The sequence below is a fragment of the Arthrobacter sp. Sr24 genome, assembly GCF_054511175.1.
The window spans coordinates 57,672-114,969 of sequence record NZ_JBTNDB010000008.1 but is presented as its reverse complement, the minus strand read 5'-3'; the positions used below and the strand labels follow the sequence as shown (position 1 = coordinate 114,969).

Below are 57,298 nucleotides of genomic sequence, written 5' to 3'. Positions count from 1 at the left end.
CCATAGGCCGCGTGACTTTTAGCTCTTCGGCAGCTTCCTCTTTGGTCACCCAAGTTTGAACTCCAAATTATTTCAGGGCCTGGAACGACCAGACGCTATTCGAATAAAACCCTGGAGCCAAGCTAAATACTTGGCGTCAGCTGAGAGGCTCATGCTGGCCCTAACGTCGGAACACTGGCGAGAAGTCCAAACGCTCCAATGTCAGATCCCCGTAGGAAACGGAGGAACCGTGGGAGCAGGACGGCAAATTATCCCAGGTGGGATCTCAGCTCCTCAGCCGTGGGAGGGTTTGCCCCCGGGCGCCGCACAGTTATGGCGGCAGCCATGGTGGCAGTCCTGCCGAGTTGCTCCAATACGGCAGGTCCCAGCCCAAGTGCCCTCCGTGCCAGAAGGCTCATGATCAGGGCAGCCATGTAAGAATCGCCAGCTCCTATGGTGTCTGCGACAGTCGATTGAACAGACGGGATGGCCAGACTGGTCTCCGGAGTGGCGAGTAATGATCCCTTCGAGCCTAGAGTGATGACCGAAAGACGGGCACCCAGTTTTAGGAGGTGGGATGCGGTCTCCGCCAACTCCTTGCGGGGATACAACCATGCGGCGTCCTCGTCACTGAGCTTGACGACGTCCGTGAGCTCGATAAGCTCCTCAAACTTCGTCAACGCTTCAGCGTGGCTGCCTAGCAGAGACGGTCGAATATTGGGGTCGTAGGTGATGGTGCAGTCTTGCTGGCATTGCTGCAGGAGCAACTTAACTGCACTGGCACCGGGTTCGAGAAACGTGGCTATTGAGCCGGTGTGGAGCACTTTTGGAATGTGAGTCGGGCGAACCGGATCCAAATCCCACACCAGGTCGAAGTCGTAGCTCGCAGATCCGTCATCAGCCAGTGTTGCCGTGGCAGAGGAGGTCCGCTCCAGAGTGTGGGCGCCTGGCATCAGGGTCACCCCAGCACTTCGCAGGTGCGATTCAATGGCGAAACCGCGTCCGTCTTCTCCGATAGCGGTCATTAGTCCGGTGGCGACACCTAGGCGGCCGAGTCCGTAGGCTACGTTGGCGGGTGATCCGCCGGGGTGTTCGCTTGTCCCAGCGGGAGAGTTGACGATGTCGGTGAGGGCTTCGCCGATGACTACCACTTCTAGGAAGTCCAGGGATGGATACGGTTGCTGGGAATGGGTCATGTTTTCTTTCATTGTTGTGTCGCCGTCATACCCAGCGGATGAGGTTGAGCTCATCCAGCGTTGCGGAACCGCCGGTAGCGTAGAGTGCGACGTCGGTGCTGGTGGCTGCTGGGAATATCAACTCCGTCATGGTGACTAAGCCGCCCTGCGCGAAGACCTCAACAGAGCAGTGGTCCACGTAAATGCTCAGGTGATAGGACTCGTCAATCGGTAGGATCGGGGCTGTGTCGATTGAGGCGAATGAATCGTGGAAATCGGTGAACCCTGAGTCCCGGCGGTCCACGAAAATAAGTCCTTCTGCGGGGCGGATGCCAATACGGGTTCCCTGCGTTCTATCACCGCGAACCACTAACCCGAATTCCTTAGCCGTTCCGGGCGTGAAGGTAACGTCGATGCGTTGAACGCTGCCCGCCGCACCATCTAGGAGGAGTGTTTGATCCGCAATTTTCCTCTCGCCCAGCTGGAATACCGGGCTCAGCCCAGAGATGACGGCGAGGTCTTCCGCCACGTGCTGCGCCAAACGTAGCTCGCCATTGACAGTGCGCAGGGATACTTCACGGGCTAGTGACATCGGGCTTCGCCACGGAGCAGATGGAATCTCGTTAGCGTACTGCCAGTTGTTCATCCACCCGATCATCAGGCGGCGGTTATCAGGGGCGTCGCTGAAAGAAACAGCCGCGTAATAGTCTCGGCCCCAATCCAGCCACTGATACTCACCCAAACTGGCTGGATCTTGCACACCCTCGGTCACCGTGGTGTCGGAGGTAAACCTGATCCCATCGAAGTCTCCGATGAAATACTGTCCGGCCGAGCCACTATTGGGCCCGCCAGGGTTCAGGTTCACGATGAGAACCCATCTCATCTTCTCCGGGTCCCCGTCAACAGGAAGAGGGAACAAGTCAGGGCATTCCCACACCCCTCCAGTGGCGTTGGCCGGACCGAAGGTACTGAGCAATTCCCAGTCCCGGAGGTTTTCAGATTTGTAGAGCACGACCTGGAAGTCTGTGGCTTCCACAGCAACCATGACCCAATAGCTGCCAGCGACACCTTCGTATCGAAACACTTTCGGGTCACGGAATTCTGCTGACTGGCGGTTCAGCACCGGGTTATTGACGTATTTGCTCCATACATATCCGCCATCCAGGCTGAAGGCAAGTGACTGGGCTTGAACACCAGGAAAGGCGGAGCTGGCTTTGAACGCACTCGTGTAAATGGCCACTAGCGGGGCCACGTCCTCAGAACCGAATCCGCTGGTATTGTCCCGGTCAAAAACGATACTTCCGGAGAAAATATCTTCATTTTCATCACACGCGATGGCAACATCGTGCTCGGTCCAATCCAACAGATTCGGGGAGGTAGCATGCCCCCACGACATATTGCCCCACGTGTTACCCACAGGATTGTTCTGGTAGTAGAGGTGGTAAAGACCACCGTGATGGATCAAACCATTAGGGTCATTGAGCCACGTGTTCTGCGCGGCGTAATGCAAGGCAGGGCGGAAGGATTCGGCCGTCGTGGCGGTCGAGGCAGTCATGCGGGCTGTACTCGTTTCTTTACTGATAATTTTGTGCCGACATTTCAGGCGGCATTCACTCGCTTGCGGCAAGGTGGACCAGTGCACATCGCACCGATCCACCTCGCTATCAGGGCAAGCTAAGAGTTCTCCTGGAACCTGTCATAGGCCTGCTGATACGTTTCGACCAAGCGATCCAAACCGATGTTTTTGAGCTGTGCAACATAGCCATCCCATTCACCGTCAATACCACCTTGGACGATCCACTTCGCGAGCTTCTGTTTGGCCAGCGAAGTCACATCAGTCTGGATGCTGGAGATTTGCTGGAGTTCCTCATTAGACAGCGGCACAGGCGGGTAGGCCTTGCTGGCAGCGTGGGGAAGGTACATCTCTTGGATGATCTTTTGGCGTTCGGCCGCGCGCGGTTCAGGTGCCACGACGCTCACGAAGTCCTCTTTGGTGATGACCTTCGGCCCACCTGGGGCAACCTTCTGTCGACGTTCCCCTTCGCTGGTAGAGGCGTCTGCGGGGATTTGTACCAAAATCCCCTTGTCGTCCTTTTCCAGAGTTACCCCGATGGGGCCCCAGTTCGCTTGGGCTGACTGTACCGGGGTGTAGAGGTAGTCAACCCAGCGCATGGTGGCAGCCGGGTACTTGTTGGTGCGTGTGATGGCGAATGCACCGCGGTTGATCTCTTGGTTGTTGGCAACACTGGCAATCTTCTTGCCATCAACACCGGTCAAGATAGGTAGAAGTACGTAGTCGTTAGCCCGGTCCTCTCCGACCATTTCCTTGATTTCCCACCAAACGAATGAGCCCAGCGTCGGCGTCGTGGTTTTCCCCTTGGCCAGGTAGGATTTGTCATCCTGGGAGAATGACTCGGGATCAATTAGCCCTTCCTTGTACCAGTCTGCGAGGGCCGAGATCGCCTTCTTGTACTGGGGCTCGGTGGCGGTGAAGATAACCTTGTCATCCTGCACGATGCGGTGGTCGACATTGTCGGGGGTGCCTCCCAAGGCGGCAATGAGGTCAACAATGTCGCCGCAGAACGTTCCAGGTGTGTAGCTCAGGGGTATGGTTTTACCTCCCCCGGCCATGTCCTTTTCCTTGAACGCCACCAGCGCGTCATGGTATTCCTCAATCGTGGTCGGCACAGCCAGCCCAAGTTTGTCGAGCCATGTCTTGTTGATCGCGATCATGTGGGGGAATTGGACTAGGCCAAGTTCCTCTACGGATGGAAGCGTGTAGATATGCCCATCGGAGGAGGTGATAGCGGCCTTGATGTCGGGGCGGGCGCTAAGAATCTTCTTGAGGTTAGGTGCATGGGTATCGATCAGGGTTTCCAGTGCCAGCAGTGTCCCGTTGGTGCCATAGGTGGCTACCTCGGAGTCGCTAAGCCCGGTGTTGAAGAACGCGTCGGGCAAGTCTCCACTGGCTAGGATCAGGTTCTTCTTTTCCTGGAAGACGTTGTCCGGGAGGTTCTGCCAGTCAACGGTGATGTTGGTGGTCTTCTGCCATTCCTGGACGAGCTCCATGGTCTTGTAGTCCGGTGCCAGTGCAGACTTGGTTCCGGAGAACGCCAAGGTCAGAGGCTTGGTGACGACTGGGTACCCGCTGCTCTGAAGCCCAAAATCGGCGGAGGAGTCTTGGAGTGCAGCCTTTGAATTGCCGGACGAGCAGGCATTCAACATGAGCGTTCCGAGTGTCGCGACGCTCAGTGTTGTGAAGTTTCGGCGTGAAATCATCATTGGTTCATTCCCAACTTGTAGTGGTTTTAGCTTTTGACGGCGCCAATGAGGGCGCCCTTGGTGAAGTGCTTTTGCATAAAGGGAAGTGCGATCATCAGTGGCAGCGAAGAGACGACGATCATGGCGTACTTGGTCAGTTCGGCGATCCGTTGCGCTGCAGCGTAGGAGGCAATGTCGCCTCCGGTGGTGCCGGTGGAGGAAATATCGGATTGGATCAGGATGTTGCGCAGTACCAGCTGGAGCGGATACTTGGAGTCGTCGTTGAGGAATATCAGCGCGTCAAAAAATGAGTTCCAGTTAGCCACGACGTGAATCATGACCATCAGCATGATCAGAGACTTCGATAGTGGCAGCACAATCTTCAGGAAGAACGTGAAGTCGTTGGCACCGTCGAGCTGTGCGGCTTCGCGCAGCTCATCGGGTACTGATTGTTCGAAGAAGGACCGGGCAATGATCAAATTCCATACCCCCACCGCGCCCGGCAGTACTACGGCCCACATCGTGTCCAGCATGCCCAAGTCCCGTACGACAAGGTACTTGGTGATCAATCCGCCATCGAAAAACATGGTGATGATAAAGATCAGCATCAGGATTTTCCGGCCCGGCAGATCCTTTCTAGACAAGGCGTAGGCCCCGCACAGGATCGCGGTGACACTAATGACCGTGCCGACGATGGTGTACAGGAAGGTGTTGCCCAGGCCCTGCCAGATACGAATATCGGCGAAGATGCGCTCGTAACCTTCAAAGGTTATTCCCCGAGGAAAGAACCATACATTGCCTTCATAGATCTGGTTCGGATCACTGATGGAGGCGATCACAACAAAGTACAAGGGGTAGACGACAGCAGCGATGGCGACCAACAACACAGTGATAGCCATGGTGTTGAAGAGTGGGTCCGCAAACTTGTCCCGTAACCGCCGGCGACGCCCACCATGAGTGGGTGTAGGGCCCGGTACGATCACGTTCTTGGTCCGGTTTTTGGTATCTATAGTCACAGTGACATCACCATAAACTTGTCTGTTGAGTCCGGCGGGCTATCCAGTTGAAGGTCACCAGTAGTGCCAGGTTGAGAATGGAGTTGAAGAGCCCAATCGCTGCCGAATAGCTGAACTGGGCCTGTTGCAAGCCTGCATGGTAGACATACGTCTGGATGATCTCCGATGCAGAGAGATTCAAGTCTGTCTGCATCAGCAATGCCTTCTCGAAGCCGACATTAAGCAGATTTCCAATGGCCAAGATGAACAAGATCGTGATCACAGGAACGATGCCAGGAAGGTCGATGTGCCGGACCCGCTGAAACTTCGAAGCACCGTCAACTTTGGCGGCCTCATGCAGTGAAGGATCAATGCTTGCTAGCGCAGCCAGATACACGATCATGGAGAAGCCAGCGTTTTGCCAAATATCCGAGATGACATAGACCGGGCGGAACCACTCAGGCGAGCCCATGAAGAAGATGGGCTCCCCACCTGTCAGTTTGATGATGTTGTTGACCATCCCGGATCGTGGCGAGAGAAGGACAAACATGATGCCAACTACAACCACAGTTGAAATGAATGCCGGCGAGTACAGGACCGTCTGAGTGAATTTCTTAAAGCGCTCACTTTGCAGCTGGTTGACCACCAGTGCCAACATGATCGGCACGGGGAATGCAATCAGTAGCCCCAGAACTGCAATCCAGAGCGTGTTGCCGATGACCTGTGAGAACTGGTAAGAGTTGGCGAATCTGACGAAATTATCCAACCCCACCCAGGGGCTCCCGCTAAACCCGTCAACCGGGTTGTAGTTGCGAAACGCGATCTGCACGCCGTACATGGGCCAGTATTTGAAGACCGCAACATAGGCGAGGGCCGGTACTAGTAATACGTATAACTGCCATGCGCGAAGCACGCGCTTCAGACGCAAATTGAACGGAATGTGCCTCTGGAGAGGGTCCCGTCCCCTTTGTCGTTTGAGTGTTTGACTCATGGGGACTCCTTGATTTTTTCCACTGAGTTTCTTTCAATAAGTGAGCAGTCCATGAGTTCGAGCTGCCCTTCAGGTTTGACTCCTCCGAGGACGAGCTCGACAGCACGCCGGCCCATCTGTTCAAAGGGAAGATCCAGGGTGGTAAGCCCGGGTCGCAGATGCGGAGCCAGTGTCTCCTGGTTGTCGAACCCGATAATGGAGACGTCTTGGGGAATTTTTAGCCCCAACTCAGCCATTGCTTGGTAAGCGCCCCAGGCCGTCCGGTCGTTGACGCAGAAGATGGCAGTAGGTGGTTCAGGTAACGCCATCAGCTCGAGGGCATACCTATAGCCATCTCGCTCACCACCTTGGCCAAATCGGACCAAGGTTGGGTCTTCAGACAGCCCCGCATTGCGAAGCGCCCTGCCATAACCCTCAAAACGCCCCACAGCGCCAGGTAGACCGCTATCGAGTGTTTCGATATTGATCATCGCAACCCGGCGGTGGCCTGCATCCAAAAGATACTGAGTGGCTTTGTACCCGCCAGCTTCTTCATCGGGGGCAACGCTGGGAAAATGGCGAGCTTTATCCTCGGAGTTCAACACTACGGTCGGAACTTCGTTCAGGACACTGGGCACATCCACCTTCTGGTGATACATGGAGGCGTAGACAACACCTGCCACCTTGTAGGACAGCATGGTTTCCAATGAAGCCGCCTCAAGCTCCTTATCGCCACCGGTGTTAATGGTGATAAGCAAGAGGCCCGATTCCCATGCCCGATCCTGCGCACCTTCAATGATCATTCCAGCAAAGGCCGATGTCGCAACGGCGTCACCGATAAAACCGATCATGCCAGCCACGCCTTCGCGAAGCACCTTTGCATGCGCGTTCGTCCGGTACCCTAAATCCTCGACAGCCTTCTGGACTCGCTCCTTGGTTGCCGCCGAAAACCTCGCTCCACCGGCATCATTGAGAACCAATGAAACCGTTGCCTGAGAAACGCCTGCCGCACGTGCCACGTCATGCATTGTGGGCCCCGCAGTCGTCGGACGAAGCGACATGTGATCCTCAGTTTTCGTGGTAGTTATGCGTATAACCGAACGAAGAAAACTGTAATGCAAATCACGCTGGTCGTCAAGCACTCCGACACACCAGTCTTGTGAGTACTTCTCGATCGCAGATTTTTCTAGTGAGTTCGACCCGAACAGCACCCGGTAAGGCCTCTCCCCCACAGCAAAAAAGAGTTGCTCAGCAGCAAAGACTCAACCCCAACGAGCTAGTCCAGGCCACGATCGCTGTGACATAAACGCCCGGTAGAGGCGTCACCTCCCACACTTCACTACCAGTGCTTAAAGGGGTAGCTCCGACAAGATCAAAGATCCTGTCGGAGCTACTCATTTAATTCCTAAGAGCCTACCGAAAAAGCCTCAGCCCTGACGACTCCCGCAAGAAGCACGCCCAGCGCCAGCGTTTAGAGTCCGCGCAGGTCCAACGACAGCTCCGAGACGCCTTCTGCGTTCAGCAGTACCGGAATGCCCCAGTCCTGCTGGTACAAGTGGCAGGCTGCATGATCCGGGATCTCACCGTTGGCGTCTTCCGGGCCATCGCAGGCTGCGGCACGGGCGGTCAAGTGCAGAACACCCTCAGGGATATCCGCAGCCAGCACCAGCGTCCGCTGCAGGCCTACCGAAGTCCCACCACCGCTGATCAACAGTTCCGGCGGCGTGGAGGAAACCTTCAACTGGGTGGGATCCCCCCAGCGGTCATCAAGTTTCTGCCCTGTCGGCGCAGAGAAGTTGATGGTCAGCTTCAATTCACCCGGAGCCACATCGGTCTTGGGGCGCTGCGTCTGGACAGCGCCCTCATCAACTTGCAAGGCGTTCTTGGGCAGAGGAAGACGAATCAGCTGGTGCTGGTTAGACTCAACCACAATGAGCAACGGCACCTCGCCAGTCTCATCCAGCAACACATCGCTGGGCTCAGCCAGACCGCGAGCCAAAGTGCTGACAGTCTTGGTAGCGGGATCGTAGCGGCGCACAGCACCGTTGTAGGTATCAGCAATAGCTACCGAACCATCAGGCAGCACGGCAACACCCAAGGGGTGTTGCAGACGAGCCTGATCGGCTTCGCCGTCACGGAAACCGAAGTCGAAGAGTCCTTCACCGATGGCCGTCTCAACACTTGCAGTGATGCCGCGGTTTTCACCTTCAACTTCGCCGTCGCTGGCAAACTTGAGCACTCGCAAGGCTGAGGTTTCCGAATCAGCTACCCAGATATTGCCCTGGGCATCTTCGGTGAGACCGGACGGCTGAGCAAACCAAGCCTGCTCGGCCGGTCCGTCCAACAGGCCCTCGAGACCATTGCCAGCCACCACGGTGACGGCCCCGCTAGCCGGGTCAAAGTCGAAGATCTGGTGGGTGCCAGCCATGGCAATGACCACTGTTTTCAGGACTGAAGAATAGGCAACGTCCCACGGTGAAGAAAGTGCTACCTCTAGCGGCGCGGTTCCGAGGAACGTCTCGGAGGCTGCTGTGCCGTCGTCGTTCACTCGGGCAGGGCCCGCCTCTAGGAGGCGCTGGACACCATTGCCGGCAAGGGTACGCACGGCGCCGGTGGCCAGAGTGATCCCCCGCAGGCGGTGGTTGACCGAGTCAGCCACCACGACGTCGTAGCCCACCGATGCGGCCAGCTCAGCCGGTAGCAATGCTAAGCCGTGCGGTTCATTGAACTGAGCATCCTCGGCCGAGCCGTCCAAGTAACCCTTGGTTCCTGAGCCAATGGTGCGGACCACGGTGGCCAGATCAGGGCCGGTTTCCACGAGACGGTGGTGGCCGGTGTCTGAGACCAGGAAATTTCCTGTGGCCAGCGGCAGGACCTTGCCCGGGAAACGCAGGTCACGGACCACCGGCTCAGGGGCAACGTACGGGCCGTCTCCTCGGTGCAAGGTCCCCTTGGCCTCATGTTCAGCGATCAACTCAGGAATCAACGAGGCAAGCCCGGCGGCATGGCCTTCACCTGACATGTGCGCCACGATGTAACCCTCGGGGTCCACGACCACCAGAGTAGGCCAGGCGCGGGCAGAGTAAGCCTGCCAGGTGACCAGCTCGGGATCATCCAGAACAGGGTGGTGGATCTCGTAACGCTCAACGGCCGCAGCTAGGGCAACGGGATCGGCTTCGTGCTCAAACTTGGGCGAATGCACTCCAACCGTCACCAGGACGTCCTTGTATTCCTCTTCCAAGGGGCGCATCTCATCAAGAACGTGCAGGCAATTGATGCAGCAGAAGGTCCAGAAATCCAGCAGCACGATCTTGCCGCGCAGCTTCTCCAGGTTCAGATCAACACCGCCAGTGTTCAACCAGCCGCGGCCCTCAAGCTCAGAGGCCCTGACCCTGACAGACTTGACTGCGGCAGGGGTGGTTTTCGTTGCGGAATCCACTAGTTCGTTTCTCCTTGCGATCCGGCCGGCTTCTCCGGCTCACGGGTTTTGCTGTCATTGCTGTTGGTGTTCTTGTTGTTGCGGTTCTTGCTGTCTTCTGTGGCGACCTCAGCGATATCTTGTTCGGACTGTTCCGGCGTCTGATGCAGGTGTGGCAACGCCGGTCCGCGGCCCGATTGTGCCATTGCCGTGTCACGGGCTGCCAGTTGGGCGAACATGTCATTGTAAGCGCCCAACTCGGCGTCCTTATTCCTGTCGGCCGCCCGGTCTCTGCGTTTAGTCTCGCGCGCATCGGACTTTGACCACATATAGGCCACTCCCAAGGCGATCATAAGTGTGGGAAATTCTCCCACTCCCCAAGCAATACCGCCGGCGGTCTGCTGATCGACCAGCGCCCCATCACCCCAAGGACGCCCCATGTTGCCAAAGTACTCACCGGAGAGGAGCCCTGTAGCCATCATGAGCGAGACACCGAAGAAAGCATGGAAGGCCATAGTGGCCAGCAGTAGTAGTAGCCGCAGCGGGTATGGGGCTCGGGTGGGGAGCGGGTCGGCGCCAATCATGCTCTGCACGAAGATGTAGCCGGTGAGCGAGAAGTGGATGATCATCAACTCGTGGCCCACATGGTATGTCATGGCTAGGTCGAACGCAGGCGAGTAGTAGAACAGGATCAAGCTGCCGGAGAAATTTGCCGCAGCAAACAGCGGATGCGTGATGACTTTGGAATAACGGGAGTGGACAAGCACCAGGATCCATTCGCGGATTCCGCGGGAACCGTCCCTGCGGGGCGTCAGTGCCTGCAAGGCCAGTGAAACGGGTGACCCCAAGGCTAGGAACAGCGGCGCAACAGCCATCAGGGCCATGTGCTCCACCATGTGAGCACTAAAGGTGACGGCACCGTACACGGCGGGCCCGCCGGAGGTGATGTACACCAGTGCCAGCAGACCAACAAACCAGGAAATGCTGCGTAGAACCGACCATTTGTCACCGCGCTTGTGCAGTTTCATGATGCCCATAATGTAGGCGGCGCTAGCCAAGACAGCAAAGAACACCCACAGCCAGTCCATCCGCCATTCCGTGAACCAGCGGGAAAATTCAAGTTCCGGGGGTAGCGGATACCCTGTGAGGATCTGCGCAGGCGTCAAAGCAGTCGCGGACAACTCGCGCGACTGCGGCGGGGCGGAACGGCCCAAGCCAACGGCAACGCCACTGACAATGCCCATGACCAGCAGTTCAACGAAAATGAGTTGCCACAGCAGGCGGCGAGTCTTTCCGTTCTCTTTATTGCCGCCTTCAAGTCGCGGAATGATCCATTCCCGGTGCATGTAGCCAATGACACCCAGGACCACGGTGGCAGCAAACTTCACCAGAATCAGTTGTCCGTAGGAGGAGTAAAAGAGATCGTTCCAGTTGGTGATGCGAATGGCACCGTTGATGACGCCGGAACCAGCAACAGCCACAAAAGCGAAGAGCGCCAAGGCCGAGAACCGCTTGAGCGTTTGGGCTGTGATCTTGCCTAGAACCCCGGAAACAACCACCAGAACGATGATGCCACCTACCCAGAGTGAGGCTCCGGTGATGTGCAGGAATAAGGAGTTCACGGCGCCCTTGTGGTCGGCGCTAGAGGCCGAATGCCCAATCAGTGCTTGTGGAACAAAGGAGAGCATTGCCAGCACCAAAGGCACGGCCAAGGCACTGATATTCCGCAGACCAAATGCCAGTGTGGTCACTACCGCAGCCACAATGGTGATCGTCAACCAGGCTTGCCCCACGGGCAGCTCCGTCATGAAGAACACCAGCATGTTGGTGTATTCGCTGTTACCGGTCAACGGAAGTCCGGAAATACTGGAATACGTGAGCACCAGCACGGCAATCGCCGAAACCGTCCAGACACCGCCAGCCACCATGGCAAGCGTCATTGCCCGTGTGAACGCAGGATGCTCGGGGACAGCGTTGCGCTTGGCTACGTCCTCTTGTCGCCGGCCAGAGTGCGGTCGGTGCTGTTTCAGATCCTTGGGCAGGATAACCACTGCGAATACTAGTGCGCCAATGACCGCGGACAACGCGAGGTTGTGAATGGTAGTGGCCAACGGCAGGCCCCAGCGTGTGAAAGCTCCCGGATCTGCCAATAGCTGGACGGCCGTGGCGCCGGTCCACAACAGAGCCAGCACAGCTGCAGCCACAGCTGTCGCGAGTCCAAGCCACCACCAATGGCTGGGAATGCCGTTGACAAAAGTGCCCCCGCGGGATGGCGCGGAGGGATGGACAGTGGTGGCGGGGGCAGAGTCTACAGGTGGCACCCCTCCATTCTCCTGCACCCAGTGAACATCAGACGAATCAGGGATCTCACAGGAAAGGGCCGCTAGGGAATAGAAGAGTCAGGAGAGGAGCGTCAGCTCCGAGACTGCCCTACGCGCTAGCCCCAGGGGCGGAATGGACTCGAAACGGGGGCCGCCCGCTAAACCTCTAACCGCGAAACCTCAGATATGGCCCCTTAAATCGTGGCCAAGGGGCCAAATCTGAGGTCTCGAAGGAGCAAAGAGTCTCACCGTTGGGATGAAACCAGCAACAAATGCGGACCGCCAACCATACCCAAGCGTCAACTCTAAGGTGGTTTTAAAAGACCGAAGGCGGTCAGCTAATGCCGACCGCCTTCAAGGAAACTGTGAAGAAATTACTTCTTGACAGCAGCCTTCAGCTTGGAGCCAGCGGAAAGCTTCACGCTGTGGCCTGCTGCGATCTGGATGGTCTCGCCGGTCTGAGGGTTGCGGCCGGTGCGTGCTGCACGGTCGGTGCGCTCGATGGCGAGCCAGCCCGGGATGGTGATCTTTTCGCCGGCTGCAACGGAGCTCTCGAAAACGGAGAAGAGTGCATCCAAAACAGCGTTTACTGCGGTCTGGCTGGTCTCAGCCTTTGCAGCAACTTCAGCAACCAATTCGCTACGGTTCTTAGCCATGTTTGTCCTCCTGGACGTAAAGTGAATCCAATTCCACGCGGTTGCGTGTCAACCACTGCTAGCGAACTTACCAGCAATTCCGCGGGAATCCGGCAAATTTGCCCTGTTTTTGCCGCAAATTTCCCGGATTCTAGGGTTATTTCGCTCTCAGCCAACACATTCGGGGCCAAGGTGGGGCCAAGGTGGGGCCAAGACGAGCGGTTCGGACCGCGCCGGCAGCTCGGTCCGGAAACTGATAAATCCGCCGGTGGGCACAGCGAGTGGTGAGGATACCGGCGTCGTACTTGTTGATATGGCGGCAGGCTCGTCCACAAACAGCGCCCGCAAAAAGACAGGTAAAAAGGCAGCAAAAAGGGCGGCGACCGTAATGGTCACCGCCCTTTTACAACTGAAAATCAGTGATTACCAGCTGGACTTCTTGATACCGGGCAGTTCGCCAGCGTGTGCCATCTTGCGGAAGCGTACACGGGAGATGCCGAACTTCTGGAGCGTTCCACGGGGACGGCCGTCAATGGCGTCGCGGTTACGAACACGTACCGGCGATGCATTGCGGGGGAGCTTCTGCAGGCCCAGGCGGGCCGCTTCGCGCTCTTCGTCGGTGGAGGTCGGGCTAACGAGGGCCTTCTTCAGGGCGAGACGCTTTTCGGCGTAACGCTCTACGATGACCTTGCGCTGCTCGTTCTTCGCGATCATGGACTTCTTAGCCATAGTCTTAGCGCTCCTCTCGGAATTCAACGTGCTGACGGATCTTGGGATCGTACTTCTTCAGAACCAAACGGTCCGGAGTGTTACGACGGTTCTTACGAGTTACATACGTGAAACCAGTGCCCGCGGTGCTCTTGAGCTTGATGATCGGACGTACGTCCTTGTCTTTTGCCACTAGAGCTTCACCCCACGCGCGAGAATGTCAGCGACGACGGAGTCAATACCGCGAACGTCGATGGTCTTGATGCCCTTGACGGAAAGCTGCAACGTAACGTTGCGGCGCAAGGATGGAACCCAGTAGCGCTTCTTCTGGATATTCGGATCGAACCGACGCTTGTTGCGGCGGTGCGAGTGCGAAATGCTATGTCCGAAGCCCGGCTCGGCTCCAGTCACCTGGCAATGAGCTGCCATGATCACTCCTAATAAATGTATGAATACGGTTCACTGGTGTAAACCGTGCGAGAAGGTAGCGTCCGCCCTTGGACAGCATGATTCCCCACCGTCATTTACATGATGAGAGAGGAAAAGGCCATCCGGAGAATACCCGAATGCACGCAACTTGAGCCCCTAACTACCGGCCAGCGGGAGGATAATCACCGCAAACCGGAGCAATTGCACACGCTCCGCGCTACCTAGCGCTTACCCAGTCTAGATGCAAGGGAACCATTATCCCTAATTGACCCATATCATGGCCGGCTTAATCACACAGGTAGGGCGTGAAAGATGTTTTCGCGCCTTGCTTGGGGGTCTCCCAATGAGCCCGGCAGCGTTTCTTGGCTGTGCTTTCACCGCGGTGGGCTCACCGCGCCGGCGCCGGTTGCTTACCCCGTGAATGTACGACGCCGCCCCACCAGCCCCAGCCCCGTGTCACCTTCGAGCCGCCAGGGCCCCGCTGTTAAGTGGGGAGGTTAAGTTAGGCCTGAACGCTGAGCTCCACGGGCCAGATCCCGCGAATATCGTGGTGAGCCACTCCCGGCAGCTGCGCCTCCGAGCCACTGCCCACAGTGACTAAACCATGCTGCTGTGTTTGCTTCTGCTGCGGCACCAGGCAACCGGACTCCAGTTTTTTCCCTTGCCCGGAATCCATCGCAGCTCCACCAAATGAGACCATTCCCGTTTCCTTCCCCAACACTTCCTTGAAATTTGCCCAAGGGTTTTCCCAATGCCATCACTTCGAGATTACGGATGGGCCGGTAGCCATACATCGGTAGTTACTACGTATCTTTAAGGACCGGTACGTGAAGGGCTGTATTCCCAGGGGCCGCCGGCGCTTAGAGCAACTCTTTAGGCCACAGGGGATCGCAGGCTTGGCCAGCGGGCACTCAAGTTATCCCCTGAAGAAACCCCGCGCAGGCGCCGGCTAACCCAAGGGCCTACGTATTCGCGGGTCCAGGCGGCATTGTCTTTGAGGGTCTCGCTGGAGGTGCGGACGGCAATGGGCGGCAGATCCGGCATGGGGATGCGTGCGGTTTCGCCGAGTTGTTCCAGTACCCGGTTGGCCATATTGATGTGGCCGGGGGTGGACATGTGCATGCGGTCGATCCCCCACAGACGCCAGTCGTCGTACTCGCGGAAACGCCAGTAGTCCACGAGCTCGGCGCCGTGGGTTTCGGCAACTTCACGGACTAGTTCGTTATAGACGGCGGTCCGGCCACGAATGCTGGCGAAAACCTTTGACGAGCTGGCGTCGTAACCGGTGAAGATCAGAACCCGTGCGCCGGTGGCTGCCAGCTTGGCGATGCCCTCTGAATATGTGGCCACCATGGCGTCGATGTCCACCTTGGGGCGCAGGATGTCATTGATGCCGGCATAGACGGTGACGAGCGTGGGATTCATGGCCACTGCGGCATCGATTTGCTCGCTCAGAATCTGCTTCATTTTCTTGCCACGGATGGCGAGGTTGGCGTAACCCCAAGATTGTTCCGGGTGCGCCAGCGCGAGCTGCTCGGCAGTTCTGTCCGCCCAACCTCGAACTTGGTTGGGCCGCGCGGGGTCGGTGTCACCCAAACCCTCGGTAAACGAATCACCCAATGCCACGTACCGTGCTGAAAATTCCACGCTTGCTCCTTGCCACTTCTTGGCGCATCGCCAGAGACGATTGCGGCAAATATTTCCCCAACCACTAACAGGCTAATCCTAGGGCGTTGCACGACCCGGATCTCGACAGACTCGATCAGCTAAGCCGCTTAGGAAGCCAGTTCCAGTTCTTCGCCGGCTTCCCGTGCGACCCGCAATGCTGCGTAAGCGCCGCCTGCCTCCCGGAGGTTCGACGACGTTCCCACCTCAGCGAGTACCCCGCCCTCCAGCACGGCCAGCTGATCAGCGTCTTCCACGGTGGATAGCCGGTGAGCGATGGTCAGTGTGGTGCGCCCAGTGGAGAGGTGATCCAGGGCCAGTTGAACGGCGGCTTCGGTGGTGTTGTCCAAGGCGGAAGTGGCCTCATCCAAGACCAGCACCCTCGGGTTTCGAAGAATGGTCCGGGCAATGGCCAGCCGCTGCTGTTCGCCTCCTGAGAAGCGGTGTCCGCGGGCTCCCACCAGCGTGTCCAACCCCTCCGGTAATCCGGCCACAAGGTCTGCGATTTGTGCAGAAGCCAAGGCCTTCCAGAGGGTGGCATCATCGGCGTCAGGGGCTGCTAGCAGCAGGTTTTCTCGGATTGAGGCGTGCACCAAATAACTTTCCTGGGACACCACGCCAACAATGCGGGCCAGTACTTCCGGGGCAATATGGCGCACATCCACGCCGTCAATCGTGACGCGGCCAGCGGTGACATCGTGAAGCCTCGGTAGCAACGCACCCAGGGTCGACTTGCCGGAGCCGGTGGGCCCAACTACGGCGGTGGTGGTGCCAGCGGGAAGCGTAAGGTCGATCCCGCGCAGAACGTCGGTCCCGCCGTCGTACGCAAAATGGATGTTTTCAAAGCGAACCTCACCACGCACCGTGGCCGGATCCACCGCCACCGGGTTCTCCGGGGCAATGATCTCCGGAACCATGTCGAGGTATTCGAAGATGCGACTGAACAGGGCCATGGCCGTGACCCACTGGACGCCGAGGTTCAGCAGACCCATGATGGGGCGGAAAATGGTGGCTTGCAGCGCGGTGAACGCCACGATGGTACCGATGCTCATGGTGCTGCCGGGCAATCCACCGGCAAAGTAAATCAGCGCCGGGATGGCGGAGAAGATGATGCCCATGGTGGCCATCCGCCAGCGACCGGCCAGCTGCGAGCGCAGTTCCAGGCCAATGAGGCGTTCGGAGCTTTCGGTGTAGCGCGTGGCGTCGCGCCCGGTGGTGCCGAGGGTTTTGGCGAGCCGGACACCGGAGATGCTCAGCCCCTCTTCCACATAGGTGTTCATGGTGGCGAGTTCGGCCTGCATAGTGGAGGTGATATCGCGGCGCAGCAGGGCCACGCGGCGGGAGAACCAGACGGCCGGCGGGATCACGATCAGTGAGAGCAGCGCCAGTTTCGGGGACAGGACCACCATGGCCACGGCCGTGCCAACCGCGGTGGTGACATTGGATGCCACGCCCGTTGCGGTGGAGGTGATCACTGATTGCATGCCGGAAATATCGTTATTCAGGCGCGATTGCACCTCGCCGCTGCGGGTCCGGGTGAAGAACGCAAGCGATTGTTTTTGCAGGTGCGTGAAGAGCCGGGTGCGCAGTGTGTGCATGATCTGCTGGCCCATGGAGGTGGTCATCCACGTCTGCACCACGCCAATCAGGGCGGTCGCGGCGGCAACGGCGATCATGGCAATCGCCAGCCACGCCAGCAGCGGGACGTCCTTAGTGGGCAGCGCCGTATCAATGATGTGCCGGACCAGGAACGGTTGCGCCAGGCTGATGACGCTGGACGCCGTAATAAGAAGTACGACGACGGCGATGGTTGCCTTGTGCGGTGCGAAAAGTGCAACGACGCGTTTCAAGCTAACTGGGTGGCACTTGATCTGTACTTTGTCGGCCGGGTTGAGACGCGCGGGGCCGCGGCCACCACCACCGGGGCCACCTTGACCGCTTGGGCCTTGGCCGGTGAAATCTGAGGAGCCGGAATTGTCACGGCCGGGCTTTTGTTTTTGTATGCGGATGCTCTCCGTCATGGGCGCCACCTCCAATGGTGTGCGGGGTGCGGGACTCGCACCAACTAATACAGAGGTTACCTCACTATGTGGTTACGTGTCAATGTTGAGTATGCTGAGATCATGGCATCCCCCGACGGCACGGCTCCTCATGACAGCCCAGCTTCCTCCGACAACACGCGTTCTAGCGACGATCAACCCGAGCTCGGCGAACTATTCCATGCGGCCTTCCGTGGCCTGCGGCGCACCTGGGCCGAACAGCTGGCGCCTTGGGAATTGACTCCGCATCAGTGGCGGGCACTGATGACCCTCATGCGGCACAGCCCTCATCACACTCACAACGAATCCAACGCCGACCACACCACCGCCTCCACCGCCTCCACCGCCGGCGATGTTCGGCTCAAGGACCTCGCCGAGCGCCTGCGGATCGCACCGCGCTCCGCCACCGAGGTGGTGGATCAACTCGAGGCCAAGGCACTGGTTCGCCGCAAGGCCGACCCTTCCGATCGGCGCGCAACACTCATTGTTCCCACAGATGCCGGGCGAAAATTGTTTGCCGAGGTGCAAGCCGAACGCCGGGATAAATCCAAGGAGTACTTTGGCCGGCTCAACGCAGCAGACCAAAGGGACTTGGCAAGAATCCTCGCCCAGCTCCGCGACTAAGAACGCTATCGCAGCAATGGTGTGATTCAAACGAACGCTAGCGCAGCAATGGCTTGCTTCAGGCGGACGCTAGCGCAGCAACGCACTCGGGACGCTCGTCCGCGCCAATCAGACCCAGGCTGATCAGACCCGCGCCAATCAGACCCGCGCCAATCAGACCCAATCGGATTAGATCAACTCACCTAGGGCAGCCGTACGGACCACCATCTTTCCCGTATTGGCGCCGCGCATCATGCCCAGGAACGCGCCCACAGCATGATCGATCCCATCGACCACTGTTTCATCGAAGGCGATCTCCCCCGCTGCGAACCACTTGCTCATGTTCGCGTTGAACTCCGGAGCAAGGTCAAGATAACTGCCCAAAGTGAAACCCTTGAGCGAAAGTCCGCGGGTGATCAGATTAGCCATATTGTCCGGCCCCACCTTGCGCTCAGTGACGTTGTAGCCAGCAATGGCGCCACACAGGGCAGCCCGTCCTCCAGGGTTGAAAACATCAAGTGCAGCCTCGAGATGATCGCCACCAACATTGTCGAAGAAGACATCGATACCCTCGGGGGCAGCAGCCGCAAGTAGTTCCCGCACAGGCCCGGACTTGTAGTTGAATGCCTCGTCGTAGCCGTACTTTTCTTTCAGTAGCGCCACCTTCTCATCGCTGCCAGCAGATCCAATGACGCGGCTAGCGCCCATGAGCCGGGCAATCTGACCCACGGCACTACCGACAGCTCCGGCCGCACCGGAGACAAACACCGTGTCGCCGGGCTTCATTGCCGCAATGGCAGTCAGACCGACAAAGGCAGTCAAGCCCGTCATGCCGAGAATTCCCAGGTATACCGAGAGGTGCACGCCAGGCAGTTCCGGAACAACTTTGAATCCGGTAGCGTCCTCCTGGACAACGTCCCGCCAGCCGAACTGATGAAGTACCACCGAACCTACCGGAATGCTCTTGCTCGTTGATTCGACGACCCGACCCACCGCTCCGCCAGTCATTGTTTCTCCGAGAGCGTAGGGTGCGGTGTAGCTTTTAGCGTCACTCATACGACCGCGCATATACGGGTCAACAGAGATGAATTCATTGACCACCCGAAGCTGATCTGGCCCCAGCTCACCAAGGTCTACCCGAGCGGTTGTGAAATCGGCGGCAGTGGGCCAGCCAATAGGGCGGGTTGCGAGCTGGATCTGGGTGCTGACTGAGGTGGACATGATGTGAACTCCCTAGGTTAGTGAGAAGTTGTTGCGCGGCACTTTCATGCCGCACATGAACTATTATGGAATGAGTGATCCACTATATAGTGGACTGATCAATCCACAAAATGAGGGGCTTACTTGGGACGCGCGCAAACGTTTGACACGGACGATGCAGTTCGCTCGGCGCGAGCAGTTTTTTGGCAACGCGGCTACGAGGAAGCCTCCCTCCCAGAGCTTGAGCGTGCCACCGGACTGAGCCGTTCCAGCATTTATCACGCCTTTGGCAACAAACGTGGACTCTTCGATGCCGCCGTGGCCAGCTATCTCCGCGAAATCATCCGCCCACGGCTTGCGCCTTTAGACGCCGCCGTTGTGGCCCCGGACGCGCTCGCTCACTACTTCACTGGCCTGCGCGAGGCGCTCAGTCAAGGCGATTCCCTGCAGTCCCATAGCGGATGCCTGCTCCTAAATGCGGCTGGCGCACCGATTTCGAACGAGGCCGCCGTCAGCCAGGCTATCGCTGGATATCGTGAAGAGCTAAGGAGTGCCCTAGGCCGTGGTGTCGCCGCCCTTCACCCAAAGATGGACGACGGCGCCCGCCTCCAGTTGGCCACGGTGCTCAGTTCGCTGGTGATCGCGGCCATGACGCTGTCCCGTATTGATAATCCTCAGGCGCTGGCCACTTTGGACACAGCACTGGCACTGCTGCAGAAATAATGGACGCCGCCCCATCGTAGGCCAAGCCCCTTCCCAGCAGGCGCTGCACCTTCGCTACGCCACAGCCGAGCCGTCGATATTAACCATCCACGGCACACCGAACTTATCGGTGAGCATGCCGAACGTGTCACCCCACGGCGCTTTTGTCAGCGGTTCAGAAACCGTAGCTCCCACGGCAAGACCGTCCCACCAGCCGCGCAGCACAGCCTCGTCGTCGCCGGTGAGCGCCACGCTGGAATTGGGTGCTATCTCCATGGAGTCAGGCACGTCTGCACCCATGATCACCACGTCATGATCTCCGGCTACCATGCCGTGCATGATGTGGTTGGCTTCAGCGAAGTCGTCAAAGTCGCTGAGTTCGCCGAACGTGCTCAGATCGAGAGCACCTCCAAAAACGGAATGATAGAACTCAAGAGCCTCGCGGGCGGTGCCGCGAAAGTTTAGATACGGGGTGAGTCGTACGGTCATGGCTGTATTCCTGATTTCGGGGCTATCGCGGACGGGATGATTGCCAGTATGCCCCGATTCGCACCCCGTGTCAGCAATTTTCTGTCACGACTTTATTCACTAGAGACCATGCTTAGGACAGCGCCTGACCCTTGCGCCAGTAGCCCATGAACGCCACAGCGTTTCGGTCCATGCCCACATCACGCACCAGGTATCGGCGCAGATCTCGAATGGTGGCAGCTTCTCCGGCGATCCAGGCGTAGAGGCCATGGCCTGCCGCGCCAGCCGGGGTCTCCCAGAGGATCGCGGCGTCGATATCCACTTCTTCGGGCTCTTCACCTACATCGCATGCCGCCGGAGCAATGAGCGATCGCACTGCCCCAGATAAAGCCTCACCATGCGGCATGCTGCCCCGAGCCAGCCACCTAATTTCAACGTTCGCTGGGGTGGAGATGTCCAGAAAATCTGCGTTCGTGGGAACTTCCAGCACAGCATGACCGCTGATGTGAGGTGGCAGGGTTTCTAGAATGGCGGCAATTGCAGGCACCGCCGTCTCATCTCCCACGAGCAGTACGCGTTCCGCCGCACCGGGCGCAAACTCGATCCCCAAGCAGTCGCCCCACCGCGCGCACGGACCAACGAGCAGCAGGGCATCCCCGGGGGCAGCGGAGGCGGCCCACTCGGCAGCCGGACCCGAGCCACCACCAAGGTGCAACACAAAATCAATGTCCATTTCCGCCGGGACGGCAGGCGAATTGGTGCAAGCGGGAACAGCCCGGCGAAGGCTGCGGACGGTGTAAGTGCGCATCACGCCACGGACCGATTCATCGAGGCCGCGCCACGTTTGGTACCAGTCGTCTTGCAACGAACCGCGAATATTACTGAACTCCGGCAGCGCATGGCCCGGCGACGGAATCATGATCTTCACGCGCAGATCCAGCGTTTCACCGACAGCGTTGGCACCAAACAAATCTAGGTCTGCGCCGGTCAGAGTGATACGCCGGAAGTGTTCGCTCAACTGCTGCACAGCACTGACTCGCAAATCGAAGACCCGCATGGGCTTGATTGGATCCGTTTCCGAAGAAATGGTCTCGTTTTCCAAGATTGCCGAGCTCATGCCTGCACTCCTTCTACTGCGGAAAGTTCTTGTGTGATCAACTCGGGGAATGACGGCTCTGAGACTGTCCGCTCCTGGCCGGGCGGTTCTGAGGCAGATAAGCGCTGCGCCGCTGCGTCAGCCAGCAGCGCAGCCCGCCGACCCACCGGCACCACCATGGGGGTGCCCACCACAGGATCAGGGACCACCACCGACTCGAGTCCAAATACTTCTTGCACCAGCTCAGCGGTCAACACTTCAACCGGTACGCCCTGCGCCACAATGTCGCCGTGCTTCATGGCGATCAAATGATCGGCGTACCTGGCCGCCAGATTCAGGTCGTGCAGCACAATGGCTACTGTGATGCCGCGGCGGGCGTTGAGCTCTGACACCACATCGAGCACCTCTACCTGATGCGCCAGATCAAGGTAGGTGGTGGGCTCATCCAGCAGCAACACATCGGTTTCCTGAGCCAGCGCCATGGCAATCCAGACCCGTTGGCGCTGCCCTCCGGAGAGCTCATCAATGCTTCGGTTGGCAAGTTCAGCCGTGCCTGTGACATTCAGCGCAGCGGCCACGGCGTCGTCGTCGGCCGCGTTCCACTGGCGGAACCAGCCCTGGTGCGGGCTGCGGCCGCGCCCCACCAGATCAGCCACACTGATGCCGTCCGGCGCGGTAGGAGTCTGCGGCAAAATGCCGAGTTTGCGGGCCAGCTCGCGGGTCGGAACCTTATGAATATCCGTCCCGTTGAGATGGACGACGCCGGAACTTGGCTTGAGCAGTCTGGCCAATCCGCGTAGCAACGTAGATTTACCACAGGCGTTGGCGCCCACAATGATGGTCACCTTTCCAGCAGGCAACTCAACGTTGAGGTTCTCAACGATGGAACGGTCGCCGTAGCCCAAGGACAGCTCCCTGGCAGATAATTCGCTGCCAGCTACTTCAGAGTAGGTCGCTCCACTGGCGAAGGACTCGCGGGCAGACGGTGCATCAGCACGTTCAGGACTAGTCGCAGGGCGCATTTCAGCCTCCTTGATTGGAACGGTTGGTGGAAATGAGCAGCCACAGCAGGAACGGCGCACCGAGTGCACCGGTCACCACACCCACGGGCAAAGACGTTCCGGGGATGGCATTGACGGCAAGAAAATGAGCGGCCAGCACAATGCCGGCACCTACCAGGGAGGCGAGTGGCAAGCTGGCCACTCCCCCGTTCAGCCGCTTGGCAATGGGCCCTGAAAGGAACGCCACAAAGGCAATGGGACCGGCCGCAGCCGTGGGAAAAGCGGCCAACAGGACGCCAAGAATCAAGAGCAGCAGCCGGGCACGCTGGACATTAAATCCGAGCCCGGCGGCGGTGTCGTCACCCAGAGCCAAGCCGCCCAATTCGCGGGACCCCAAGGCCACCAGTGGCGCCAGCACCAACAGCACCACGGCCAGAATGCCGAACCGTTCCCAGTTCGCCGAGTTCAGCGATCCGGTCAGCCACACCATGATTTCCTGCGCATTAGTGACGTCCGCCCGGGACAGCAGGAACGTGATGGTGGCCTGCATGAACGCCGCCGCGCCAATGCCAATCAGGATCAGCCCCATGCCACCACGCCCACGCGCCAGCAGCGAAATGAGCAGGGCCACGAGCAGCGCGCCGATGATGGCGGCCACCGAAAGACCCACACCGCGCAGCCCAAAAATCACAAAACCTACCACCGCGGTGGCGCTGGCACCATAGCTAATACCGATGATGTCCGGACTGGCCAGCGGGTTGCGCAGCATGGTCTGGAAAATGGCTCCAGCCGCACCGAACGAGGCCCCGGCCAGCAGCCCCAACAGCGCTTGCGGCAACTTATTTTCCATCACGATGAAGCTGGCGCCGGGAATGGTTTTCCCGCCCACCATGGCGAAAAAGTCGGGGATGGTGACCGTATAGCTGCCCAGCAGGACGTTGATGGCCAGCAGAGCAAAGACCACCACGCCCATGGCCCCCATGAGGAATGTTCGACGCCGACGAGGCGCCTTCCGCTGTTCGCGCACCCACGCGCCAGTGGCAGCTTTCACGACAAGGCTCATAGCTCGGCCTGCTTTCCGCGGCGAACCACGGCAATGAAGACGGGGGCCCCAATCAAGGCTGCAAGAATGCCAGCCGGCACCTCACCTGGTAGCAGGACAACGCGGCCAACCACATCGGCCAGTAGCAGCACCGTGGGTGCGGCGAGCAGAGACAACGGCAGCAGCCAACGGTAGTCGGCTCCCACCAATCCACGCAGCAGGTGCGGAACCACCAACCCAATAAAACCAATAGGTCCCGCTAGAGCGGTGGCGGATCCGCACAACAGCACAATGCCAATAGCTGAAATTCCCCGCCCCAGACCGGGTCGCTGACCGAGCCCGCGGGCCATGTCATCACCGAGCGCCAGAGTATTCAGGAGCTTGCCAGCACCCACCAGAATCACCACGCCCACGGCCACAAAAGGCAGTACGGCCAGGACGGATTCCCAGGATTTCCCAGCCAGGGCACCCACCTGCCAGCTGCGGAACAGCTCCAACGAATCCTGGCTCGAGACCAGCATGGCGCTCATGAGCGATCCCATGCCTGCGGCCACGGCTGCGCCAGCGAGCGCAAGCTTCACGGGGGTGGCCCCGCTGCGCCCCAGACTAGCCACCGCATAAACAACGACGGCGGCAACAGCGCTACCAGCGAAGGCGAACCAGAGGTAGCTGGAGACTCCGGCGGCACCGAAGAAGAAGATCCCAGCCACCACGGCCAGTGCCGCTCCAGCGTTGACACCCAAAATGCCAGGATCCGCCAGCGGGTTGCGTGCCACACCTTGCATGGACGTGCCGGCCAGCCCCAGCGACAAGCCCACAACAAGCCCGGCCACGGTCCGCACTAAGCGCGAATACACCACGGCGTGGTCCCCATTGCTGGGGTCAAAGTTGAACAGCGCATCCACTACCGTGACTAGCGCAATATTGCGCGCGCCAACCGCTAGAGACAGCGTCACCGTGAGCAACAGGGCAGCAACAAGTACCGAGAGCCACACAACGCGGCGTCCAACGCCACCAGTTTTCGTGCTGGCAGCTACCCCTCCTGTGGTTACCCCGGCGGCAGTGAGGGAAGGCACTGACGCCGTGACCGGCGTCGTACCTTCCATCGCTGCAACTGGCGCTTTAAGCACTGAAGTAAGGACCTACGCCTTGTCGGCTGCGGCGCCGAGCAGAGGGAGGAACTTATCTAGGGTCCAAGGCAGGCTCAGCGGTGAGGCGGCGGAGACGGACAAGGTGAGGGTGTTATCCGAGTCTGCAACGAACGCCCCGGACTTGACGGCAGGAATTTGACCCAACAGCGGGTCGGACATAATGGCTGCCTTGGTTTTCTCATCGGGAACCCAGCTGATGAACACCTGCGAATCAAGCTCGTTGGCCTTTTCTGCAGACCACGGGATGAAGAACCCTGTGGCAGCTTTCTCTGCTTCAACCACAACAGGCGCGAGCTCCATGCCGATACTGGTGAGGAACTTGGGGCGGTTGTCTCCGGAAAGGTACACGTTCACACCATCGCTCTTGGCGGGCTCCAGATTGCCGTAAATGAAGGTCTTTCCCTTGATGGAGGGATACTTTGCGGCCTGCTCGGCAATGGACTTTTCCGTGGCCGAGATGAGTTCCTTGGCAGCAGCGGACTTGCCTAGTGCGGCACCAATCATGGTGGTGGAATCCTGCCATGAAGTGCCATAGGCAGTCTCCGGGAAGGCGATGACGGGGGCAATCTTGCTCAGCTTGTCGTAGTCTTCCTGCGTCAGGCCCGAGTAGGCAGCCAAGATGACATCCGGAGTGGTCTTGGCGATCTCGGTGAAGTTCACGCCGTCCACCTCCGAGTACTGGACCGGGGCCTTGTCACTCCCAATGCTTGCACCGGCCTTTTCCAGGGCGGCGTCCTTCCACGGGGTGGAACCCTGCGCGTTTCCGCCCCAGTCGTTCGTGGGCATGCCCACCGGAATGACACCCAAAGCAATGGCAACATCGTCATTGACCCAAGACACCGTGGCGACGCGCAGCGGGGCTTTTTCAATGACGGTTTCGCCGTAAATGTGCTTGATGGTGACCGGAAAGGTGTCTGCCGAGGCCTGGGTCGTCTGCGGATCAGAGCCGCCAGTGGCACCCGTGGAACAGCCTGCAAGGCCAACTCCCAATGCCGCTACAGAAGCAAACAGACCCAACTTCAAACCCTGACGACGTGAAAATTCCAATGCATTTCCTAACGGTGGCCCCAGCGAACACTCACCCCAGTTAGGCAAGCCTTAGCTACATTACGGCATTTAAATCCCATTAGGGAACACTTTGCTGCCCTATTTGAAGTTTTAGGTCATAAACCTAGGCTTTGGTGGCCAGAAAATAGGAAACCAAGTGATTAAATGTGACCAGCGTCACCTTTTCGCTGGGTGTACTTCCACTCGACTGAGGGCCCAACGAATTCCGCCCCCGCCTCTCACATCCACGCCCGTAAGACCGGGGCGGAAGTGGAGCGGGGGCGGAAGCGGAGTGGGAGCGTCTAGCGCTTCGGGCCAGCAGGGTCACCAGGGGCAGCCAGCAGGGTCACCGGGATCGGCAGGACCAACGGGGCCGACTGGATGGATGGAGGACCAGCGGGCTCGCTGACTGCTCAGGCTGACTACTTAGGCTGGCGGGCGGAGCGTCCAATGCTGCTCATCCAAGCGCTGAACCAGTTTTCGGCCGACGCGCGCAAGGTCCGATACATCCTTGCGATCCAGCTGATCGAAGATGAGTTCCCGCACAGATTCCACGTGCGCGGGGGCCATGTCCTGAATGAGCTTCACGCCAACCTCGGTAATAGCAGTCTGCGTTACGCGCGCATCCTCAGCATGCACGGAGCGCTCCACCAACTGGCGAGTCTGCAACTTCTTCGCAACATGAGAAAGTCGCGAGAGGGACGCGCTAGTGCGGGCGGCCAACTCACTCATCGGCAGAATCCCGCCCTCCGCCTCGGACAGCATGGCAAGGACGTTGTATTCAAAAAGGGACAATTTGGCAGCCTGCTGGAGCGGGGCCTCAAGTGCACCTGGCAGCAAGGTGGTGATGGCCAGTACCGCCAACCATGCGGCTCGCTCTTCGTCATTTAACCAGCGCGGTTCCAACTCAGTCATGGCCCATCTTTTCACGAATTTACGCCTTAGCGACCGTTTATCAAATTTTTACTTGACACTTCAACCAAATATGCTTAGGCTTTAGTTGTAGCTTCAAGTAAAAGACTTCCAGCCATTCATTAGAAAGCAGGACCATCATGAACACCATCACCATCATCGGTACCGGAAACATGGCACGCGGCATTGCAACCCGAGCACTTGCGGCTGGGCGGAATGTTGAACTTTTGAACCGCGACGCAGACAAGGCAGCCGCAGTGGCCGCCGAGTTCGGCACTGCCGCTGCGGGAACGCTCACCTCGGGCACCGTAGGTCAGGCTCCCGCCGGCGACATCGTAATCCTGGCCCTGCCGTTCGATGCCGCCAAGGAAGTTGTCAGCTCCTATGGTTCAGCTCTTGCCGGCAAGACCATTGTTGACATCACCAACCCCGTAAACTTCGAAACCTTCGATTCACTGGTTGTTGCCCCCGGCAGCTCCGCCGCTGAAGAGATCGCCGCACTGACACCCGGCAATGTGGTCAAGGCCTTCAACACGACGTTCGCTGGCGCCCTGGTTGCCGGCGAAACACAGGGTCAGGTCTTGGACGGCTTCATTGCTGGCGACGACGCCGACGCAACCGCAGCCGTAGCCTCCCTCATGACCGACGCAGGCATGCGTCCCATCACGGTTGGCGCACTCAAGCGCTCACGTGAACTGGAAGGTTTCCAGTTCGTAGTCATGACCCTCCAGGCCAACCCCGCCTTCGAAACCTTCAACTGGAACACGGGCCTGAAGATCGTCGGCTAATACCGATAATCCCCACCCTCGAAATCGAGGTGACACTTAACGTTGATGTTCTTCAAGATCATCAACGTTAAGTGTCACCTCGATTTCTTGGTTTGCCGTCACAAGCGGGGCCCACGAACGCGAGGGCCCCGCTGTGAGCTGGCGAGCTGTGAGCTGGCGAGCCGTGAGCTTGCGAGCAGCGGGAGCGCTTGGGGACTATGCGTCCACCGGACGTGTAGGGGCGCTTCCGTTTCCGAAAGGTGAGCCACCCAGTGACTGCCGGCCGTGCGCCGTCGTCCATCCTGAAGTGTCCGGGCCTAGCGGGACAACTTGAGTGGGGTTCAGATCGGTGTGGACAATGTAGTAGTGCGCCTTGATCTGCTCAAAGTTCACGGTGTCCCCGAATCCGGGCGTCTGGAACAGATCGCGGGCGTAGGCCCACAGCACGGGCATCTCACTGAGCTTGTTCCGGTTGCACTTGAAGTGCCCGTGGTAGACGGCGTCGAAGCGGACCAGGGTGGTGAAGAGGCGGACATCGGCCTCGGTGATGGAATCGCCCATCAGGTAGCGCTGCGTGGCCAGACGCTCCTCGAGCCAGTCGAGGGCAATGAAGAGGCGCTCGTAGGCGGCGTCGTAGGATTCCTGGCTGCCAGCAAAACCGCAGCGGTACACGCCGTTGTTGATCTCGGTGAAAATGCGCTTCATGACCGGAGCCATCTCCTCACGCAGGGCTTCCGGGTACAGATCCGGGGCGCCCTCGCGGTGGAACTCTGTCCATTCCGTAGAGAAATCGAGCGTGATCTGCGGGAAGTTATTGGTCACGACTGCGCCAGTGGGCACATCCACTATGGCCGGAACCGTGATCCCGCGTGAGTAGTCGGGTGCCCGTTTGAAATACGCGTCCTGCAACCGCTCAATCCCCAGAACGGGGTCAACGCCGCCTTCGTCGAGGTCAAAGGTCCAGGAGCGGACATCGTGCGTGGGGCCGGTGACGCCAATCGAGATGGCGTCTTCAAGTCCCAGCAGCCGCCGGACAATGGTGGAGCGGTGCGCCCACGGGCAGGCACGGGACACCACCAAACGGTACCGCCCAGCCTCCACGGGGTAGCCATCTTCGCCATCTCGCGTAATGCGGGTTTCAATGTAATTAGAATCCCGATTGAACTCTGCCCCGGTGACGTAGGCTCCCTTTGTGCTGAAATCTGAATTCGAAGTGTCCATAGGGCCAGCCTAGGACACGATTCACGCGCGCCGCGCTTTACGTGACAAATGCACCTTGCATATGATCAACAGGCACCAGGTGAACGATCCACAAGAACGCCACCAACAGTGAGGACCCACCCATGGCGGAGCAAAAACTTACCATGACGCATCAGGACAGCAGTCGTTTTGACTACGAACCGGCCGGTCAGACCGGCAATGCCATGGTCGAGTTCCAGGGTGTCAGCAAGGTCTTTCAAACAGGCCAAGCAGCCGTTGACAACCTCAATCTAAGCATTGAACAGGGCAAGATTACCGTCTTCGTGGGCCCATCGGGCTGCGGCAAAACCACGTCTCTGCGCATGATCAACCGCATGGTGGAGCCCACTTCGGGCGTTATCACCGTGGACGGGTGTGATGTGAGCACCACCGCCGCCCACGAACTGCGCCGTTCCATGGGCTACGTCATGCAACAGGCCGGACTGCTCCCGCACCGCACCGTCATCGAGAACATTGCCACCGTGCTGCGCCTGAACAAGGTGCCGCGCACGCAGGCCAAAAAGCGTTCCCTCGAGCTGCTTGCCACCGTTGGCCTGCCTGCTTCGATGGCCGATCGTTACCCCAATCAGCTTTCTGGTGGGCAGCAGCAGCGCGTTGGAGTTGCCCGCGCGCTGGCCGCCGATCCGCCCGTTTTGCTCATGGACGAGCCCTTCTCCGCCGTGGATCCGGTGGTCCGTGCCGAGCTCCAGCAGGAGTTGTTGCGGTTGCAGCGCGAGTTGGCCAAGACCATCATTTTTGTCACCCACGACATCGACGAGGCCACCATCCTCGGCGACCGCGTAGCCGTTTTTGCCACCGGCGGGCGCGTGGCCCAGTATGCTCCCCCAGAGGAAATTCTCCGCGCCCCCGTGGATGATTTCGTGGCCAACTTTGTGGGCCGCGATCGCGGTTTCCGGCGCCTGTCCTTCAGCGATGGCGAGTCCGTACCCATCCATCCGGCGCCGCTGGCGGGCGCGCCGCTGGCCGACATTCCAGGTTCGGCCACCGCAGGGTCCGCCACCGGGAAGTACGACGACGGCGCTCACCTTGTCAGCGCATCGGGGGCTTGGGCGCTTGTTGTGGATGGTGACGGCAGACCGCAGGGCTGGCTCGCCCCGGGCGCCGAAGGATCAGGCGCCCAAGGATCAGGTACCGAATCATCAGGTACCCCAGAACCAACTGAACCTCAGCTGATCCCCGGCGGTTCCCTCTTCCGCGCTGGCGATCCCTTACGCAACGCCTTAGACGCGGCGTTATCTTCGCCGTCCGGGCTGGGAGTTGCCGTGGACAGCGAGGGGCGAGTGACCGGCGTCGTGCATGCCCAAGAGGTCCTGGCAGCCATTGAATCCACGCGCGAAAGCCGAAACTGATGCAGTGGTTTCTGGCCAATCTGGACCAGGTATTCAACCTCGCCGGGTACCACCTGATTCAGGCGATCGTTCCGCTGGTGCTCGGGGTCATTGTCGCGGTCCCGTTGGCGCAACTGGCGCGTGTCAACAAGGTGGCTAGCGGCGTCATTTTGTCCGTAGGATCGCTGCTGTATACGGTCCCGTCGCTGGCCCTGTTCGTCATCCTGCCGAGCATTCTAGGCACCCGAATCCTGGACTTCACGAACATCATCGTGGCCCTGACCATCTACGCTGTGGCACTGCTGGTCCGCTCCACGCTCGACGCCCTAAACTCGGTCGATGACACCCTGCGGCAGGCGGCCACGGCCATGGGATACCGTCCCGTGCAACGCTTCTTGAGCGTGGATCTACCCCTGTCCATCCCCGTACTTTTCGCCGGGCTGCGCGTCATCTCGGTCAGCAACATCTCACTGGTCAGCGTAGGTTCGCTCCTCGGCATCCCCAGCCTGGGCTTCCTGTTCACCGACGGCCTGCAGCGAAATTTCCCCACCGAAATTGTGGTGGGCATTGTGGGAACCCTGGTCTTAGCGCTGCTCATGGACGTGGTGTTGGTGGCCCTGCAAAAGCTGCTGACGCCCTGGCTCCGCAGCACTAAATCCACCAGCCGCACCGGCTCGGCAAGCCCTTCCAACACGTCAAGCACTTCCAGTACTTCCAGTACTTCCAGTACTTCAAGCACGACGGCGGGGGTGTCAGCATGAGCCTTCCCCCAGCTTCCCTTCCACTCACCACCTACACCACCACGGACCCGTTCAGCCAAGGTTGGCAGTGGCTCACTGACCCTACCAATTGGCAGGGTCCTCTGGGCGTTCCTGCCCGGGTGGTGGAACACCTCGGTTACTCCGGGCTGACCCTGCTGATCTCCCTCGTCATTGCCGTGCCCATTGGACTGTACGTTGGGCACACGGGCCGCGGACGCGGCGTGGTGGTTTCCCTAGCGGGCATGCTGCGCGCACTGCCAACTCTGGGCATCATGACGCTGTTTGCGCTGCTCGCCAGCTCAGCGTTGTCTCTCATGCCCGCCATTTGGTCTCTGGTGCTACTGGCGGTGCCACCGATTTTGACAGGCACCTACGCCGGGATCGCCGCCGTCGACCGTCAAATTGTTGATGCCGCACGCAGCATGGGCATGACCGAGCGGCAGATCCTCTTCAGCGTGGAAGTTCCCAACGGGCTCGCGGTCATGCTGGGCGGGCTCCGCTCGGCCGTGCTGCAGATCATTTCCACGGTGGCCGTGGTGGCATTTATCAGCCTTGGCGGGCTGGGACGCTATATTATTGACGGCCTAGCAGTGCAGGATTACGGTCAAGTATTAGGTGGTGCCGTGGTGATTGCCGTCTTCGCCATAACCATTGACGGCTTGTTAGCCCTGCTGCAGCGCACCGTAGTTTCACCCGGTTTACAGAGCGCCAAAACGGCGCCAGAGCAAAATGCTCCTGCTCTCCCAACAGTTTCTTGAACGATGTCTAGCAATTCCCCGAGTTACAGGAGAAACACCATGAACAAGATTTCCATGCCGACCCGCCGCGCAATTCTTGGAGCAGCCGCAGGACTCTCCGTAGCCCTCGCCGTCACGGCGTGTGGCGGTGGCGATCCTTTGGGCACCAGCAGCTCCGCCGGCGGCGAATCCGGTTCCGGTTCCGGTTCCGTTGTGGTGGGCTCGGCGAACTTCCCCGAGAACGCCATCCTGGCCGAAATTTATGCTGGCGCCTTGAACGCCGCTGGCGTCACTGCCACCACTAAGCTGAACATCGGCGCCCGTGAGGTCTACTTGAAGGCCTTGGAAGACGGATCCATTGATGTGGTCCCTGAATACACTGGCAATCTATTGGGTTACCTGGATGCGAGCAACACCATTGTTGACGGCCCCGGCATTCTGGCAGCACTGCCGGAGAAGATGCCCGCTGGTCTGAGCGTCTTGGAAGCCGCCGCCGCGGAAGATAAAGACGCCATTGTGGTGACCCCTGAAATTGCCGCCAAGTACAAGCTGACCTCCATCGCGGATCTGGCGCCGGTGTGCGGTGAGCTGACGCTCGCTGCGCCGTCGGAATTCCAGACCCGCCCGTACGGTTTGCCGGGACTGAAGACGCTCTATAACTGTGTCCCCAAGGACTTTAAGGCGTTCAGTGCCAGCAGCGAGGCCCTGAACCTCAAAGCGCTGCTGAACAATGAGGTCCAAATGGCCGATATTTTCACCACGTCCCCTGAAATCACCGCCAACAACTTGGTGGTTCTTGAAGATCCCAAGGGTCTGATCGGCGCCCAGCAGGTGCTGCCTATCATCAAGACGGACAAGTTCAACGAGGCTGGCACCACCGCCTTGAACAACGTCTCCAAGCAACTCACCACGGATGACCTGATTGCCTTGCGCACACAGGTTGAGGGCGATCAAAAGATGGAACCCAAGGCCGCTGCGGCTGCGTGGCTCAAGGACAAGGGCATCACTAAGTAAGGAGCTTTCTATGGCCGCCGCGAACAAGCCGGAGACTGTTGATGTTGTGGTGCTCGGCATGGGACCGGGTGGGGAATCGGTAGCAGGCGAGCTGGCCACCGCCGGTCTGTCCGTGGTGGGCGTGGAGGCCAGACTGGTGGGCGGAGAGTGTCCCTACTACGGCTGCATCCCCTCCAAGATGATGATTCGCGGCGGCAATGTGGTGGCTGAGGCGCTGCGCATTCCTGGCCTCGCCGGCACCGTGGAGGTCACCCCGAATTTCACCACCGTGGCAGGGCGCATCCGCTCCGAGGCGACCGACAACTGGGATGACAACGTCGCGGCCAATCGCTTCACCGAGACGGGCGGCCGGCTGGTGCGCGGCACCGGCCGGCTCACCGGCCCCCGTGAGGTCACCGTTTCCATGCCCGACGGCGGCCAGCTCACCTTCCGTACACGCCTCGCCGTGGTGCTCAACCCGGGCTCGAATCCTGTTGTACCGGACGTTCGGGGGCTTGCTGGGACACCGTTCTGGACCAACCGGGAAGCTGTGCAGGCTGCGAGCGCGCCAAAGTCATTGATCGTGTGGGGTGGCGGACCCATTGCGGTGGAGCTTGCGCAGGCGTTCACACGTTTTGGCACCAAGGTGACCATGGTGCTCCGTAGCTCACAACTCATCTCCAAGGAGGAGCCGGAGTCCGCCGAACTGCTCGCTGAGGTGTTCCGTAATGAGGGCATCAAGATTCTGCGGAACAAGGAGGTCGCCACAGTTTCGCATTCGCGCGGCCGCTTCCGAGTCCATTTGGAAAACTCCGCCACCTCTGCATCCGCTGGTGCACCGTCTGCCGGCCCCAGACTGTCGGCGGAGAAATTCTTGGTGGCCACCGGGCGAACCCCGGCTTTGGCTGAACTTGGTTTGTCCAAAGCTGGCATCAAGGTCAAGAAGAAAGACGCTCCCACCGTTGATGAGCACCTGCAACTAGCCGACGGCCTGTACCTGATTGGTGACGCCGTAGGAGCTGGGGCGTTCACTCACATGTCAATGCATCAGGGAAATATTGTTACCGGCCACATCCTTGCCCTGCACTCAGAGCAGCCGGAGCGGGGCGTTGCGGATAATCACGCGGTGCCTCGAGTGACGTTTACCGATCCGGAAATTGGGGTGGTCGGTATGACGGAACAGCAGGCGCGGGACGCTGGCCTTACTGTGCGGACCGGTTTCTCCCCGTTGGGCGATTCTACGCGCGGCTGGATCCATAAAGCAGGCAATCAGGGCTTCATCAAGGTCGTGGAGGATGCCGATTCCGGTGTCCTCGTGGGCGCCACATCGATGGGGCCCATGGGCGGAGAGGTGCTGTCCATGCTGACGTTGGCAGTGCATGCTCGCATTCCTGTCGCCACGCTGCAAAGCATGATTTACGCCTACCCAACGTTTCACCGGGCTATCCCGGACGCCCTGCGAGCGCTCAAATAGCTGGCGCAGGAGGCGAAGGGCGTGGCATCCTTCGCCACGACAAACGGCACTACCGCCACCGACCCCATCGCCACCACCGACCTCACTGACCTCACTACCGCCGCCGATAATGGAGAATGCCGTCGATATTTTGACGGCATTCTCCATTATCGGCGGCATTTGTCGGGTGAGGCCAGCCCAGCCCACCTCAGCCCAAGATCACTTTCCTGACGGCGGCGCTGAGCAGCATGGCCCGGCCCGCGGTGGCCCCTTCTTCTTGCCGGGCTGGCACGTAGCCGAATCCGATCCCGTACAGCGGATCGGCGTAGCCCAACGATGCGTTCGCGCCCTCATGCCCAAAGGCTGCGGAGCTGCCAAAGTCCATGCGCGGATGTGATTTCATGAATGTCACGGCGAAGGCACTCGTGTTGCAAAATACTCGATCAAGGCCCCACACCTGTTCTTCGCTCATCAGCGCAATGGTCTCGGGTGTCAGGTAGGGCTCCAGCCCATCGATCCCGGTGATGGCTCCTGCGTAGACCCGGGCCAATCCGTCGGCCGATCCCACTCCAGCACCGCTGGTGCTTCCACCGGCCCGCACACTGCGGAGGTTGGGCATGCTGAGGAGATTTCCGGCCTGCACATTCCCGGAGATGCCAGCAATGGAGAGCGGATCAAAAAACGCTGGCGCGGGTTGCTCGTCAAAGAGCACGGGTCGGAATCTTGACTCAAGAGAGTCGGGCAATCCTAGGTACATATCGGCGGCAAACGGTTCACGAATACGGCGGTTGTACACGTCCTGTAGACGCTCTCCCGTGATTCGGCGGCACAGCTCTTCTAGGAATACGCCCATGGTTAGGGCGTGGTAGCCGAAAACACCGCTGCCGGGGCGCCACATCGGCGCCATCGCGGCCAACCGGTCCGCCACCATCGGCAGATCGTTGTATTCCTCCATGGCGAAACCGCCCGGTACTCCCACCAGCCCGGCTTGGTGGGATAGCAGCTGACGCACAGTGACGGATTCTTTGCCCTGCTGCGCAAACTCAGGCCAATAACTGGCCACTGTCGCGTCCAAATCCACCAACCCGTCCTGCACCAACAGGCTAAATGCCAAGGCCGCAACGCCCTTGGAACAAGAAAAAACGCCGGTCAGCGAGGCGGGCGCGGAATCCGGACCTCCCGATAAGTCCAGCACCCGCTCACCGCCCACGTACACTGCGAGCTGCGCACTATAGCGAGGATCGGCCTCGAGCATGGTCTCGAAAAGCTCCCGGACGGGGGCGAACTGGGGAGCGGCGAAGCCTTGAGTGGGTGAATTCATGGTTCCACTGTAGGCAGTGGCCGGTGCGGTGCCGCGCATTTACTCCCCCACGCCGCAAAAAATCGCGTCACGACTTCGGCAACCTTGCCCATGGGTCTGAGCTGCCCTACTAGACTGAAAATTCAGCTCCCCCACCGTCCGCCACGGGAAGGTCCACCCACATGCACGACAAACACGGTCTGATTCAGAACCGCCTCAAACGAGTTTTGGTGGAACGGATCATCCCCGCGATTCACACGCCCATTGCCCCTCTGGAGCTGACGGCGTGGCATGTGGACGGCGGCCAGGGCGAGCCCGTTGACCCTGCCGTGGCGCTCGGGCTTGCGCCTATCTCAAGTTCCTCTCTAGCAACCGCGGACGACGCCGTTCCCTCCTTTGCGCCGTTTGCCGTCGGTCAGGCGTGGGGCCCGGCTTGGGGAACTAGCTGGATTCACCTGACCGGCACGGTTCCGCCGGAGGCTCGTGGGCACAAGGTTGAGCTTGTGGTGGATCTGGGCTTCAGCCAATCATGGCCGGGATTCCAAGCCGAGGGTTTGGTGTACCGTCCCGACGGGCAAACGGTGAAGGCCTTGAACCCGCTCAATACCTGGGTTCCCGTCTCAGTGGATGCGCAGGGCAGCGCGGCTCAGGGCAGTACGGCCCAGGGCGGGGAAAAGATCGACCTGTACGTGGAGGCTGCAGCCAACCCGTTCGTCTTCACGGACAACCCCTTCATCCCCACGCAACTGGGCGAAAAGTTCACGGCCGGAGATGCCCCTCGCTACACCATGGCCCGGGCCGACATCAATATTTTCAACACCGAGGTGTGGGAACTGGTCCAAGATTTTGAGGTGCTCGACCAGCTTCAGGCCGAACTGGACCTAGGGAATCCGCGCCGCTGGGACATCCTGTACGCGCTGGAACGTGCGCTGGACGCCGTCGTACTTTCAGACATTGTGGGCACAGCCGCGGCAGCCCGAGCCCTGCTCGCGGAGGTTCTGGCTCAGCCTGCCAACGCCAGCGCCCACCAAATCACGGCCATTGGGCATGCGCACATTGATTCCGCGTGGCTGTGGCCGGTGCGTGAAACGGTGCGCAAGGTGGCTCGCACTACCTCCAATGTGGTGAATTTACTGGGGGAGAATCCTGAGTTCCAGTTCGCCATGTCCTCTGCCCAGCAGTACGAATGGCTGAAGGAGCACCGCCCGGAGGTCTTCGTCAAGGTCAAGCAGGCCGTGGCGGAGGGACGTCTCATCCCCGTGGGCGGCATGTGGGTGGAGTCGGACACTAATATGGTGGGCTCAGAAGCCATGGCCAGGCAGTTCACGTACGGTCAACGTTTCTTCCGCGAAAACTTCGGGATCGAATGCAAAGAAGTTTGGCTGCCGGACTCCTTTGGCTACTCCGCAGCGCTGCCGCAGATCGTCAAGCAGGCCGGCGCCAAATGGTTCCTGACGCAGAAAATCTCTTGGAATACCGTCAACAAATTCCCGCACCACACCTTTAATTGGGAGGGGATCGACGGCACCCGCGTCTTCACGCATTTCCCGCCCGCCGACACCTACAACTCCCAGCTCTCAGGTGCCGAATTGGCCCACACCGTGAGCAACTTCCGCGACAAGGGTGCCGCGAAGAATTCACTCATCCCCTTTGGATGGGGCGACGGCGGGGGCGGACCCACGCGCGAAATGCTGGCCCGAGCCAAGCGAACCCGCGATTTGGAAGGCTCCCCGCAGGTCACCATCCAAAGCCCGGCGGAGTTCTTTACGGCCGCCGAGGCCGAATACCCCAACGCACCTGCGTGGAAGGGCGAGCTCTACCTTGAACTGCACCGCGGCACCTACACCTCGCAGGCACTGACCAAGAAGGGCAATCGGCGCAGCGAGCACCTCCTCCGCGAGGCGGAACTGTGGAGCGCCACGGCCGCTGCTCGGGGTCTCATTGACTACCCCTACGACGAACTGGACCGGATCTGGAAGTTGGTACTGCTCAACCAGTTCCACGATATTCTGCCCGGATCCTCCATCGTCTGGGTGCACCGCGAAGCCGCAGAAAGCTACGCCCGGATCGCCGAGGATCTCCGGGGAATCATCTCTGCGGCGGTGGACGCCCTCGCGCCGCGGCCGGTACTTGAGGCCGCCCCGGTGGCCGAGCTTGTCGAGACCCCGTCCGTCGATTCCGCCCTCCACTTCAACGCCTCCCCGTACCCACGCCGCGGCATCGCCCCACTCAGCGCGGGCGTACCGGCACCGGACACCGCAGAAGTGACGGTGGAGCACAGGGACAGCGGCGAAATAGTTGTGCGCAATGGGCTCATCACCGTGCGTTTCGGATCCGACGGCGTCATCTCCTCCATCGTGGACGTGGCCGCCAACCGCGAGCTCGTCCCTGAAGGTCAAGGTGCCAACTTACTTCAGCTGCACGCCGATTTCCCCAATATGTGGGACGCCTGGGACATTGACGAGTTCTACAAGAACACCGTCACCGACCTCCGCGAGTTGGATTCGATGGACGTGGAAATACAGAACGGCCACGCGCAGATCACCATTAAGCGCAGTTTCCGGAAGTCGCACATCACCCAACGCGTGCGGATTGCCCCGGATTCCAAGGTCATCACGGTGCACAATGAGGTCGATTGGCACGAGCAGGAAACGCTTCTGAAAGCCGCGTTTCCGCTCGACGTGCACGCCGATCACGCGCGGTTCGAGACCCAATATGGCCACATTCAGCGCGCCACACATGAGAACACCTCGTGGGACAACGCCCGTTTTGAGGTGTGCGCACACCGCTGGGTCCATGTGGGCGAGCCCGGTTTTGGGGCTGCCGTCATCAACGATTCCACATACGGGCACGATGTTTCACGCCACCCAGGCAGCAATGACGCCAGCTTCACCACGGTGCGGCTCTCTCTGCTGCGCGGGCCGCGTTTCCCCGATCCCACCACGGATCAGGGCCACCATTCCTTCAGTTACGGGCTCGTCGTTGGCGCTGAGGTGACGGATGCTATCGCCGCCGGTTACGCGCTGAACCTGCCGTGGCATTGCGTACCGGCAGAGGTTCCCGGCGCCGCCGTCGAGCCGCTGGTAAGCACCGATTCGCAGGGCGCCATCATTGAGGCCGTGAAGTTGGCTGATGACCGCAGCGGTGACGTGATCGTGCGCTTGTACGAGCCGTTGGGGGCGCGCGCAAAGGTGACGCTCTCGGCGTCGTTTGCTGTTGTTAGCGTGGTGGAAAATAACCTTCTCGAGCAGCCGTACGACGCCGGATCCCTCACCGTGGGTGCCGGCCCGGACACCCCAGACGGCACCGGGAACCCCACCATGGCGCTCACTCTGCGGCCCTTCCAAATCCTGACTCTGCGCTTGGCGAGAGGCAGCAAATGATTCTCCCTGACCCTGTCCCTTCGGCGGCTGGCAACACTACCCCGCCACGACGGAATCCGGTGCGTTGGGGCGTGAATTACACGCCCAGCGAGGGCTGGTTCCATTCATGGCAGGACTTTGATGTGGATGCCGTGCGCGCCGATTTTGAGTCGATCGCGGCGCTTGGTTTGGACCATGTTCGGATTTTTCCGTTGTGGCCGCTACTGCAACCGAACCGTTCGTTGATCCGCCCGGCGGGCATTGCCGATGTGGGTGCGGTGGTGGACGCTGCTGCAGAATTCGGTTTGGATGTGTCGGTCGACGGGTTGCAGGGGCACTTGTCCAGCTACGACTTTTTGCCCTCGTGGGTGACTAGCTGGCATCGGCGCAACATTTATACGGACCCGCAGGTGGTGGAGGCGGAGGTTGCGCTCATCACCGCGTTGGCTGCGGAGGTTACCTCCCGTCCCAACGTGTTGGGCATGACCCTGGGCAACGAGACCAACCAGTTTGCGGTGGAGCGGCATCCCGAGCAGCAGCTCACCACCCCGGCAGAAATGGGCGAATGGTTCAACACCCTGTTGGCCGCCGCCCGCAAGGCGTGGCCCACGGGCATGCATCAGCACAGCTTTGATGACAATGCCTGGTTTGTGGACAGCTGCCCTGTCACACCGGCGCACGCCACGAGCCTGGGCGACGCCACAACAGTGCACTCGTGGGTATTCGTGGCGGTGGCGCATTTGTTCCCCGAAGGCCACCCGGCCCGGACGCTCTTTGCCGACTACTTGATCCAGCTGGCCGACGCCTATTCGGATGATCCAGCACGGCCCATTTGGTTGCAGGAGATTGGCGCTCCGTACCCCGCTGTTCCATTCGACGGCGCAGCGGACTTCTTGGAGCAGAGCCTGCGACCCGTGTTGGATACCCCTAATTTGTGGGGCGTCACGTGGTGGTGTTCGCACGATGTCAGCCGCAAGCTGGCCGACTTCCCTGAGCTGGAATACACCTTGGGGTTGTTGGATTCGCAGCGTCGCCCCAAGCCCGCGGGCCTGCGTTTGGCCGAACTGATTGCCGCCGAACGTGCCAACCCCACGGCTCCGCTGGCACGCAGCACTGCGCTCTCCTTCGACCCGGGCGATGAGGCCACAGGCATAGGCCGCTCAGTGGCCGACCCATCCGGGGAGCTGTTCACGGCGTGGTTGGCGCGCGCCGCCTCGGGCACTAAGCCCGCCTTGGTGCGTGCATCCAAAACGTCCGACGCCGATTACCTCACCGCCCGCGGTATCACCGACGTGGTCAATTAGCGTCAGCTCACTGGTCAGTGTTCACAGCTCACAGCTCACAGCTCACAGCTCACAGCGAAAGGAAAAACGATGTGGGACAAGGTAGCCTTCAAGGGAACCGACGGCGAATGGGAGCTGCTCGGCGATAATGGTTTCTTCGCACTGATGGCCTGGGCTGCCGGGCCGGACAATGTCCGCAAAACCGTGCAGTCAGATGCCGGCAGGACAGTCCAGCAGACGCGCATCCGGAATGGTGTGGAGACCCGCGAGTTAGTGCCGTTCACACAGGCAGATCGCCACGATATTGACGACGACATAAATGAGTATCTCCACGCGGCCGGGATCCCCGCCCGCCCAAGCGGCTTCGACTGGTACCTGCGCGTTCCGCCTGGCTGGCAGGAGTTTGGCCCGCAGGAACGTCAAAGTGAACCTCGGGCGTCGGTGATTCAGAGAATCGGAACCCTCATGAACCAGGCCCAGCAGAACCAGCAATCACCGGCCCAGCTCCGCCCCCACGCAGAGCGGATCGTCGCCGAATTCTACGCCGCGGCCAAGCGCTGAAACCAAGCACTGAACCCGAGCCGTACAACTAAAGTAGCTTGTCACCGGAATTCACGCTGCAGTTGCATTGGCCCCCCCTGATTACTTGATTACCTGATTGGTACTCTCTGACTCCCAAGTGGTACTGATTTGGTACCATGTATGTATGGCTATGAATCTGCGCGTTCCTGAAGAACTTGATCGCCGATTGGATCAGTTGGCGGCCGATCAGCACACCTCAAAGTCCGCCCTGCTCTTACAGGGTGCTGAGTTGGTGCTGCAGCGCCATGGCCGTCAACAGGACGTTGATGCGGGCCTGGATTTCGTTTTGAACCACGATGCAGAGCTGCTGCAGCGCCTTGAGGATGCATGACTTCTTACCTCGAGATCGAGGATGCACTACGAGTAGTTAATCGTTTGGGATTTCATGTCCGAGACGCCGGACTGCTGGCGTCAGCCTTGGCCCGACCCGCCACAAGAGTCCTTGGCGCAGATGTTTATCCATTGTTGCCCATGAAGGCAGCAGCTGTGCTGGAATCAGTGGCACGTTTCCACGCCTTGCTTGATGGGAACAAACGGACTGCGTGGACACTGATGGCCTTGACGCTGTGGATCAATGGACACAAACATAACTTCACCGCTGATCAAGGTTTTGATTTGGTTCTAGGCGTTGCATCCGGAGAAATTTCGCTGGAACAGAGCGCAGCGCTAGTTTCCGATCATATGGTCGCCAGGTGAGCTAGTAGGCAGGTAACCCGGGAGCTCTCTGCGATCCCGCCCCTCCGACCGAGTCACATGCCGGCCCGCCAGAGCACCGCCACAGCACCGCCAGAGCACACACTTTAACGACAATCTTTAAACACAAAACCCCCGCAGCATCATGCGCTGCGGGGGTTTTGTCAACAGAAGGTGATTAGCCGTCAGTCTTCACGATGTACACATCGCACGGGGCGTTGTGGGAAACAGCGTTGGCAACGGAGCCCAGGACGCGGGCCAGGCCCTGCATGCGGACGTTACCGACAACGATCATGTCAGCGTCAAGCTTGGCAGCTTCTTCCAACAGGACGTCGGCCGGCTTGCCCAATGCCGAGGAGTACTCGGTCTTGACGCCGGAGATCTTCAGCTCTTCAGCAACGCGCTGTGCAACACGCTCAGCCTCATCTGCCGTGGAGAGGAACCATTCGTCGTTTCCGATGGCAACCTTTTCGGTCTTGTCTTCGCCGAAAGCGGTGACCACGCGCAGGGTGCGGCCTGTAGCCTTGGCCAGCTCCGCGGCTACGCGGGCAGCTTTCATGGACGTTGAGTTGCCGTCGACGCCGACAATGATGATTCCAGCCATTTGTTTCATCCTTATGGTTGTTACCGAAGCTTCAGCACCTTGCGCGCTGACGCCATTCTTGATCCCTACTTTAGCCACAAAAGTGCATAAATAGGCCTAAAAGTGGGCGAACTTACGCCCGTATTACGGGAACTTTGCTCGAAACGGCGTCCGCAAGGATTTCCAGCACGTGCCGGTAGTCCTCCCCTGTGGCCCGGGTCATTCCCAACTCGCACGTCCTATTACACGATGCATGTGCGACGGCGTCCATCGCCACTACATCTGCGGCCTGTGCCGCCGTAGCCGATTCTGTGAGTTCCGGGTGCAACATCCCACGGTCACCGGCAAAGCCGCAGCAGCCCCAGTTATCAGGGACCTGAACCGAGTCCGCTACGGCTTCCGCCACCTGCACAAGGGCGGGGTTCAGTCCCATACGGGTCGAGGAGCAGGTGGGGTGCAGCGCCAGCGATTCCACACGCTCCCAATCCCCGTCTTGGCCACGTCCGCGCAACAATGGGAGCAACTTCTCGGCGGTAAACGCCACGGCGTCCACTACGCGCAGTGGTTTCTGTCCGGGCGCCAGAACTTCACTTTCAATGGTGTGCAACAGCCCCTCGGTACAGCTGGAGGCATCACAAATGACATCCAACTCACCATCACGCGTGGCCGTCCGTAACATTTTCAGGGTTGTGGCATGCATTTCTGCCAACCCGGACGCCATGCCTTTGGAAGACCATGGGGTCCCGCAGCACGCCTGAGAAATATCTTCTGGAACCAGCAAGTGAACTCCGGCAGCAGCGCACAGTTGCTCAAAACTCGCCTGCACACCTTCCGAACCCTCCCCTGCAGGGCCGAACATGACGTTGACGCAGGCGGGGAAGTACACAGCCGCCGCAACACCGGTGGGTGCGGGCCGGCGTCGTGCTTTACCTCCGGCAGGAAGCTCAGAAGAGTAGAGCGGCAATGTGTCCTCGCCGAGGATCTTGCGTCCCAGCCGGTTGACGGGTTGCACTGCAAGGGATGGCACCTTTGCGGCTACGCCCAGCGCCAGCCCGGCTCCCTGGGTGGCGGCGCCCCAGTGTTTGGCGGCCGCGCCCCACACGGCGCTTTCCACCTTTCCGGCGTCCTTGGTGCGCAGATGCTTGACCAGCGTGCCGGTGTTAATGTCCACGGGACATGCTGTTTGGCACATACCATCAACAGCGCAGGTGTCCACGCCGGAGTACTCGTAATCCTTGGCGAGAGCGTCGGCCAGCCCCGTATTACCTGCGCGGCGGGCCGTTTCCATGTCCCGCAAGGTGACAATGCGCTGGCGCGGGGTCAGCGTGAGGTTCTTGCTAGGACAGACTGGTTCGCAATATCCACAGGAGACACAGCGGTCCACTTCGGGGTCCACCTCGGGCGGCGCCGCCTTTATATGGCGCAGGTGTGCTATAGGATCTTGATCGAGAATGACACCTGGGTTCAGCATGCCGGCTGGGTCGAACAGTTCCTTGATTCGGCGCATCACCGCATACAGCTCATCACCGTATTGGCGGCGCACAAACGGCGCCATGACGCGGCCTGTGCCATGCTCAGCCTTGAGTGAACCACCCTCAGCGAGCACCAGATCCACCATGTCTTCTGTGAAGGAGGAGTAGCGGTCGAGCTCATCTTTGCTGGCGAACTTGCCCGTCAGCATGAAGTGAATATTGCCATCCTTGGCGTGCCCAAAAATGACTGAGTTAGCATAACTGTACTTATTAAAAAGTGTGTTCAACTCGAGGCAAGTCCGGGCCAGCGCGGGAACCGGAACCACCACATCTTCCAAAAGTGCTGTGGTTCCTTGCGGACGCGCACCAGCCACCGAGGTGTAGAGGCCTTTGCGCAGGTGCCACAACTCGGCGCGAACCTTGGAATCTTGGCTGAAATTGGCCGGCTTATCAAGCCCCAGCGATCCGGCGAGTGCCATGGCCTTGGTGTTGAGATCGGCGAGTTCATCAATGCTGCCGCTTTGGTATTCCACCAGCAGAGCTGCGTGCTGATCTACGGCAAGATCGCGCACTACGGCGGGAACCTGGCTCAGACCCTGGCCAACCCTCAGGGACAGTGCATCCATCAGCTCCACAGTTGCCGCACCGCTATCCACGAGCGCCGGTAACGCGGTGTTGGCTGCCTCAAGATTCTTGAAAACTAGCAGTCCGGAAGTGGCATGGGCAAGGCGCGGGACGGTGCGGAAAACAGCCTCGGCCACAAACCCCAATGTGCCTTCGCTGCCAATCACCAGGTGCGCCAAAATATCTACGGGATCATCGAAGTCCAAGAGCGAATTGAGCCCGTAACCCATGGTGTTTTTCATGGCGAACTGGCGCTCAATGGTGGCGCGTGAGGCCGGGTTGCTGCGGACCCTCTCGGCAAGCTCACCTAGCCCTTTGAAGAGCTCGGGTTCCAACTCGCGCAGGCGGGCCGAAGCATCCGCAGCGCCGGTGTCTACAACTGTCCCGCTGGGCAGCACTAAGGTCAGCGATTCCAGGGTCCGGTAGGCGTTGTCCGTGGTTCCGCAGGCCATGCCCGAGGAGTTATTGGCAACTACTCCACCAATGGTGCACGCAGCCTCACTGGCCGGATCCGGGCCGAACTTACGCCCGAACCGAACCAGCCGCGCATTCAGGTCCCGCACCGTAACTCCCGGCTGCACGCGAACCCGAGCACCGCCGTCGAGCACGTCAATGCCGCGGAAATTCTTGCGCACATCCACTAGTAAGCCACCGCCGACGGCTTGGCCGCTGAGGCTGGTTCCGCCGGAGCGTAGGGTGAGCGGTAGCCCACGGGCGGCGCTGATGCGCATCAAATTCGCCACTTCGAGGGCATTGGCCGGAACCGCGACTGCTTGTGGAATCAGCAGGAAGTGGGAAGCGTCGTGCGCGTTGGCGTGGCGGTCCAGAGCACCGGTTTTGGTCTGAGCGGGACTTGCCATGGCTGCACCTACTTCTTGCAGCACCACTCCACCCAAACCACCCAAACCGGATGTTTCCCCGACTAGTTCACCTATCTGCGCCGCCACTGTGCCCCTTTATAGTCCGTTGTCTCTGCTGTAGCTGAAGCTGCACCTGAAGTTGCACCTGAAGTTGCACCGCCTGTTATTGCCGAGCCGCATTTCTACCGGCGGACATTCTTAGAACCGTCGGACACCTTGTATTTGCGACCGGAGACCCTTGCGTTCCATGAGTATTCCACCTTACGCTGGCCAGCATCGCTTGGTTTGGAGATGACTCAGGGCTTGAAGTTTTTTGGACCCTGCAGTGTCGCCAATTGGGCCTTCTTGGTGTCCGTCAAACGCACCAAAGTGCCGCTGGGCTCATGGAAAAACGCCAAAACGGTCTCAGCAATGACGCACTTTTTCTCCGTGACCGGATCGAAAACGGCGTAAGCAACCGTAAAACTGGCTCCCTTGATGGCGCTGACCCACACCTGCACCACCGCGGCAATATTGCGGTAGTTCAGAGGCGTCAAATATTTGACCCGATGCTCCACCACCAGCGCCTGGGTGCTCTCCGGAAGGTCGGAGAATATGGGCTGCGCCACCTCAACTCCAGGAAGACCGGTGCCAGCAGGTGGACCAAAGGCATGAACCCGAGCCTCCTCGAGAATTCTCAGCACTTCCACATTGTTGATGTGTCCGTAGGCATCCATGTCCCCCCAGCGCATCGGAACATGCAGCGTAAGCCGCCGTCCGGCGTCGTGCTTCACCTCAGAATCCATCACACCAAAATCCTTCACGGATGATGCCGCCTTCCTGATTGTGGCCATATTTGCGGTACCGAAACGGGACGCCGGCCGGCTCTGCGCGCATGTTCAGATACTAGTAGGAAGCAGGAATGAGGGCGTTCGCGGCAAACAGTCAGAGTGGTTCGGTAACATGTGGCCATGCCTGTAGCCCCCTTCAGTCGCCGCCGTGTGGAAATTGTTCTGGTTCCCATCGTGGCTGCCTTTTGCATGGCCTTCATCATTGGCGCCATTGTCTTGGACCGCGACGCCGGCCCCTGCCCCACACCTAACTGGAACAACCAGCTCACGCTATCTCTGACGGGCAATGTCGAGGCCATGGCCGTGAGCGCATGCGCTGGGGCTGATTGCATTCCGGTGCCACCCACTTTCGCCAAGAATTCCACGGAAAAATCGGGGCTGCTCACCCACCAAAAGGATGGTTCTTGGCTCTTCAACGTGGCCGCGAACCCTCCCAAGTCCGTCAGTTTCCGGGTGTACGACCGTAGCGGGAACATTGTGGCTGCACAGTCGACTGCCTTGAACTGGACTCGCGTTTCCGGCAATGAACGCTGCGGTGGACGGATGTCGCCCATCAATGTTGTGCTTGACGTCCCGTAGAGCTTTTTGTTGAGGTGGCGCGCTACCTATTCAGAAAGTAAATGAGTACGCCCGTGACCCACGTTCCTGCTGCCAGTGCGGCGAAACCGAACTCTGCCAGGATCCCTAAACCTGTTGCCTTCAGAGCTGCAACGGAGGACGACACTGCCGGTTTGAACTCCTTTTGGCGGGCAAATTCCGAAAGGAAAAGTCCGACGGCGAATCCCAGCAGGAGCCCCACCACCGGTACCACGAAGAAACCAACCACTCCCAGAACAAGCCCAATGACCACTGAGCGGCCGGGGATGGAGCGTTCCTTCATGGCCTTGCCCGTCAGCACCGCGCTGGAAGCCATTCCCGCGGCGACAAAGAGTAGGCCCACCCCGAACACGATCCAACCCAGGGGCCCTCCAACCACGATCGCCCACGTCAGCAGACTTGCGGCAATGAGGATGCTTCCGGGCAATACCGGCACGATGACGCCCACTGCACCCGCTGCGATGGCCAGCCCACAAACAATGCTCCATATGATCTGTGTATCCATACGGCAAGTGTGCCATCTCCTGTTGGTCGCCGCTTCTGGCAACAAAAAACTATTCGTATATATATTTGGGAATCTATAGCATAAGCATAACGATGAGCGTAATATGAAAGTATGAGTAATCCGGAGAATGTCCCCGGAGACCGGGGCTATAAAGCCACACAGGATGTGGTTACACTCCTCAGCGCTATTACTCTTCCCTCTATTGAACCCTTTGGTACTGACAGTCCCCTTCTTGAAGGGATAGCGCTTGACGCTCCAGCCTCGATGTCGGGCCCTGAGCAGCCTTCAAAATTGGGTGTGGCCCGGGCACAATATGACACGTCCATAGCCGCCTTGGAAGTCCTAAAACGGATAGAAGATCGTCTCGCAGCAACCAAGGCCGCCTTGGTAGCCAATCTCATGGCCGCTGCAGCCATTGAAGCACAAGCCTCCTTCTTAGACTCGTGGCAATCGGGCATCTACGAATCCAGCGCCCACAGCGAATTGGCGCTGACTCTGCTCATTCCCGAACGCACGGCCGCCACACTGGCGCATCACTCAACGGAGCTGGTCAACAACTATCCCCAGACGTTCCAGCTGCTGCGGACGGGCGTCATTTCCTTAAGACATGCGTGGACCATTGTGGATGAGGTGGAAACACTTCTGGAGACGCCCGGCATCTCCACTGCTGACGTCGCAGCCTTTGAACAGCGCCTCCTGCATCTAGCGCCAGGAACCAGCGCCGCTAGCTTTACTCCCAAAGCCAGGCGTGCAAGGGAAGCCACTCATCCGGAATCCATCAGGACCCGCACCAAGACTGCCCATTCCCAACGGGCCATGACATTGGGGCCGGGCAAGGACGGCATGTCATGGCTGACCCTTCACCTGCCATCGCTGGCGGCCGAAGGAATCTGGGTCAAGTGCACCAGAACGGCCCGAGCACTCAAAAACCTGCCCCGCACCGGCGAGAACGCTGAGTCTCAGAGCAGCCAATCCGGTGAGAACAGCCAGGCCAGCCACAGCGAAAACCGGACCTTGACTCAGTTGCGGGTGGACGTCGCAGCAGCTCTCTTACTCGGCCAACAACCACTGCCTGGTTTCTCTGCGGAGAACTCCGGTGGCAATATCCCAGCCAGCAGCACTACAACCAGCACCGGTGCCGGTGCCGGTAATGACAGCAACACTGGCGCCAGACCGGCCACTGGCGGTGATACTCGTGCGAGCGATCCGAGCAGGAGTGACCCAGCGGCTACAGAAACTGGCAGCAGCGCTGCCGACCCAGCAAATGCCAGGCCGCCAGTAGGAATAGAGTCCGATTCAGGTCTATCAGCCTCAGGCCACTCAGCCTCGGCTGGAGGTGGAGCCCCACCCACGGCGTGGAAAGGGGACGGCTCTGGATATGCAAAGGGCATGGTGGATGGAATTGCAGAGAACCCGGGCCAGGAATATATGGACCAACTTGAAGCTCTCCAGTCAAACAAACTGGTGGCCGATCCACCACTGCCCGAAGCAACCATATTGGTCACCGTACCTTTTCTGGGAGCCATGGGAATCACTGATGAACCCGCCGAGCTGGCAGGCTCGACTACCTGTTCAGGACCCGTGCCGCTGGACATCGCCCGCAGGCTCATGGCTTCGGCTGGTAGCTTCCTGCGTGTCCTCACCGATCCCGTCACAGGAGAACCTTTGGGGTTGCATCCTGAGCGATATCAATTACGGGAATCAGACAAGGCTGTACTGCGGGCCATCTCAGGTGGTTGCTATTTCCCAGGCTGCCCCAACCCGGCCATGGATACCGAAACAGATCATCTCAAGGCGTACGGTAACGGCGGGCAGACCACTATGGAGAACCTTCGTCCGGCCTGTAAACGTCACCACGCGCTCAGACATTTCAAGGACGATAAAGACCGGAACGGAAACTACCGCAGCATCCAGGACCCGTACCGGCATGTCCTTCGCCTACGGGGCTGGACTCCCACTCTAGAACTCGACGGAACGGTTAGCTGGACCGCACCGTCCGGAGCCAAGCATCGAGCGCCCGGAAAAGACAGCCGCCCGCCGATCTATCCTCCATGGCTTGAGAAACGTGTTGACACAGCCGCCAGTCCGGCACCGCCCACCTCGACACTAGCCGCGGAATCGGCACCTCCACCCACTCCCGTGGACCCATCGAATCCGGGGAAGCGCGCAAAACATGCGGCAGTTTCCGACTCCTCAAGCAGCCCGTTTGAACAACTACTGGTCAGCTACATCAAGAAGCACAATTGCTGAGATGAACTGCCGGGTTGCCATTACTTCCCACCACGGTTTAGTAGCGTCTGCTTAGCCGTGGTCCACCGATAAGTCTCAGGATCCGCTCGGGGTCTAGACACGCAATGGGCGATCCGCCGTGCGTCATAGCCCAACACCACCAAATCCAATTACGACGGCGAACTCGACTCCGTGTCCATGGCGGCAACTGGAATGCCGCCGTCGTTCTTGCGCCAAGAGGCCAAGTCTTCTATCTCTGAAAGAGCCTAGGCTGCGGTCCTACGGGCAGCGGCCAGGTCCACAAACACTGCGCGGTTGAGCTCGAAGGAATCGGCAGCGTGGGCCAAGATGGTGTCCTTCTGCTCGCGTGTGAAATCGGTACTGTCCATGAGGTTCCGGTAGCCATCCTTATAGGGCTTGGGCTTGTCGATCTCGGGGAAGGTATAGAAGTTCAGCCCCTCATCGGCAATGCCGTAATGGCGCTGAACGAGGCGCTGGATGATCTGACCACCGGAGAGATCACCCATGTAGCGCACGTAGTGGTGGGCCAGAAGAAACTCGATAGACTCGGCGCCCACGTTTTCCAGAACGTCGGCATAGGTGCGGGTAGCTGGCACAATTTCGATCCGACCATCGGCCAGCTGAGCTTCCCAGTCCGCACCATGATGAAACGCCATATCGGCCTCTAGAGCTGCAACGCGGGAAAGCTTGGGATCAAGGAAAGCTCCCAACTGGGGGTGCTCAACATGGGCTGCCAGCGCGTTCTCCAAGGCACGGTAAATGACCAGGCTCTGATCCAACAGACTGACCAATGCAGCAGCCTCCAAGACGCCACCCATCAGCTCTGACACGAAGGAGGAATCCTCAGCTGCTGAGTGGGCGGCCGCAGTGTGAGTCTTGAGTTCCTCCGACAGGGCGACAGTGGTCTCAGAAAGGACGGATTCAACTGCGGGCGCAGACATGGCCAACTCCATAATTAGGTAAAGGTAATCTTAGCTAATCAAAGATAGTGACACACTGTCAAGGTCTTAACGACACTGTGTCACTGGAGTCTGAGGCGCAGGGAGCGTCAATCGAGGGCAGAAGTGATGGCTGCAGAAGCCTTCAGGTGGGTGAAAATTCGCAGGGCTCAACGTTCACCGCAGCCGATGCCGGCACCCACGCCGGCACCCACGTCGGCACCGATGCGCTTGACCTAGTCGACTCCCTTGATCTTGACGACAAACACCGCACCCAGCAGTCCAATGACAGCCGCGACTACATAGAGCGTCACATAACCGCCCAGGAGAGTGACCAGCGGCCACGCGATGATGGGGGCAATGACCTGCGGCAGCGAATTCGCCACATTGATAACGCCCATGTCCTTCCCGCGGCTGGCAGAGGACGGAAGCACCTGTGTGAGCAGGGCGAAGTCCACGGCCAAATACACGCCGTAACCAATGCCCAGCACTGCGGCTCCGGCAAGGGCTCCGATCCAGGTGGGAAAGAACGCTAGAATCAACGCGGCCAAGGCGATGATCGCCGATGAGGCAATGACAAACGGCTTGCGCTTACCCACTTTGTCGGTCCAGCGTCCACCGATGACGGCAGTAATCAGCGTCAAGACCGCATAAATTCCAGTTAGGACCAAGACGCCGAAGGCGGGATCCTCATGGCGCACGGAGTCAGTTAGGAAAAACAGCAGATATAGCGTGACCAGATGGTTGCCCACATTGACTAGGAAGCGGGTGATCCAGGCCCAAGCGAAATCAGGGTAAAGCCGTGGCGAGATCCAAAACCCGGACACGAAATTCAGCCATGTGAAGGCTGGTTTGTCCTTCGCATCCAACACGGGGTCGTTAGCAAAGAACAAGTACGGCACCATGCCCACCACCAGGCCGATAGCACAAATGATGAAGCCCAGTGAGAAATTTCCGGCAACCACAGCACCAATGGCCGCGCCCATGAGGATACCCAGCACGGTGCCCATGGATGCCAAGCCGCCAATACTGCCGCGCTGACGCACGGGAACTTGGTCCGGGATGGCGGCCGTGGTGGCTGCGAGCGCACCATTGCAACCCAGTTGCACCAAGCACCAGAGCAGCGTCATGGCCGCGACGCCCGGCGCCCCTGCCAAGCCCACCAGACCAATAGTGCCCAAGAGTGCGCCAATAAAAACCCAGGGGACGCGTCGGCCAAACCGTGAGGTGGTCCTGTCACTGAACGTCCCGAACAGTGGATTCGCCACCAAGGAAACCGCGGCACCCGCACCCGTCACAAGCGCCAGAATGCCTTCCTTCTCATCAGCGTTGAAATGCATGGCCTGCTGACCCAGCAGAACTTGGATGGGGCCGAAGAACGCGGCATTGATACCAACATTGACCAGTACGATCGAGGCCGTCCAGCGATGCCGGACATTGACACTCGGCTCAGCCAACGCCACACTACTGTGCACCGGTGATACCTGCGCCCTGGCTTCTTCGAAGCTCACAATGGAGCCGCCTTTCCGATAATACTGACTCTTGCTGGCCTATTTTTTGTTCTAGCCTACGGGGCGTCCTACCTTACGTGGCGCTACGACGAACCTCTTCAATAATTCGCAACACTTCCACGGAATCCACAGGATTCACCGGGACCGGTCCACCGTTGAGAATGGCTTCGGCGAGGAGCTCATGGAATTGCGGAAAATTACCCGGCACCGTTGGCACGGGACTGCTCTGACCCTCTCGCCACAACTCGCCCCATTGCTCCGGGGGTTCTACGCCGTACAGAGGGTCGCCGGGGAGCACACCCGCCTGGATTTGAGCTTCTTGAATGTCCCCATCCTGCTTGACATAGGCGGCTTGAGAACCCACCACGCGCAACCGCGGACCCTTGTGGGTGGCGTTGAGATTCATCCAAAGGTGCGAGGTAACTCCGTTGCTGTGCTCCAGGGCCACGAAGGCATCGTCGTCCCCCAATTCTGCCGGGCGGCGTGCGGCCAGCTCTCCATACACCCGGGTCACGGAACCGAATAGTTGCAGCGCCTGATCAATCAGATGTGAGCCCAAATCAAACAGGATCCCGCCACCGTCCGCCACTGTGGCCTGCGCCTTCCATGCTTTGGTGATGACTGGCTGCCAGCGTTCCAGCCGGGATTCAAAGCGGCGCACCTCGCCCAGCGTGCCGTCGGCCAGTAAATTCTGCAGGGTCAGATACTCTCCGTCCCACCTCCGGTTCTGGTAGGTGGTGAGCAGCTGCCCTTTCTCCTGCGCCAGAGCAATCAAGGCCTCGCCCTCAACACTGGAGAGCGCAAATGGCTTATCCACCACCACCGCACATCCGGCTTCAAGGGCTCTAGTTGCCAAGGGCGCGTGCGAGGCCGGAGGAGTTCCCACGATCACCAGATCAAGGTCTTTATGACTGTCTGCCCTCTCCCATTCGTGGCGTGAGAGGATGCGCGTCCCGGGGTAGGCCAGCTGCGCCGCGGCCTGACGCACTGGATCTGAGGTCACAATGACATCCAGACTGAACCGTTCCAGTGCCGCAATGGATGGGGCATGGAAGACACTTCCCGCCAAGCCATAGCCCAGGACCGCGGTGCGGATTATTTCCGTCATGGATCACACCCTACAGTCCGGGCTAGCATGTGTTGCATGACCTTCCATGCCCCCAAAATCACGTCCCCGCTGGAACCGACACAACAAGCCTCGCTGGCGCGTACCCTCGCAGACAGCGATGACGTCACAGTTTTCGTGGACGGGACCGCGCACCGCCTCGAGGCCAGCGCCCGGGAAGCAGTGCTCGATCTCCTGCAACGACTCTCCCGCGGAGACGCTGTGTCCGTAGCTAGCATCGCGGATCTCCTCACCACCTCCCAAGCAGCCGAGCTGGCCGGCATCTCCCACACCTTTTTGCGTAACCTCACTGACCGGGGCGATATCGCTGTTGAGTACCGTGGCTCGCACCGGCGGATTCGCCGCCAAGACATCACTGCCTGGCTGGCCCAACAAAAGAGTGCCAACACCGAATAACAACCGATATGTAACCACCGGCCGGCAATATCAATGCTGAACGTGGCTGTGAGTGGTTGCCGAGTCCAAAGCGAAGGGACTTACCCTGCTCGCCCCAGCGCTTCAGCGCCTCAGGCGCAACGGTGCAGGTCAAGCAGTGAAGGTCAAGCAGTGCAGGTCAAGCAGTGCAGACGGAGTGCAGCAATGACCAAGCGTCAATGATGGACATCCCGTGACACTAGTGAACGGCCTCGTGATCATGCGGCTATGTGGTCACGGTTGAACACCCTTTACCCCCGCAACCTTTCGCACCATCGCATTGGGTCATAGTTTGGGTGGACTGGGACATGTGGCCACAACAGGCGGCCGCCGGATTCACCCTACGGAGGCAGCCATGCGCAGCAAAGGCAGAATCACATTCGTGGCGTTGCTGGCCGGAGCAGCGTTCATTCTGGGCAGCTGCTCCAGCAACCCTCCAAGCGACTCGACAACGTCACCGACACCCTCCGCGGCAGCAACCTCAACAGTGTCTGCCCCAAGCGCCACCGCAACCTCGCCAACCACCTCGCCAACCACCCTGCCAGCCACCCTGCCAGCCACAACGCCGAGTGATGGGGAGAGCGCAAGCCAAGCTCCGCCGTCGAACGCGCCACAACCCACGGTCATGGCAACCTCCGCCTCGGTGACACTGTTCTTCATCGCAGAGGGAGACGCCGGCGTTTCCGGCCCCGCGGTGGGCTGCGGGGATAGCGCCGTGGCGGTCACTAGCCAAACAGTTACCTACACTGACCCCGTGGAAGGCGCCCTCCGAACACTTCTCAACAACCACGCTGCACACATTGGCCTGTCCGGACTGAGAAACGCCCTCGCGGATTCCCGGCTCAGCGTGGACTCGGTAGACAGGACCGGAACCAGCATGACCGCACACCTGAGTGGCACCCTAAGCCTGGCCGGCGAGTGCGATATCCCCCGCTTCGAGCAACAACTGCTACTGACTGCGCAGCAGGCCGCGGGGAAACCCGTAGCCATCACCATCAACGGGAAGACGTTGACCGAAGCGTTGAGTTTAAAATAAAGCGCGCAATCGAAAACTTTTGATGCCTATTTAGCAACTTAGGTTATATCCTGAGCACGTGAATACTTCAGCCTCGAGCGCCAACGCTGCCGCCGAATCCCTGTCCGAAGAAGCCGTCGATGCCCTCAACCGCGCCGCGACTCAGAGGCCAACTCCCCCGCCACATCGGCATGAGGCGCTGCTGTCGCAGCGCGCAGCCAACATCAAACAGTCGGCCGTGCGCGATGTTTTTGAGATTTCCATGCAACCCGGACTCGTATCCCTGGCTGGCGGGAATCCGTATCTGCAATCGCTCCCCCTTGACCAGCTGGGCGCCACGGCCGCGTCCATCATTGCTGAGCACGGCCTGGAAGCGCTGCAGTATGGTGGCGGTCAGGGAACGCTTGAGCTCCGGACTCAGATTTGCGAGGTCATGGCCGCGGAGGGCATTCTCGACGCCGACCCTGAGAACGTGGTGATCACCGCTGGGTCTCAATCGGCTCAGGATGTAGCCGCGAAGGTGTTCTGCAACCCGGGCGATGTCATCCTCCTGGAGGACCCCACCTACGTGGGCGCACTGAACACATTCGAGGCCTACGAAGTCGATGTCCAGCCGGTCGTTGGCGATGAAAACGGTATTATTCCGTCACTGCTGCGCGAGCGGATCGCCGTCCTGCATGCCGCGGGCAAGACCATTAAATTGCTCTACACCATCCCTAACTTCAATAATCCCTCGGGCGTCATGCTGGCACCGGAGCGTCGCCAAGAAATCGTGGACATATGCCGCGAATCGAATATCTTGGTGCTCGAAGATAACCCCTACGGACTCCTGAAGTTCGACGGCGTTCTGCCGGATTCCTTGCGTGCGGCCAACCCCGAGGACGTGCTGTACCTGGGATCGTTCTCCAAGATCTTTGCTCCCGGCTTGCGCATTGGCTGGGCCCTGGTTCCGGCGCACCTCAAACAGCGTTACTACTTGGCCAGCGAGGCCGTAACCCTGTGCCCGCCCACGTTCAACCAGCTACTAGTCAGTGCATATTTGCGCGATTACGATTGGCGCGGACAAATTGACACGTACCGCGCCCTCTACGACGAACGCTGCGCAGCCCTGCTGGCAGCACTGGAAGAGTTCATGCCAGAAGGCGTCTCATGGACGCGCCCCGAAGGCGGCTTCTTCGTCTGGTTGACGCTGCCCGAGGGCATCGACACCTACCCGTTGCTACATCAGGGAATCGACGCCGGGGTTGTTTTCGTTCCCGGCGCCGCATTCTCTGCCGCAGCCGGCCCCAGCAACAAACTCCGCTTGGCTTTTAGCGCCGTACCTCCGGAAACTCTGCGCGAAGGTGTGAAGCGCCTGGCCCCAGTTTTGGCCGCGGCCCTCGCTGCCACCCAGTAGCCGGAGCGCAGTAGTCCCAGCACAACCACAAACGCTCCCGCAGCACAGGGAGTTTTCGCCAACACTGCCGCAGTTCACCTGCGGGATCGTTGGCGAAGACACCCCTAACGTTGCGGGAGCGTTCAAGGTTAAAGGAGTTAGTCCAGCAACAGTGCCGGCTCTTCCATGATGGCAGCTACATCGGCCATGAAACGGGCCGAGAGATCCCCGTCCACCACGCGGTGATCGAAAGATCCACCCAAAGTGGTGATCCAGCGCGGAATGACTTCCCCGTCCAGCACCCACGGCTTTTGCTTGATGGTTCCGAAGGCCACGATCGCGACCTCGCCCGGGTTGATGATGGGCGTTCCGGTATCAATGCCGAGGGCACCAATATTTGTGACGGTCAGCGAACCTCCGCGCATGTCGCCCGGCGCAGTTTTGCCAGCCCGAGCCGTCGTGGCGAGGGAGTTCAACGCAATTGCCAGCTCCTTCAGGGAGAGGTTCTGCGCATCCTTAATGTTCGGCACCATAAGCCCGCGCGGGGTCGCCGCGGCAATGCCCAAGTTCATGAAGTGCTTAATAATGATCTCGTCCCCCGTCCACGTCGCGTTGACGGACGGGTTACGTGCAGCGGCCCAAATCACGGCCTTGGCCAGAATCAGCAGTGGCGAAACCTTGATGCCCTCGAAGTCGCGCGAGACCTTGAGCCGCTTGACGAATTCCATGGTGCGCGAGGCGTCAACGTCAACAAAAATGCTCACGTGCGGCGCCGAGAAAGCACTCTCAACCATGGCCTTGGCCGTAGCCTTGCGCACACCCTTGACTTTGATGCGTTCAATGCGCGGGTCATCTTCGAGTCCAGAGCCGGTGGCGGGCGCCCAAAAAGTACCGGCGCCGTCGTGCTCTGCGGTGCGCTGATCCTGGTAGCTGAGTAGGTCCTTTTTGGTGACCTCGCCGCGCAACCCGGTGGCGGAAACCTCGTTCAGGTCGATGCCCATGTCCTTGGCGGCCTTGCGGACTGGAGGCTTGGCCAGGGCGCGGTTGGCCCGCGCCACCATGCGGCCAGCTGTTGCTGCCGCTTTAGTCATAATGGTCGACGCCGTCTCTTGAGCGGGTGCGCTCGTTGCGGAAGGCGCGGCGGGCGCAGTTGCCTGCTGGGCAGCGACGGGGGCCGTCGGCGGCGTCGCAGCCGGAGCCGGAAGCGTAACCGGAGCTACAGTCGCAGCTGGAGCGGAAGGGGCCGGGGTAGCTACTCGGGCGGGCACAGCGGAGGGTGAGCTGATCCGCGGTCGGCGCTTGACGGCGTCGGCCTTGGGACCGGAACCCACCAGCGGCTTGAGCACTTCGGCTTCAGGCTCGGCAGGGGCCGCAGCGACGGGCGCAGCGGCGGCGGCCACGGAGACCTCGGAGCCAATGGCGATGATGGGCGTTCCCACATCCACCGTTTCACCTTCAGCAACCATTAACTGGGCCACTACACCCGCGTAGGGCGAGGGCAGTTCAACCAGTGACTTGGCGGTTTCAATCTCCACGATCACATCATTGACGGCGACAACGTCGCCCAGTTCGACCTTCCAGGTGACGATTTCGGCCTCCAGAAGACCCTCGCCAACGTCGGGAAGCTTGAAGAAATTCAGGGTAGACATGGGGGCCTTCCTAGTATGCGAAGGCGCGTTCCAACGCCTCCAGCATGCGGTCAATGTCCGGCAGGTAGTGCTCTTCCACTCGGGCTATGGGGTAGGGCATGTGGAATCCGCCCACGCGAATGGCCGGGGCTTCCAGTGAGTAGAAGCAGCGTTCGCTGATACGTGAGGCGATTTCGCCGCCAATACCGCCGAAGGTGGGAGCTTCATGAGCTA

At 59.7% G+C, this 57,298-nt stretch carries 53 protein-coding genes (1 of these 53 running past the window's edge); 18 read left to right on the top strand and 35 right to left on the bottom strand.

Annotated features, from left to right (window positions below):
* Positions 1-248 precede the first annotated feature (248 nt).
* The 15 genes from ACX80D_RS07860 to ACX80D_RS07790 all read right to left on the bottom strand — a co-directional run bounded on the left by ACX80D_RS07860 (position 249) and on the right by ACX80D_RS07790 (position 17,406).
* Complete coding sequence (locus ACX80D_RS07860; RefSeq protein ID WP_459322083.1) at positions 249-1,175, bottom strand: carbohydrate kinase family protein; 927 nt, start codon at positions 1,173-1,175, stop codon at positions 249-251.
* Positions 1,176-1,200: 25 nt separating this feature from the next.
* Entirely contained in the window at positions 1,201-2,709 is a 1,509-nt protein-coding gene (locus tag ACX80D_RS07855) for a glycoside hydrolase family 32 protein (protein ID WP_459322082.1), read from the bottom strand.
* A gap of 119 nt (positions 2,710-2,828) precedes the next feature.
* Complete coding sequence (locus ACX80D_RS07850) at positions 2,829-4,436, bottom strand: ABC transporter substrate-binding protein (protein ID WP_459322081.1); 1,608 nt, start codon at positions 4,434-4,436, stop codon at positions 2,829-2,831.
* A gap of 26 nt (positions 4,437-4,462) precedes the next feature.
* Entirely contained in the window at positions 4,463-5,431 is a 969-nt protein-coding gene (locus tag ACX80D_RS07845; RefSeq protein WP_459322080.1) for a carbohydrate ABC transporter permease, read from the bottom strand.
* A gap of 7 nt (positions 5,432-5,438) precedes the next feature.
* On the bottom strand, positions 5,439-6,401 hold the full coding sequence (locus ACX80D_RS07840; RefSeq protein ID WP_459322079.1) for an ABC transporter permease: 963 nt from the start codon (positions 6,399-6,401) through the stop codon (positions 5,439-5,441).
* Complete coding sequence (locus ACX80D_RS07835) at positions 6,398-7,408, bottom strand: LacI family DNA-binding transcriptional regulator (RefSeq protein ID WP_459322121.1); 1,011 nt, start codon at positions 7,406-7,408, stop codon at positions 6,398-6,400. Before ACX80D_RS07835 ends, ACX80D_RS07840 begins: the two co-directional genes overlap by 4 nt.
* Positions 7,409-7,851: 443 nt before the next feature.
* Positions 7,852-9,819 (bottom strand): NHL domain-containing thioredoxin family protein, encoded by a 1,968-nt coding sequence (locus ACX80D_RS07830; protein ID WP_459322078.1) that lies wholly within the window; start codon positions 9,817-9,819, stop codon positions 7,852-7,854.
* Positions 9,819-12,119 (bottom strand): cytochrome c oxidase assembly protein, encoded by a 2,301-nt coding sequence (locus tag ACX80D_RS07825; protein ID WP_459322077.1) that lies wholly within the window; start codon positions 12,117-12,119, stop codon positions 9,819-9,821. Before ACX80D_RS07825 ends, ACX80D_RS07830 begins: the two co-directional genes overlap by 1 nt.
* A gap of 374 nt (positions 12,120-12,493) precedes the next feature.
* Entirely contained in the window at positions 12,494-12,775 is a 282-nt protein-coding gene (locus ACX80D_RS07820) for an HU family DNA-binding protein (protein ID WP_459322076.1), read from the bottom strand.
* A gap of 402 nt (positions 12,776-13,177) precedes the next feature.
* Positions 13,178-13,483, bottom strand: coding sequence for a 30S ribosomal protein S14 (gene rpsN, locus ACX80D_RS07815; RefSeq protein ID WP_062285947.1), 306 nt, complete (start codon positions 13,481-13,483; stop codon positions 13,178-13,180).
* A gap of 4 nt (positions 13,484-13,487) precedes the next feature.
* Complete coding sequence (gene rpmG / locus ACX80D_RS07810) at positions 13,488-13,655, bottom strand: 50S ribosomal protein L33 (RefSeq protein WP_044574616.1); 168 nt, start codon at positions 13,653-13,655, stop codon at positions 13,488-13,490.
* On the bottom strand, positions 13,655-13,891 hold the full coding sequence (gene rpmB, locus ACX80D_RS07805) for a 50S ribosomal protein L28 (RefSeq protein ID WP_044574618.1): 237 nt from the start codon (positions 13,889-13,891) through the stop codon (positions 13,655-13,657). Before rpmB ends, rpmG begins: the two co-directional genes overlap by 1 nt.
* 502 nt (positions 13,892-14,393) lie before the next feature.
* Entirely contained in the window at positions 14,394-14,591 is a 198-nt protein-coding gene (locus tag ACX80D_RS07800) for a hypothetical protein (protein WP_459322075.1), read from the bottom strand.
* A 173-nt stretch (positions 14,592-14,764) separates the two neighbouring features.
* Entirely contained in the window at positions 14,765-15,538 is a 774-nt protein-coding gene (locus ACX80D_RS07795; protein ID WP_459322074.1) for an SGNH/GDSL hydrolase family protein, read from the bottom strand.
* A 128-nt stretch (positions 15,539-15,666) separates the two neighbouring features.
* Entirely contained in the window at positions 15,667-17,406 is a 1,740-nt protein-coding gene (locus ACX80D_RS07790; protein WP_459322073.1) for an ABC transporter ATP-binding protein, read from the bottom strand.
* Between the two features lie 273 nt (positions 17,407-17,679).
* Between ACX80D_RS07790 and ACX80D_RS07785 the strand changes: the two genes are divergently transcribed.
* Entirely contained in the window at positions 17,680-18,219 is a 540-nt protein-coding gene (locus ACX80D_RS07785) for a MarR family winged helix-turn-helix transcriptional regulator (protein WP_459322072.1), read from the top strand.
* A gap of 168 nt (positions 18,220-18,387) precedes the next feature.
* Here the strand turns inward: ACX80D_RS07785 and ACX80D_RS07780 are convergent, their stop codons facing one another.
* A complete protein-coding gene (locus tag ACX80D_RS07780) occupies positions 18,388-19,419 on the bottom strand; it encodes an NADP-dependent oxidoreductase (RefSeq protein ID WP_459322071.1) in 1,032 nt (343 codons plus the stop codon).
* Between the two features lie 123 nt (positions 19,420-19,542).
* Here ACX80D_RS07780 and ACX80D_RS07775 point away from each other — a divergent pair, with 123 nt between their 5' ends.
* A complete protein-coding gene (locus tag ACX80D_RS07775) occupies positions 19,543-20,121 on the top strand; it encodes a TetR/AcrR family transcriptional regulator (RefSeq protein WP_459322070.1) in 579 nt (192 codons plus the stop codon).
* Between the two features lie 54 nt (positions 20,122-20,175).
* On the opposite strand, the gene ACX80D_RS07770 is transcribed toward ACX80D_RS07775, so the two are convergent.
* From ACX80D_RS07770 to ACX80D_RS07740, 7 genes are all read right to left on the bottom strand, one after another.
* Positions 20,176-20,589, bottom strand: a complete 414-nt coding sequence (locus ACX80D_RS07770; RefSeq protein WP_459322069.1) for a VOC family protein — start codon at positions 20,587-20,589, stop codon at positions 20,176-20,178.
* Positions 20,590-20,701: 112 nt separating this feature from the next.
* On the bottom strand, positions 20,702-21,685 hold the full coding sequence (locus tag ACX80D_RS07765) for a siderophore-interacting protein (protein ID WP_459322068.1): 984 nt from the start codon (positions 21,683-21,685) through the stop codon (positions 20,702-20,704).
* Positions 21,682-22,686, bottom strand: a complete 1,005-nt coding sequence (locus ACX80D_RS07760) for an ABC transporter ATP-binding protein (protein WP_459322067.1) — start codon at positions 22,684-22,686, stop codon at positions 21,682-21,684. Before ACX80D_RS07760 ends, ACX80D_RS07765 begins: the two co-directional genes overlap by 4 nt.
* A gap of 1 nt (position 22,687) precedes the next feature.
* The gene (locus ACX80D_RS07755) at positions 22,688-23,728 is read right to left on the bottom strand and encodes a FecCD family ABC transporter permease (RefSeq protein ID WP_459322066.1); all 1,041 of its coding nucleotides are present in this window, start codon (positions 23,726-23,728) and stop codon (positions 22,688-22,690) included.
* Positions 23,725-24,837 (bottom strand): FecCD family ABC transporter permease, encoded by a 1,113-nt coding sequence (locus ACX80D_RS07750; RefSeq protein ID WP_459322065.1) that lies wholly within the window; start codon positions 24,835-24,837, stop codon positions 23,725-23,727. Before ACX80D_RS07750 ends, ACX80D_RS07755 begins: the two co-directional genes overlap by 4 nt.
* 12 nt (positions 24,838-24,849) lie before the next feature.
* Positions 24,850-25,905 carry an iron-siderophore ABC transporter substrate-binding protein gene (locus ACX80D_RS07745; RefSeq protein ID WP_459322064.1) on the bottom strand — a complete coding sequence of 352 codons (1,056 nt, stop codon included), beginning with the start codon at positions 25,903-25,905 and terminating at the stop codon, positions 24,850-24,852.
* A gap of 426 nt (positions 25,906-26,331) precedes the next feature.
* Positions 26,332-26,820, bottom strand: coding sequence for a MarR family winged helix-turn-helix transcriptional regulator (locus ACX80D_RS07740; RefSeq protein WP_459322063.1), 489 nt, complete (start codon positions 26,818-26,820; stop codon positions 26,332-26,334).
* A 137-nt stretch (positions 26,821-26,957) separates the two neighbouring features.
* On the opposite strand from ACX80D_RS07740, the gene ACX80D_RS07735 reads away from it, so the two are divergent.
* A complete protein-coding gene (locus ACX80D_RS07735; RefSeq protein ID WP_459322062.1) occupies positions 26,958-27,605 on the top strand; it encodes an NADPH-dependent F420 reductase in 648 nt (215 codons plus the stop codon).
* Positions 27,606-27,800: 195 nt separating this feature from the next.
* On the opposite strand, the gene ACX80D_RS07730 is transcribed toward ACX80D_RS07735, so the two are convergent.
* Entirely contained in the window at positions 27,801-28,805 is a 1,005-nt protein-coding gene (locus tag ACX80D_RS07730; protein ID WP_459322061.1) for a glutathione S-transferase family protein, read from the bottom strand.
* A 203-nt stretch (positions 28,806-29,008) separates the two neighbouring features.
* On the opposite strand from ACX80D_RS07730, the gene ACX80D_RS07725 reads away from it, so the two are divergent.
* The 5 genes from ACX80D_RS07725 to ACX80D_RS07705 are packed head-to-tail and all read left to right on the top strand — an operon-like array spanning position 29,009 to position 34,137.
* Positions 29,009-30,193, top strand: a complete 1,185-nt coding sequence (locus tag ACX80D_RS07725; protein WP_459322120.1) for an ABC transporter ATP-binding protein — start codon at positions 29,009-29,011, stop codon at positions 30,191-30,193.
* Positions 30,193-30,933 carry an ABC transporter permease gene (locus ACX80D_RS07720; RefSeq protein WP_459322060.1) on the top strand — a complete coding sequence of 247 codons (741 nt, stop codon included), beginning with the start codon at positions 30,193-30,195 and terminating at the stop codon, positions 30,931-30,933. Before ACX80D_RS07725 ends, ACX80D_RS07720 begins: the two co-directional genes overlap by 1 nt.
* Entirely contained in the window at positions 30,930-31,691 is a 762-nt protein-coding gene (locus tag ACX80D_RS07715) for an ABC transporter permease (RefSeq protein ID WP_459322059.1), read from the top strand. Before ACX80D_RS07720 ends, ACX80D_RS07715 begins: the two co-directional genes overlap by 4 nt.
* A gap of 39 nt (positions 31,692-31,730) precedes the next feature.
* Positions 31,731-32,684: an ABC transporter substrate-binding protein gene (locus ACX80D_RS07710; RefSeq protein WP_459322058.1), complete on the top strand. Its 954-nt coding sequence runs from the start codon at positions 31,731-31,733 to the stop codon at positions 32,682-32,684.
* A 10-nt stretch (positions 32,685-32,694) separates the two neighbouring features.
* Positions 32,695-34,137 carry a dihydrolipoyl dehydrogenase family protein gene (locus ACX80D_RS07705; RefSeq protein WP_459322057.1) on the top strand — a complete coding sequence of 481 codons (1,443 nt, stop codon included), beginning with the start codon at positions 32,695-32,697 and terminating at the stop codon, positions 34,135-34,137.
* A gap of 187 nt (positions 34,138-34,324) precedes the next feature.
* Here the strand turns inward: ACX80D_RS07705 and ACX80D_RS07700 are convergent, their stop codons facing one another.
* On the bottom strand, positions 34,325-35,437 hold the full coding sequence (locus tag ACX80D_RS07700; protein WP_459322056.1) for a serine hydrolase domain-containing protein: 1,113 nt from the start codon (positions 35,435-35,437) through the stop codon (positions 34,325-34,327).
* A gap of 161 nt (positions 35,438-35,598) precedes the next feature.
* Between ACX80D_RS07700 and ACX80D_RS07695 the strand changes: the two genes are divergently transcribed.
* The 5 genes from ACX80D_RS07695 to ACX80D_RS07675 all read left to right on the top strand — a co-directional run bounded on the left by ACX80D_RS07695 (position 35,599) and on the right by ACX80D_RS07675 (position 41,339).
* Positions 35,599-38,799 (top strand): alpha-mannosidase, encoded by a 3,201-nt coding sequence (locus ACX80D_RS07695; RefSeq protein WP_459322055.1) that lies wholly within the window; start codon positions 35,599-35,601, stop codon positions 38,797-38,799.
* Positions 38,796-40,082 (top strand): glycoside hydrolase 5 family protein, encoded by a 1,287-nt coding sequence (locus tag ACX80D_RS07690; protein WP_459322054.1) that lies wholly within the window; start codon positions 38,796-38,798, stop codon positions 40,080-40,082. The genes ACX80D_RS07695 and ACX80D_RS07690 overlap by 4 nt, the downstream gene beginning before the upstream one ends.
* 69 nt (positions 40,083-40,151) lie before the next feature.
* The gene (locus ACX80D_RS07685; RefSeq protein ID WP_459322053.1) at positions 40,152-40,622 is read left to right on the top strand and encodes a DUF5956 family protein; all 471 of its coding nucleotides are present in this window, start codon (positions 40,152-40,154) and stop codon (positions 40,620-40,622) included.
* 145 nt (positions 40,623-40,767) lie between these two features.
* Positions 40,768-40,974, top strand: a complete 207-nt coding sequence (locus ACX80D_RS07680) for a ribbon-helix-helix protein, CopG family (RefSeq protein ID WP_459322052.1) — start codon at positions 40,768-40,770, stop codon at positions 40,972-40,974.
* Positions 40,971-41,339 (top strand): type II toxin-antitoxin system death-on-curing family toxin, encoded by a 369-nt coding sequence (locus ACX80D_RS07675; RefSeq protein WP_459322051.1) that lies wholly within the window; start codon positions 40,971-40,973, stop codon positions 41,337-41,339. Before ACX80D_RS07680 ends, ACX80D_RS07675 begins: the two co-directional genes overlap by 4 nt.
* A gap of 175 nt (positions 41,340-41,514) precedes the next feature.
* On the opposite strand, the gene ACX80D_RS07670 is transcribed toward ACX80D_RS07675, so the two are convergent.
* From ACX80D_RS07670 to ACX80D_RS07660, 3 genes are all read right to left on the bottom strand, one after another.
* Positions 41,515-41,940, bottom strand: a complete 426-nt coding sequence (locus ACX80D_RS07670) for a universal stress protein (protein ID WP_459322050.1) — start codon at positions 41,938-41,940, stop codon at positions 41,515-41,517.
* Between the two features lie 112 nt (positions 41,941-42,052).
* Entirely contained in the window at positions 42,053-44,875 is a 2,823-nt protein-coding gene (locus ACX80D_RS07665; protein ID WP_459322119.1) for an FAD-binding and (Fe-S)-binding domain-containing protein, read from the bottom strand.
* Between the two features lie 296 nt (positions 44,876-45,171).
* Entirely contained in the window at positions 45,172-45,660 is a 489-nt protein-coding gene (locus ACX80D_RS07660) for an acyl-CoA thioesterase (RefSeq protein ID WP_459322118.1), read from the bottom strand.
* Positions 45,661-45,825: 165 nt separating this feature from the next.
* On the opposite strand from ACX80D_RS07660, the gene ACX80D_RS07655 reads away from it, so the two are divergent.
* Positions 45,826-46,284: a hypothetical protein gene (locus ACX80D_RS07655; RefSeq protein ID WP_459322049.1), complete on the top strand. Its 459-nt coding sequence runs from the start codon at positions 45,826-45,828 to the stop codon at positions 46,282-46,284.
* 22 nt (positions 46,285-46,306) lie between these two features.
* On the opposite strand, the gene ACX80D_RS07650 is transcribed toward ACX80D_RS07655, so the two are convergent.
* A complete protein-coding gene (locus ACX80D_RS07650; RefSeq protein WP_459322048.1) occupies positions 46,307-46,807 on the bottom strand; it encodes a DUF456 domain-containing protein in 501 nt (166 codons plus the stop codon).
* 111 nt (positions 46,808-46,918) lie between these two features.
* Between ACX80D_RS07650 and ACX80D_RS07645 the strand changes: the two genes are divergently transcribed.
* Positions 46,919-49,057: an HNH endonuclease signature motif containing protein gene (locus tag ACX80D_RS07645; protein ID WP_459322047.1), complete on the top strand. Its 2,139-nt coding sequence runs from the start codon at positions 46,919-46,921 to the stop codon at positions 49,055-49,057.
* Positions 49,058-49,302: 245 nt separating this feature from the next.
* Here ACX80D_RS07645 and ACX80D_RS07640 read toward each other — a convergent pair whose 3' ends face one another.
* The 3 genes from ACX80D_RS07640 to ACX80D_RS07630 form a co-directional block, all read right to left on the bottom strand.
* Positions 49,303-49,998, bottom strand: coding sequence for a biliverdin-producing heme oxygenase (locus tag ACX80D_RS07640; protein ID WP_459322046.1), 696 nt, complete (start codon positions 49,996-49,998; stop codon positions 49,303-49,305).
* Between the two features lie 233 nt (positions 49,999-50,231).
* Positions 50,232-51,506: an MFS transporter gene (locus ACX80D_RS07635; protein WP_459322045.1), complete on the bottom strand. Its 1,275-nt coding sequence runs from the start codon at positions 51,504-51,506 to the stop codon at positions 50,232-50,234.
* Between the two features lie 73 nt (positions 51,507-51,579).
* Positions 51,580-52,614: a Gfo/Idh/MocA family protein gene (locus ACX80D_RS07630; protein ID WP_459322044.1), complete on the bottom strand. Its 1,035-nt coding sequence runs from the start codon at positions 52,612-52,614 to the stop codon at positions 51,580-51,582.
* 36 nt (positions 52,615-52,650) lie between these two features.
* Between ACX80D_RS07630 and ACX80D_RS07625 the strand changes: the two genes are divergently transcribed.
* Positions 52,651-53,028, top strand: coding sequence for a helix-turn-helix domain-containing protein (locus ACX80D_RS07625; RefSeq protein ID WP_459322043.1), 378 nt, complete (start codon positions 52,651-52,653; stop codon positions 53,026-53,028).
* Between the two features lie 354 nt (positions 53,029-53,382).
* Here the strand turns inward: ACX80D_RS07625 and ACX80D_RS07620 are convergent, their stop codons facing one another.
* Positions 53,383-53,673, bottom strand: coding sequence for a hypothetical protein (locus ACX80D_RS07620; RefSeq protein WP_459322042.1), 291 nt, complete (start codon positions 53,671-53,673; stop codon positions 53,383-53,385).
* On the opposite strand from ACX80D_RS07620, the gene ACX80D_RS07615 reads away from it, so the two are divergent.
* Together ACX80D_RS07615 and ACX80D_RS07610 are read left to right on the top strand one after the other, a co-directional pair.
* Positions 53,672-54,082, top strand: coding sequence for a hypothetical protein (locus ACX80D_RS07615; RefSeq protein ID WP_459322041.1), 411 nt, complete (start codon positions 53,672-53,674; stop codon positions 54,080-54,082). The two genes, ACX80D_RS07620 and ACX80D_RS07615, sit on opposite strands and share 2 nt — an antisense overlap.
* 58 nt (positions 54,083-54,140) lie before the next feature.
* Positions 54,141-55,457 (top strand): aminotransferase-like domain-containing protein, encoded by a 1,317-nt coding sequence (locus tag ACX80D_RS07610; RefSeq protein WP_459322040.1) that lies wholly within the window; start codon positions 54,141-54,143, stop codon positions 55,455-55,457.
* A gap of 137 nt (positions 55,458-55,594) precedes the next feature.
* Here ACX80D_RS07610 and ACX80D_RS07605 read toward each other — a convergent pair whose 3' ends face one another.
* On the bottom strand, positions 55,595-57,085 hold the full coding sequence (locus ACX80D_RS07605) for a dihydrolipoamide acetyltransferase family protein (RefSeq protein ID WP_459322039.1): 1,491 nt from the start codon (positions 57,083-57,085) through the stop codon (positions 55,595-55,597).
* Between the two features lie 10 nt (positions 57,086-57,095).
* Positions 57,096-57,298, bottom strand: the final stretch of a protein-coding gene (locus ACX80D_RS07600) for an alpha-ketoacid dehydrogenase subunit beta (RefSeq protein ID WP_459322038.1). The gene runs 772 nt beyond the window's last position; only the last 203 of its 975 coding nucleotides appear in the window; its start codon lies off the right edge, out of view; the stop codon is at positions 57,096-57,098.

What these genes read in the sequence shown, in the direction of transcription:
- rpsN (WP_062285947.1), bottom strand. Translation starts at nt 13,483, where the DNA reads ATGGCTAAGAAGTCCATGATCGCGAAGAACGAGCAGCGCAAGGTCATC.
- ACX80D_RS07855 (WP_459322082.1), bottom strand. Translation starts at nt 2,709, where the DNA reads ATGACTGCCTCGACCGCCACGACGGCCGAATCCTTCCGCCCTGCCTTG.
- ACX80D_RS07615 (WP_459322041.1), top strand. Translation starts at nt 53,672, where the DNA reads ATGGCAACCTCCGCCTCGGTGACACTGTTCTTCATCGCAGAGGGAGAC.
- ACX80D_RS07680 (WP_459322052.1), top strand. Translation starts at nt 40,768, where the DNA reads ATGGCTATGAATCTGCGCGTTCCTGAAGAACTTGATCGCCGATTGGAT.
- ACX80D_RS07640 (WP_459322046.1), bottom strand. Translation starts at nt 49,998, where the DNA reads ATGTCTGCGCCCGCAGTTGAATCCGTCCTTTCTGAGACCACTGTCGCC.
- ACX80D_RS07710 (WP_459322058.1), top strand. Translation starts at nt 31,731, where the DNA reads ATGAACAAGATTTCCATGCCGACCCGCCGCGCAATTCTTGGAGCAGCC.
- ACX80D_RS07770 (WP_459322069.1), bottom strand. Translation starts at nt 20,589, where the DNA reads ATGACCGTACGACTCACCCCGTATCTAAACTTTCGCGGCACCGCCCGC.
- ACX80D_RS07740 (WP_459322063.1), bottom strand. Translation starts at nt 26,820, where the DNA reads ATGACTGAGTTGGAACCGCGCTGGTTAAATGACGAAGAGCGAGCCGCA.
- ACX80D_RS07690 (WP_459322054.1), top strand. Translation starts at nt 38,796, where the DNA reads ATGATTCTCCCTGACCCTGTCCCTTCGGCGGCTGGCAACACTACCCCG.
- ACX80D_RS07605 (WP_459322039.1), bottom strand. Translation starts at nt 57,085, where the DNA reads ATGTCTACCCTGAATTTCTTCAAGCTTCCCGACGTTGGCGAGGGTCTT.
- ACX80D_RS07665 (WP_459322119.1), bottom strand. Translation starts at nt 44,875, where the DNA reads ATGGCAAGTCCCGCTCAGACCAAAACCGGTGCTCTGGACCGCCACGCC.
- rpmB (WP_044574618.1), bottom strand. Translation starts at nt 13,891, where the DNA reads ATGGCAGCTCATTGCCAGGTGACTGGAGCCGAGCCGGGCTTCGGACAT.
- ACX80D_RS07685 (WP_459322053.1), top strand. Translation starts at nt 40,152, where the DNA reads ATGTGGGACAAGGTAGCCTTCAAGGGAACCGACGGCGAATGGGAGCTG.
- ACX80D_RS07705 (WP_459322057.1), top strand. Translation starts at nt 32,695, where the DNA reads ATGGCCGCCGCGAACAAGCCGGAGACTGTTGATGTTGTGGTGCTCGGC.
- ACX80D_RS07820 (WP_459322076.1), bottom strand. Translation starts at nt 12,775, where the DNA reads ATGGCTAAGAACCGTAGCGAATTGGTTGCTGAAGTTGCTGCAAAGGCT.
- ACX80D_RS07780 (WP_459322071.1), bottom strand. Translation starts at nt 19,419, where the DNA reads ATGTCCACCTCAGTCAGCACCCAGATCCAGCTCGCAACCCGCCCTATT.
- ACX80D_RS07735 (WP_459322062.1), top strand. Translation starts at nt 26,958, where the DNA reads ATGAACACCATCACCATCATCGGTACCGGAAACATGGCACGCGGCATT.
- ACX80D_RS07715 (WP_459322059.1), top strand. Translation starts at nt 30,930, where the DNA reads ATGAGCCTTCCCCCAGCTTCCCTTCCACTCACCACCTACACCACCACG.
- ACX80D_RS07655 (WP_459322049.1), top strand. Translation starts at nt 45,826, where the DNA reads ATGCCTGTAGCCCCCTTCAGTCGCCGCCGTGTGGAAATTGTTCTGGTT.
- ACX80D_RS07645 (WP_459322047.1), top strand. Translation starts at nt 46,919, where the DNA reads ATGAGTAATCCGGAGAATGTCCCCGGAGACCGGGGCTATAAAGCCACA.
- ACX80D_RS07700 (WP_459322056.1), bottom strand. Translation starts at nt 35,437, where the DNA reads ATGAATTCACCCACTCAAGGCTTCGCCGCTCCCCAGTTCGCCCCCGTC.
- ACX80D_RS07760 (WP_459322067.1), bottom strand. Translation starts at nt 22,686, where the DNA reads ATGCGCCCTGCGACTAGTCCTGAACGTGCTGATGCACCGTCTGCCCGC.
- ACX80D_RS07720 (WP_459322060.1), top strand. Translation starts at nt 30,193, where the DNA reads ATGCAGTGGTTTCTGGCCAATCTGGACCAGGTATTCAACCTCGCCGGG.
- ACX80D_RS07800 (WP_459322075.1), bottom strand. Translation starts at nt 14,591, where the DNA reads ATGGTCTCATTTGGTGGAGCTGCGATGGATTCCGGGCAAGGGAAAAAA.
- ACX80D_RS07660 (WP_459322118.1), bottom strand. Translation starts at nt 45,660, where the DNA reads ATGGATTCTGAGGTGAAGCACGACGCCGGACGGCGGCTTACGCTGCAT.
- ACX80D_RS07850 (WP_459322081.1), bottom strand. Translation starts at nt 4,436, where the DNA reads ATGATGATTTCACGCCGAAACTTCACAACACTGAGCGTCGCGACACTC.
- ACX80D_RS07785 (WP_459322072.1), top strand. Translation starts at nt 17,680, where the DNA reads ATGGCATCCCCCGACGGCACGGCTCCTCATGACAGCCCAGCTTCCTCC.
- ACX80D_RS07670 (WP_459322050.1), bottom strand. Translation starts at nt 41,940, where the DNA reads ATGGCTGGAATCATCATTGTCGGCGTCGACGGCAACTCAACGTCCATG.
- ACX80D_RS07620 (WP_459322042.1), bottom strand. Translation starts at nt 53,673, where the DNA reads ATGACCGTGGGTTGTGGCGCGTTCGACGGCGGAGCTTGGCTTGCGCTC.
- ACX80D_RS07765 (WP_459322068.1), bottom strand. Translation starts at nt 21,685, where the DNA reads ATGAGCTCGGCAATCTTGGAAAACGAGACCATTTCTTCGGAAACGGAT.
- ACX80D_RS07725 (WP_459322120.1), top strand. Translation starts at nt 29,009, where the DNA reads ATGGTCGAGTTCCAGGGTGTCAGCAAGGTCTTTCAAACAGGCCAAGCA.
- ACX80D_RS07840 (WP_459322079.1), bottom strand. Translation starts at nt 6,401, where the DNA reads ATGAGTCAAACACTCAAACGACAAAGGGGACGGGACCCTCTCCAGAGG.
- ACX80D_RS07650 (WP_459322048.1), bottom strand. Translation starts at nt 46,807, where the DNA reads ATGGATACACAGATCATATGGAGCATTGTTTGTGGGCTGGCCATCGCA.
- ACX80D_RS07730 (WP_459322061.1), bottom strand. Translation starts at nt 28,805, where the DNA reads ATGGACACTTCGAATTCAGATTTCAGCACAAAGGGAGCCTACGTCACC.
- ACX80D_RS07835 (WP_459322121.1), bottom strand. Translation starts at nt 7,408, where the DNA reads ATGCATGACGTGGCACGTGCGGCAGGCGTTTCTCAGGCAACGGTTTCA.
- ACX80D_RS07695 (WP_459322055.1), top strand. Translation starts at nt 35,599, where the DNA reads ATGCACGACAAACACGGTCTGATTCAGAACCGCCTCAAACGAGTTTTG.
- ACX80D_RS07625 (WP_459322043.1), top strand. Translation starts at nt 52,651, where the DNA reads ATGACCTTCCATGCCCCCAAAATCACGTCCCCGCTGGAACCGACACAA.
- ACX80D_RS07860 (WP_459322083.1), bottom strand. Translation starts at nt 1,175, where the DNA reads ATGACCCATTCCCAGCAACCGTATCCATCCCTGGACTTCCTAGAAGTG.
- ACX80D_RS07755 (WP_459322066.1), bottom strand. Translation starts at nt 23,728, where the DNA reads ATGAGCCTTGTCGTGAAAGCTGCCACTGGCGCGTGGGTGCGCGAACAG.
- ACX80D_RS07675 (WP_459322051.1), top strand. Translation starts at nt 40,971, where the DNA reads ATGACTTCTTACCTCGAGATCGAGGATGCACTACGAGTAGTTAATCGT.
- ACX80D_RS07630 (WP_459322044.1), bottom strand. Translation starts at nt 52,614, where the DNA reads ATGACGGAAATAATCCGCACCGCGGTCCTGGGCTATGGCTTGGCGGGA.